Here is a 57,671-nt window from a genome sequence, read left to right on the forward strand (position 1 = left end):
TGGCAGTTGGCAGTTGGCAGTTGGCAGTTGGCAGTTGGCAGTTGGCAGTTGGCAGTTGGCAGTTGGCAGTTGGCAGTTGGCAGTTGGCAGTTGGCAGTTGGCAGTTGGCAGTTGGCAGTTGGCAGTCTGCATACTGCCAACTGCCAACTGCCAACTAGCATGTAGACTGCCACGCTGTTTTTTTTGAGGGAACGAAGCTATGTGGATAGCGTATCATTACAGTAACAACGGCTACATCGATTAAATCATGGCAACAACCCAACAAGATATCGCTTTAGCGTTTTCATATGCGGTTCGATGTAGGATTTCACCATTGAGGCATACTGCCGGTTAGGTTTATAGCAGGCATGCAATTCATCGATATCCTGCCCAATCTTTATTAGGCAGCGATCCCTCGCTTCACAGGCTGGCATAATCGCTGTAATGTCTATCAGCTGGTAAATATTTTTTACTTGAACTTCAATCTGTTGTAACACTGCTGCCCGCTCATTCACCAGCCCAAATCTATTTAACCCCATGATTTCAATGCTACTTACACCCTTCTGATCCGGCTGTGCCCCCAATAATTTTGCCAATAGGATCGGCGCCTTCGTATTACTGATATGCCAACAAAGATGGTCATCAGGATCATGTTGGCAGGGGTTGATCAATAGAGGGACTTCAAGGGCGAGGTTATCTTGGCTATTCCACGCCCGGTAGGGGCCGGAAACAGGAAAGGCACATTCCTTACCAGCATTTTCCATCGTATCGGTAAAAACAATAGTTCCATCTGCCTCTAAAACAGCGATCTTCTGTCCGCGACGTCGATTGCAGTCTGTGCACGAGGGTAATAAATTATCCCAATCAAGAGCTAGCCACCAGTAGCCTGGGTGTGTCTGACTTTCATTTACTTTTCCTTTGGGGCGGTAATGCTCAACATCCATTTTCTGAGTGCCAATGTATTTACTCTCACAATAGGCACATTTCCCATGAAAAAGGCGTTCTAAAGCTTCGACGATATCATCTTCTTTGTATCGCTTAAATTTATAAGTTTTACTAGGAGCTGGTACAGCTGTGTAATAGCTTTGCGCGGCACTACGTTCATTATCAACAACATTACCCGCCATGGTTAGTGAGGTCGGTACCGGCTCGGCTGAACGATCAATTTTAATCATGATCAATAACCTTTTTGAACCAAGACGTTAAGGATAGCTCTGATGGCATCCTCTTTAATATCTTTGGCTTCAGGCTGCTTTCGTGTTACGGAAATCAAATATCGTGCTAATGCCTCATGGACTACACGCTGGCTCAGAGTCGTGCCAAGCACAGTCATTTCACTGAGTTCCTGTTCTACCTGACGAATATATTCCGCCTGATGGTCTCCCTCCTGTCCGGCAATATCTTCTAGCCTCCGTTCAAGATCCGGATCATTAGGTGTAAGAAGACCAAAATACTCAGATGTTAGAAGTTGTTCCGTTCTCAATCCCTGAAACCTAGGCAGATCGTCTTCCTCGGTGATTGAGTGCATTTCATCACGTTTTAACACATGCACTTCACCATCATACATTCCTCGCAAACATAGAGGGTCGTGGGTCGTAAATATGAACTGGATTCCTGGCATTGCTCGCCGGAAAGCGCTCACCACCTGCATTTTCCACCGTGGATGCAGATGTGTTTCAATTTCATCAATTATGACAATTCCGGAAGCATATTCCAGGCTGTCCCAACGCTTAAGCATATGACGCATAATGTCGATAGCCACATAAAACAAAGCCTTGTAGCCATCACTCATATTTTCAAGCGGTGTGTTACGCTTGTGCGCACGGACCATGATATGTCTCTGGTCATTGCGGAAAATGATATCATCCTGTTTTAGAGCAAGGATCTCCTTCATTGCCCTGGCAACTGACAGAAACACGTCATCATCACATTCTTGTAACCATCCGGTTGGATTTGACAACAGAGCAACTGGATTGAATAACGTATTGCTTATAATACTATTTCTTAGGCCTCCTTGCTTAAGTGGTTTCACAAAGCGTCTTGCCCCATATGCCAGAAAAACAATGTTGCTAACACCTTCCCCGATGGCATTGAAATTTTCATCGATACGAAACATGCTACTCGTACCATCATTAAATGTAAGACTAATCTCAGCAGGTTGAATATGATCTACAGTCCACTCACCATTGTCCCGGGCAATAAAGTCGTCATAGAGCAGGTTCAGTTTTTTACGCTGAGCTGCGGTCATCATTGCTAGTGCAATAGATTGAAGAATTGAACTTTTGCCTGTCGCATTTTCTCCTAGTAGCATCATACAAGGGGCAAGAGATTTTGACTCACTGTATTTTAGATTCAGGGTGAAGTGACCAAGGCCTTTAAAATGATGAATATCGATTTTTTTCAGATGACGAGAGGCCTGACTTTCATAATCTAAGATGCTGGCAAATTTGTCATATTCAACATCCCTGTAACTCAGCTGCTCAATTTCCTCAAATATCTCTCCTAAGGTATCCGCATTGTTATCAAATGCAAAGTACCCAAGTTTCACGCTGTCGTTGATAAAAGATTCGACTTTGTTTGTGGAACGGCATGGTCTCCCCCCAACATGCTCCTTCATAAACATAGCTATGATCAAATTTACTATACCCTGAGGGCAATCATCACTTAAATAAAATTTTTGGAATTCATCGACAGAATCGTCCCTTCCGGAGAAGAAGAAATGTACATGATTGATTTGTTTTTTTCGGGAAAAAATCAGGTCAGTTCGGTTGAGATCAAAAAGCATGAGGGTGTGCTGCCCCTTATCTGTTAAGGCCACCAGTGTCCCATCACGACTGAGCGACAGGTGCCGAATGGGGTCATCCAGACAGGGGTTAATCAACAATACCGTTTCTAGAATGTTTGCACCTCTCCACGTTGAAAGAACTGGAGCTCGTGCGGACCCAACAGGGAAGTAATTACGACGTACACGATTACACCCTGAGCACGACAAAAAAAGATTGTCCCACACATATGCCAACCATCCGTAAGAATCCAGACTTTCCTCTTCCTTTAGCCCTTTTGCGTTACTGAGAGGGCGAAAATGGACAATTTCTCCATCATGTGACGCAACATGGGTTTCACACCAAGCACAGCGGCTATAGAAGGTTTTCTGCAATGCAGACCAAACGCTTTCAGAATAAAAAATTTTTTTATTAATGGGAGGACGGCTGTGACTACGCAATTTAGGTGACTGGAGAAAATATTTTCTCAACTCGCTTTCTTCTTGAACAATACGAGCCGGTTTTAAATCGTCTGGGATGTCGGCGTTGAGTCTTTTAATCTTTCTCATGAAAATCCTGGCAAGTTGGTCGGCGTGACGTCATAACGAATGGTTTGAATATTAAGCATAATCGTACGCCTGTTTCGTTCATATTGCAGCATCTACCCTACAGATGAAGCCTAACGCAACATACCCAAAACAACGTAGCTAAACATTCACTATTGCGAGCTAAAGCAACGTCCCTGTGCCCAGGTTTCTAAGGCTCATTCTTACTACGAATAGTTCAGGCACCTCATAGAGATGATCTCTTCTTGCTGTCAAAACGAAAAAAAACTATGATTAAATCTGCTTAACGCAATCAGGGTATCTAAATGAGTAAAGATGACGTACAAAAGGACATTAGCGGACTGATCGTAAATGCTTTTCAGCGAGAATTCTGGCTTAACATCCAAGAAGAACTCCATACCGCCTACGTGGCTGCAAATGCACTTACAATGGGAAGCATCGCAAAACTAGGTGAGCCAGAACAATCTCGCTTTCGCCCTCAAGCTAGGCATTACGTACTGAATGCAGCTTTTCGAAGAGCTGCAGAAAACTCGGGTATTATTTGTTGTGACGTGGACACGACACCTCAAGGTGAGAGCTACATCATAGTGAACTCTGCAGGAGTGAAGATTAGTCGAATCGGGCTGAACTATGATGAAAAGTGCATTCGAGGTGCAAAACATCGTTCTTTATTAGCAGAATTAAACGAGAGTTTTGAAGGATATACGCCAGATTTATTTAGCGAACGTGATCAATCAGAAGGTGGAGTTGGCACTCTAGGAATGTTGGTCTTAAATATCAATCCACCTCACGGTCATTCGCAAGATAATATGCTGGACCTAAGGATTGTCGTTCCCTTTACAAATATGAAGGGGTATCACTTTAACCGTTCAGTAAGCGAGCTGCTTGAGCTTTACCATACTGAACAAGCTGTAGTCATACCAGACAAGGTTATTCCACAGCTGAAGAAACGCCTGAAAGAACAGGAAGGCTAACGTGGTGAAATTATGAGAGTGGGAATAACGGGATTTCAGCCGGAAAGGTTAACTCAGCTTCGTGAAGCTCGAGGATTATCTAAAATTAATTTGGGTCGTTTGGTTGACCGTTCCCCCTCTACGATTACGAAATGGGAGAATGGCAGTCATTCTCCTGATGCAGAAGTCATTGCGATCTTGGGACAGGTTCTGAACTGTCCTGTCACATGGTTTATCAAACCAACGGTGAAAAAAGAGAACAATCCAGTTTTCTTCAGAACTATGGCAAACACAGCGAAAGATTTGTGCAATGCTTCTGAGCGTTACATGGGGTGGTTGCAGGAGGTTTCTGCAACTTTACAGGAATACCTTGATTATCCTGAAGTAGATGTTCCTCATTTAGAGGTTACAGATTACCGTGCAATTGATGATGAAATGATCGAAGTGATGGCTGCAAAATGCCGTCAGCAGTGGGGATTAGGTATAGCCCCTATTACCGATTTGCTTTTGATTATTGAAAATGCCGGAGTTGTATGTTCTCGTTTTGAACAGGGAAGCGCAATGATGGATGGATATTCTCAATGGAATGAGTCAGAGAGTCGTCCTTACATTATTCTTGCCAGTGACAAAGATAATTATTACAGAAGTCGTTTTGACGCTGCACATGAGCTTGGACACGTCGTATTGCACAGATATGTCGAAAGGCTTGATTCTGTCAATTTTAAACCAATTGAGGAGCAAGCACATAAATTTGCAGCATGTTTGATGTTACCAGAGGAAGCATTTTCGGTAGAATTACCTCCGTTTCCAACGCTTGAGAACTTTATTTCATTGAAAACTCGTTGGGGAATGTCTGCTCAATCCATGATTCATAGAGCTAAATCATTGGAACTCATTTCTCCGCTAGAACACCAGCGCCTATATAAAAGCGTTTCTGCTCGAGGCTGGAGAAAAGGCGAACCACTTGATGATCTTCGCAAACCAGAGTCAGTGAGATTGCTGCCTCGATGTATCAATTTGTTGTTTGAAACAAACACATTCTCTAAATCAACCTTACTTGAAACTTTAAGCATGTCCCGTGTTGATGCCGAAGATATTCTTTCTCTTCCACGCGGATATTTAGCAGATAAACCATTACTTGATATTAGTTCAAAAATTAAACTCAAGAATAGTCTGACACCTGCAGTAAGAGAGGATGAGAAATCAAATGTTGTCAATTTATTCACTCGCAAATCTTAAATAATTGATGCTGCGCTGAAATTGCCGATGAAGGCTGACGCTACAATTCCTAGGGTAGTGTCAGCTTATATAGCTTGGAGCAAATCTTGTTATGTATAAGTAACTTATACAGAATTGGAATGCTCGAATCGTTTGGCAACTGGTTACCACCAGTTTCACGAATGACCAGTATCTTTCTTCGCCACAATCTTCCCTGTCGTATTGTCCATTCGATATTGCGAAATTGTACCGTCAAGAATGTACTTGATCACAGAGAGCACAGTCGCTAAAGGCGCATGAAACCATTCGCGGGGATGATAAGTTTGTCCATCTAAACCCCGTAATGTTATATTGAGCCGTTGCTTACCTAAAAAACCGTGAATAAGCGTTTCAAATTTGTGAGTGTTGATATTGAAGCATTGCGTAGTCATGACTATACGAACGGGTGCTTCGAGGAATGTTTTATCTTTTTCAGCGTGTTTGATGCGCTCTTCGATAGTTCCTTCAGTAAAGCCAATTTTATACAAATCAGGTTTAAAACGTTGAAGAGCTAGCTGGTCGCTATGCGTGGCGAGGACATAGACATATCCTGTCGGAACCGGAGCTTCATCAGGACGTATTGACTGTCCATTCAAAACAACTTTACGACCTTCTGTATCTCGTACCAGACCATGCGTAAGCGAGAGGAAAAGCATATTCATCTCAGTTCCGTTTTCAAACACCAAATGCAAACGGGCATTCCAAGGTCCATATTCCTCCAATCGCTCACCAACTTTATCTACATAGCCCATAACCCCATTGAGGATAAAAAAATCACCTTCATGAATTTTTAATTCATGGCGGAAGCGAACAAATGAAAACGTTCCCGTTTTCAGACCATTTTGGATTGTCTCAAACAGTGGGGAAAATCGATAAAAATCTGGGCATGGTTGTCGTTTGGCAATTTCATCAGGCTGCGTTTTCTTTTCAATCGGAACATGTTTTAACGTAAAAATATCGGGCTCAGCAAATGAGAGCAATCCATCATCGTCATCAGCAAAGATATCGTCCAGAGAGGTGACCAACTCCGACCTATCAACCTCGACGGGAGGAACTGAGAATGATACAGATGATGCAAGGGTATTCTCGTTATTTTCACCTGCTAGTAAGCCATGAATATCAAATGGCTGCAACATCTCGCGATATTGCTTGTTATCCTTGAGAACCCTCAAACGTTGTGCTAGCAACGTTTCCTTAAATTCCTCCGAATCGGGTAGAGGTGGGCGCCCATGAACTACATAAAATGCATTAATCTCTTCTAATCTGCTTGCAGGCAGATTACCCGTAGGGGAATATATTTTTAGTGGTTCGACTACGAGTAAGCCAAGATCGTCTGGTTCAGAAAAAATGTCATCAATTGTCACTTTTTGACGAACTTGAAGAGGTGAAAGTCTGAGCATAAGTTACGGTTCCTGTCGCACAGTACGCTGTTGTTTCATTTTTCGGATGTAAGCTAACGCTTCTGCATAACGAACCTCTATTGCGTCACTGGCATTCAGCGATGGCTCCCTTTTATGCTCACTGGCAAACGCTTTAATTCTTGGCCAGAGCATTACCGCCTCCTCCTCAGATACCTGTGCCTGATTAGCTCTGACTGCTTCCTGAATAGTTTTTAGCATTGTGGCGGTAACTGACTTTGATAGAATCTCATAAGCGCCGTGGAAAGGATTTACCACATCAATTAAATCAATATTCAAGTTTTCAATATTGATGAATTTATCACCCATTTTTATAAACTGATTGTTTACGTTTAATGAATCATTCGAATTGCCGGAACGCTGACCTTGGCTGTTATCAATGATGGCATCCGACGGCAAATCAGCTTCATCAACTAACCCACCACATTGGCCTACAAAAAGACTCTGCAAAATACCGCTGCGAACCTGTTCTAGTTCGTATTCAGTCAGGTCAGGGTAAAGCGTTTGTATCACCGATGGTAACACTACCTGAGTAATTACCTCAGGCGGTGTTGACTCGGTAATAGCCTCTTTAACCACCTGCTCATTAGCCATTAGCGCCGCCAGGATCTCGTTTTTACCGCCATTAAGGATTGTTAGAACCTTGTCTGATACCGGTAAAGCATGATCATCAACCAGAACCGTATTGGCAGGTAACGGCTCGCCAGTCCATTGAGAACGTGGTTTAAATTGAATATTTGGAGCCATGATCTGCTCCATCAGCAACGAGGTGGTGATGGCTTTAAGCATGTTGTTTACTGATACTTTAACATCATCATCTTGAGCATCAGGCTGAGCTATAAGGTTGGTAAACTGTGCGTGAGTTTTACCTTCACAATCTCGTGTCGCACGTCCAATAATTTGCACAATCTCTGTCATCGAACTGCGATAACCAATTGTCAGTACATGTTCACAGAAAGGCCAGTCAAACCCTTCTTTCGCCATGCCCAATGCAATGATGATATCCATATCGTCAGCAGAATGGATATTATGCAGATACGCCTGTACTTTCGGTCTTTCCGCCGGGTTATCATCAACCAGATTCGCTACACGCAACAATTTGCCATCGCTTTTGCGTTTCACTCGATAGATACCGGTATCTGGTTCTTGCTGTTGCACCTCCCCCAGCGCATCCAGGATGGCATCAACCTCGGCATGTTTATCTTTTGTTGATTCGCCGGAATTTACATTGGGAATATGGATAATGGTTTTTTTGCTGGCATCCAACACCGACGGCAATGCTTTGATGTATGGTCCCTGATAGAAATGGTAGCCAATACCTAAAGATTTTAAATACTGATATCCATTGAGCTGTTCGTAGTATGTATAGGTTACTTTCGTGAACTGGGCTTCATCTTCGGGTTGCAGGATGGGTACAGTATCCCCTCGAAAATAAGAGCCGGTCATCGCAACAATTTGAGCATTAGAACCTTGCATCAGAGCATCAATCAGATTGCCCAGACGGTTGTTTTCATCCGCAGAGACATGATGGAACTCATCTATAGCCACCAGGCAATCGTTAAATAATTCAATGTTCAGCTTATCGAAAGCAAAACGCAGGGTGGCGTGAGTACAAACCAGAATATCGTCAGGGCTCGCCATAAATCGTTTAAAGGCTTCAACCTTCCCAGCTTCTCCACCGCCAATGCACAGATTATTTTCAGGTTTCACTTTCCAGTCAGCAAAGAAACCATGCTTTGTGAGCGCAGTATCCTTAAACGAACCACCGATAGACATTTCAGGGACCGCGACAATAGCTTTGCGTAAACCCTGATTAACAAGCTTATCCAGAGCAAGGAACATCAATGCTCTTGATTTACCGGATGCGGGCGGAGCTTTGATTAGTAGATAAGGGCTGTTGCGCTGCTCAAAGGCTCGAGCCTGCATTTCGCGCATACCAAGATCATTAAGACATGCACTTTGCCCGGTCTGCCCGTACGTAACCTGTAAAATATTTTCCACAATGCAATCCTCTGTATGCTCTGGCTGGCAGAGCGAAACCTTACGCTTTAATTAGCGCTTCGTAGCGCTCTAACAGGCAGCTCAAACGCTCAGTGGCGTCCCTGAATGGTTTGTCACGATAAAGACGATCAACGGCCTTATCCAACGCCTGATGGGCTTCCAAAAGGTCCTCAGGCATCTTCAGCGGGTCGTACAGCTCAGCCAACGTGCTTTCTGGATAATTTTCTCGCGTGAGTAAAACCGTTTTTGACAATGCAATAAGAGACTTACATTGTTCATCAGTCACATCAGGCCAAGGGAAGGTGTTGTATACGACTGTTGCTGAATAGCGATAATCGCTTTTTAATCGGCCAGCCACTAACCTCATCCAATCGTTATGTATTAATGAAGTCAAAATAGCGAACTCATACAAAGTACCATTTGGGAGAATGTAATTTGCATTAGTAGAAATCACACTAGCATCATAAAAACCAATGGGGATATAAGTTCTACGTTCCGACGAAACACCGGGTATTAAAATGTAATCGCCAGTTGTGGGTTGGCGATTTTCATCAAAAATATGGGGTGTGTTTGATTTTTTCTGAGTACTTAGTTTTGTGCTTTTTCGGCGCATTTCAGCCACTTTCTGTACTCGACTGTAAACGAGCGGCATCGACTGGAGTTCGGCATTGGCAATACCGACCAACCATAAGCACCAGCGATCCTGACCATTGAGAAACTCATCAGAACCTAATACTTTTCTAACCCACATGGCTGCCTGGGGTTCCTGTTTGAGTAAGGTATCGCGTTCAGCACGATTCATCAGCAAATGTCCCCCATCGGTAGGTTTATTACCAAATAACAAAGGAGGGACACCATTTATCAATGGTTTGGTTTTCGCCAACACAGCCACATTATTACCTTCAATCAGATAGGGGCTAATATTGCTCACTAACTTACTGTGCCAGCGCCCTTCAATTTGTTGGTAAAGTTGGCGAGTTTTGCTTTGTCCCGATAGCCCAACAATGATCACATGCACCGCTGCCTTATCACGAGCATTATTCGCCCATGTAAAAGTAGGGTAGGCAATATGAATACTCAGTCCCAGCCCGAATACTGAAGGCCATAGTGTTGCAACCTGCTCTCCCTGACATAGAGAATTTGTAGCCACCAGAGCCAACTCAGCACGGCTATTCTGGATATATTGCGCTCCCTTCCAGAACCAACAGGCAACAAAGTCCAAACCACCCAATGATTTGAAACCGCTAAATACAGCCTGCATATCAGCACGCTGTTCATCAGAACGTCCAGACGTTCCTAAAAAAGGTGGATTACCAATTATATAAACTTCATCATCCGCGCCCTTTGGACACACCGTTTGCCAGTCTGCTTGCAGGCTGTTGCCACTCCAAATTTTACCGGATGAACGCAACGGCAACGCTGGTGGTGCTGAACCAATATGTTCTTCCCACTGTTTATTTAACTGATGCTCTGCAAGCCATAGGGAAAGGCGGGCTATTTCACAGGCAAAATCATCGATCTCAATGCCGTAAAACTGGTCGAGATGGATACCGCTCATAAAAATGGATTGTGGATCGCATTGCAAAAGAGCTTGAATCACGTCCATTTCCAAAAGACGTAGTTCTTTATAGGCGACAATCAAGAAGTTCCCTGAACCACACGCAGGATCAAAAACTTTCATTTTCCCCAGACGGAGAAGCAACCGTTTGAGACCATTAGTATTTGTGCGTTGTTTTTCAAGCTCTGAACGCAATGGTTCAAGAAATAATGGTTGTATAACCTTCATGATATTGCTGTATGAAGTATAATGCTGTCCTAAACGGCTACGCTGCTCCACATCAATCACGGCCTGGAACATACTGCCGAAAATGTCAGGGTTAATCTCACTCCAGTCCATTGCACTGCATTCAAGTAAGATACGTCTGCCCTTCAACCCCAACTCCGGAACAGGCTCATCACTGGCGAATAAGCCACCATTAACATAAGGGAATGCGGTTAAATGAATCGGAAGTGTCAGGCGTAATTTGCTATTCGGTTTGCTGTTCATCACGGCAAACAGGTCTGTCAGAAACTGATCTAAATCACTGCCATCTTCGGCGGTGTAGCTCTTAACTGAGGAAGTAAACTGACCTTTTTCAAAGATTCCTGTGTCTTCGGCAAAAAAGCAAAACAACAAACGAGTGAGGAAGACATTAAGCGCGTGGATATCTTCTGCTTTGCTTAAATCATTGCGCTCCTTGATAAGATCAAACAGCTTTCCCATCTTCTCAGCGGCTTTCACATCAGCCGGGTTTTCACTATTGAGAATAGCCTTCTCCAGCCCGACCAGCGGTAAGAAAAAACCGTAGTTGCGGGGTAACTCTTCAAACTCAATATCGAGACGTTCCTGTGTCAGTGTGTCCCAGGCTAAAAAGCGAACAAAATTTGTCATTAGAACAAAGCGAATCTTATTTTTTGCAACCGCCGCATCGGCAATACGTTGGTCAAAAGCAGATTCAAGATCATCATTATCCGCTACTGGCTGGTAGTAGAGTTTATTTTTTAATGCAACGTGTCCTGGCTCTTTCGCAACATTACGCGCCCCACCTTGCCGAATCTGACTCAGGGTAGATTTAGGGAACTCAAAAGCAGTTAAAAAGCCGTAGATAAATTCGTCTTGCTCAGGGTTTTCAACCAGTTGTTCGAGGTGTTCAAAAATTTTCGCCTGATTAACAGCCATTGTTATTCCTAAAAAATACAGTACCCGTAGAGGATGATGCACTCATTCTAACCTAAGAAAATTTTATCAAGTAGTTCCAATACGTTACCTGGGTTGTATCAAAAAAATAAAAAACTTAAGCCCTATGCCTGCCACCGCAAGGCGGCAGGCTTCGCTCAGAGTACTTAATCTTCAGCGGAAATTTATCGTCAAGACAGCCGTTACTACCGCGTAGACTCTAGTTTCCCAAAATCAAAAGGACTCACCCCCTTCTCACGGTTCGCATCCAGATAATCCGCCCACCACTGCAACATCAACCTCCTCTCCCCCAAATGCTCTGCCTTATGAATGTAAGCCGCACGCACAGAGTTACGTTCCTGGTGACTCATCTGCCGCTCTACCGCATCTCTTGACCACAATCCCGACTCAATTAATGAACTACAAGCCATTGTTCTGAAATCATGACCACATACTTCAACATTCGTATCGTAGCCCATGACTCGTAGTGATTTATTAACTGTGTTTTCACTCATCGGCTTACGCGGATCGTGATCACCAACAAAGATCAGCTCACGGTTTCCACTCATGCTTTTGATCTTTTCCAAAATGGCGAGAGCTTGACGCGACAAGGGAACAAGATGAGGCGTACGCATCTTCGAACCACGCTGAGAATGCTTGACTCCTTCCAGTGGCTCGCGCTCGCCTGGAATCGTCCACATGGCCGTTTCAAAGTCTACTTCTGGCCAACGGGCAAAACGCAGCTCACTTGAACGGATGAAGACCAACAAAGTGAGTTCAACAGCCAATCGAGTTAAGGGTCTGCAGAATAGTGATCTATACGATGAAGTAATTCTGGAATACGGTTCAGTTCAAGAGCAGCACGATGCTGTCTTTTCGCCGTAGCAACCGCACCGGCAATCTCTTGAGCGGAGTTGTAGTCGATTAACCCACTCTGCACAGCAAAGCGCATAATCGCGGTAGTACGCTGTTGTAAACGGGCGGCGACTTCAAGGCGTCCGGATGACTCGACTGCTTTGATGGGTACAAGTAGGTCTCGCGTTTTCAGTTCTGCACTGTTCCGCTTACCAATGGCAGCAAAGAGATTATCTTCGAGACTTTTTAATACACGAGCGCTATGCGATACAGACCACTTTTGATTGCTGGCGTGCCAGTCTCTGGCAACCACTTCAAACGTTATTGCCTCTTGCTCCTGCTCTACCTTAACGGCTTTCTCATTCTCACTGGGATCGACACCATTAGCTAACAGCTTACGGCCTTCATCCCTGCGTGCTCTGGCATCTGCCAGCGAAACCTCGGGGTATTTCCCAAACGCCAGCATCTTCTTCTTATCGCCAAAGCGATAACGAAGCCGCCAGTATTTTGAGCCCTTCGGGTGAACAAGCAAAACCATGCCTTCCCCATCAGTAAGTTTATAGGCTTTTTGCTTCAGGCTTAGCCAAACGAACCTTTACATCACTCAGAGCCATGATGAGTATCCTTTCAAGGGTTCTGTGTGGGTACAAACATTATCGAACCGGGAAATACCCGCAGTTATACCCGCATCAGTAAGTTGATGTAGATTGAATCAGGTTTACTTAGGTTGAGTGAAAAAGGGAGGAACGCCTTGAGGATGCTAAATTCCAGACACAAAAAAAGCCGCCCATAAGCGACTCTTTCTTTTCCGTGGTGCCGAAGGCCGGACTCGAACCGGCACGTATTTCTACGGTTGATTTTGAATCAACTGCGTCTACCGATTTCGCCACTCCGGCACGGAAGGGATGCGGAAAACGTTGAGGATTATACCGTTACCCACCAGCCGCGCAACCGGAATCACCTTCCCTGCGCGCTAAACGTCCAAAAAAGCGCCATACCTTCTTTCGCCCCTTCCCGCCACAACCCTTCCCCTACAGAATCCTCCGATTCCACCCTTCTCACCACCCGCACTCGGAACTTTCTCACCCCAGATTCCTCTTAGCAAAACTGGCGCAGCAACGCATCGCGCGCGGGATACACAGAAAATGAGGTTGAGATGAATAAAGCCACACAACGCACAATTTTGGGGATGGGGTTCAGCGCGCTGCTGCTGGCAGGTAGCGCATCAGCAGCAAGCTGGCAGGATCAGCTGAGCAGCGCGGCGTCGCAGCTCAGCCAGCAGAACAATAGCAACACCAGCGCCACCAACAGCACCGCACAGAACGGCGGGCTGTCGCTCGGCACGCTGACCGGCCTGCTGAACGGCGGTGACAAGGCGGTCAGCTCTAACAGCATGACCAACGCTGCGGGCGTGATGCAGTACTGCGTGCAGCACAACGTGGTGGATAACAACGTGAAGTCGGTGAAAGAGCAGGTGTTGGACAAGCTCGGCCTGAGCACGCAGACGGCGCAGACGCAGAGCACCGACTACCAGCAGGGCATCGCCGGCCTGCTTAACACCGGCAACGGCCAGCAGCTGAATCTGCAGAGTCTGAGCAACTCGCCGATGGGCGAGAAGCTGAAAACCAAAGCCTGCGACGTGGTGCTGAAGCAGGGCAAAAAATACATCGGCATGTAATCCGCTGCTGTACCGGCGCGAGCTGTCCCTCGCGCCTCTCTTATTGCTTTACGGCCCTAACGCGCCATCGCCCTTCTCGTCTCCTCCTCCACGCCCTGCAGCAGCGCCAGCGCCTGCTCATACGACCGAATATTGGTATAGCCAATCACCAGCCCGTAGCGCTTCTGCGTCTGCATATACCAGCCGGAGAGCGGCAGCACGCGCAGCTGATGGCGCTGCCACACCTCCGCCAGCGCCACATCCTGAATGCCGCGCCGCAGAAAGGCGACGATATGCATGCCGCCGTCGGTGAGCTGATACTCAAACAGATCCGGGAAGCAGGCCTGCAGCGCATCGAGCATCATGCGGCGTCGCTGCTGGTAGAGAATGCGCATCTTTTTAATATGCCGGTAGAAGTGCCCTTCGCTGAGGAACTGCGCGAGAATTTTCTGCGGCAGCAGCGGCAGGCCGTTCTCCAGAATCTCGCCCAGCTCGCGAAAGCGCGCCAGCGTCGCTTTGGGCATCACCAGATAGCCGATGCGCATCGCGGGCATAATGGTTTTACTGAAGGTGCCGGTGTAGATCACCCGGTCGTGCGTATCGAGGCTTTTTAGCGCCGGGATCACCTTGCGCGTGTAGTGAAACTCCCCGTCATAGTCATCCTCGATAATCCAGCTCTCGTTCTCCTGCGCCCACGCCAGCAGCTGATGCTTGCGCGGCAGCGACAGCGTCACCGCCAGCGGGCTCTGATGAGTCGGCGTCACCACCGCAAAGCGCGCGTCGGCGTGATAGCGCAGCAGATGATCGACGTCGATCCCGTCGCGATCGACCGGCACATAGTGCAGGTTGGGCGCGATCCACTTCAGCAGCTGCTGCCCGAAGAAGTAGCCGGGATCCTCAAACAGCACCTTGTCGCCCGCCTGCGCCAGCACCGCCAGAATCAGCCGCAGGTTGGCGCGATAGCCGCTGGTGATAAAGATCTGCTCCGGCTGGCAGTCAAGCCCGCGCGAGATGTTGAGGTAGCTGGCAATCGCCTCGCGCAGCGGCGTATAGCCCATTACCGGCGGGATCAGCATCTCATCCGGCCGCAGGCTGCGCGCCGCTTTGCCGGAAATCAGCAGCCACTTCTTCAGCGGAAAGGCGTCCAGCGACGGTATGCCGAGCCGCATCTCTCCCTTGCTTTCCCGCTGCTCAATGCGCAGCGGCAGGTCGCTCTCCTCTGGCTGCCACGCTGGCTCCTCTTTGTTGACAGGCGTAAGCGCCGGATTAACACGTGTGCCCTTCGCGCCCTGGCTGACGAAGTAGCCTTCGCCAATCAAAATCTCATAGGCGGCCTCTACCGTTTTGCGCGCCACGCGCAGCTCGCTGGCCAGCACGCGGATCGCCGGCACGCGATCGCCCGACTTCAGCACGCCCGCCTGGATCTGCTGACGATAGCGCGCGTAAATCTCTCTGTATCCCACCGCTATGTCCTACCTGTTTTCACGTTTTATGGCCCTTTTTACTCTGACATAGAAGCTTATCATCTCTCCATTGTTTAGCCGCGAAAGAGTCACCTATGAAGCTACTGCATATTAACGTCAGCCCCGATATCAGCGGATCCGCGTCGCGCGCCGCCTCCGCGCATCTGGTCGACCGGCTGCGCACCCGCCATCCGCAGCTGGAAGAGACGGTGCTGGATCTGGCGCAGCATCCGCTGCCGCATCTGGACGCCTTTACCATCGGCGCCTTTTTTACGCCGCCGGAGGCGCGCACCCGCGCCCAGCGCAGCGCTATTGCCACCTCGGAAAGGCTGGTGGATCAGCTGTTCGCCTGCGACACGCTGGTGATCGCCTCGCCGATGTGGAACCTCGGCCTGCCCTCGGTGCTGAAAGCCTGGTTCGATCACATTACCCGCGCCGGCCGCACCTTCGCCTTTACCGCCGACGGCAGCAAAGTCGGGCTGGTTAAAGGCAAGAAGGTCTACTGCGTGGTCGCCAGCGGCAGCGTCTTCGCCCACGGCCCCTTTATGCAGGATGACCAGTTCACGCCCTACGTGCGCGTCGCGCTCGCCTACATCGGCATTGAGGAGGTGGAATTTATCCGCGTCGACGGCACGCACGATCCCGTCAGCCGCGCCACCGCATTGCCCCATGCGTTAAACACCATTAATTCACTGTTCTGAAAGAGGAAAGCATCATGACATCACGCGTTAACCACTTTAAAACTGTCCCGGCACTGGCTAAATCCCTCGGCGACGTCTCTATGGCGTTACGCAAAACCTCGCTGGACGCCACGCTGAAGCATCTGGTGGATATCCGCGCCTCGCAGCTCAATCACTGCGCCTTCTGCCTCGATATGCACGTGAAGGAGGCGAAGCTGCACGGCGAGCGCGAGCTGCGTCTGCATCACGTCGCCATCTGGCGCGAGTCGCCGCTGTTTAGCGCGCGGGAGAAGGCGGCGCTGGCATTGACCGAAGCCCTGACGCGCATCGGCGAACAGGGCGTCAGCGAGGCGCTCTACGGCGAGCTGCGCGAGCACTTCTCCGAGGTGGAGATCAGCGAGCTGGCCTTTACCGTCGCGGTGATCAACAGCTGGAACCGCCTGCAGATCCTGTCGCAGATGGCGCCGGGCGCGCTCGACAGCGCATACGGGCTGGACCGCGCTGAATTACATTAATTTTTAACGCCAGCAGCGCAGGCTGCTGGTCGCCCCATGTTTTTCTGCGCGCCCTGAGGCTATAGTGAGGTTTTGCACTACAAAGGACAGCACGCATGAAAGGCATCAATATTGCGATTTACTTCGATCCCGATCTCATTTTCGCGACCGTGCATCAGCCGGACGGCAGCTATCTGAGCAAAAACTTTCAGTACGACGATGCGGTGATTGAAGAGATCTACCAGTGGCTGGAACAGTTCACGCCGAATCGCACCCATATTTGCCTGCTTGAGCATGACACCGCCGATATCCTTGCCGACGAGCTGGTGGATAACGGCTATCACGTTCATCGCGTCAGCACTCATCTGATGCTGGAGTGGTTCACCTCTTCGCCGCCCGCCACGCCGGACGGCACGCCGGTGCGCGCGCTGCTGCGCTATCTGGAAGAGGAGAAGCCGGGAGAGTATGTGTCGCGCACGCCGCAGATTGAGGCGCTGCTCGATATGTTCGACGATCTCGACGCGCTGGAAGAGGTGGAAGAGGAAGACGACGAAGACAACCTGCCGGATGACGTGCTGCGCCTGGTGAAGCAGAAGAAGATCACCGCCCTCGCCGCCGCGCAGAGCCTGATCCCGGAGCTAAACGAACGCATCCGCGAGCATCTGATGCGCTATCCCGAGCTGATGACGCCAGAGCTGCTGGAAGACTTTTTCCCGGAGCTTCTGGAAGCAATGGAGCGACCTAAACACTAATCCCGCGACCAAAGAGGACGCATATGCAGGCGTTATTAGAAGCGGTGGGATTAGGGCTGATCGTGCTGCTGCCGCTCGCCAACCCGCTCACCACCGTGGCGCTGTTTTTGGGGCTGGCGGGCGAGATGAACTTCAGCGAGCGCAACCGTCAGGCGCTGCAGGCCTCCATCTATGTGTTCGCCATTATGATGGTAGCCTGGTACGCGGGCAACGCGGTGCTCAATACTTTCGGCATCTCTATTCCCGGCCTGCGCATTGCGGGCGGGCTAATCGTCGCCTTTGTCGGCTTTCGCATGCTGTTTCCCGCGCAGCCGGTCGGCCATTCGGTGGAGGCGCAGCACAAGCAGGATGAGCTGGAGAACAGCGACGCGCGTCAGGAGCCGGTCAATATCGCCTTTGTGCCGCTGGCGATGCCGAGCACCGCCGGTCCCGGCACCATCGCGATGATTATCAGCTCCGCCTCCACGGTGAAAAGCGGCGTCAGTTTTCCCGCGTGGGTGATTGCCGTGGCGCCCCCGCTCACCTTTCTGCTGGTGGCGCTGATCCTGTGGGTGGCGCTGCGCAGTTCCGGCAGCATTATGAAGCTGGTGGGGAAAGGCGGCATCGAGGCGATTTCGCGCCTGATGGGCTTTTTACTGGTCTGTATGGGCGTGCAGTTTGTGATTAACGGCGTGCTGGAAGTGGGACATAACTTCCATTAAAAAAGGGCGCCGAGGCGCCCTAAATATTTTCAGGTAAGGTGCTGACGCGGGTGAGAAGGCCCGATCGCAAAGACGCAAAAAGCGGCATCCCTGCCAGCTCGGCCCGCGACATCCTTGTCGCGGGACGCTTTGCTCTTCGGTCCTTCTCACCCTCTTGCAGACTTCTCAGCCGTCTGAAAGAAGACGCAGTGCCCTTTAATCGTGCTTCAGCGACTTCCGCACATCCGCCACCTGATCCTTGCTCACCGCTGGCGCATTGTTGCTCCAGCCCTGACGGATAAAGGTCGCGAGCTGCGCCACTTCGTCGTCGCTCAGACGCTTGCCGAAGCCAGGCATCGCCAGCGTCGACGGCGCTTTCTCGGTAGACGGCTGCTGCGCGCCTTCCAGGATGGTGTGGATCAGCCCGGTTGGATCCTTGGCGTTGACGATGGTTGCCTGATCCAGCTCCGGGAAGATACCCGGCGCGCCTTTACCGGTGACAAAGTGGCAGGCGCCACAGTTGTCGATGTAGAGACGTTCGCCTTCGGTCAGGTTCTTCGCCGCCGTCAGCTTCGCTTCGGTCTTCTGCTGCGCCTGCACGTCGTAGGCCTGCAGCGGCGGATTGCCGCCGAGGAACTTCAGATAGGCCGCGACCGCTTTGAGATCGGCGTCGGTCATGTGCGAGCTACTGTGCTCAATTACCGACTTCATCTCGCCGCCTACCGCCGCTTTATCGTTGCGGCCGGTCTGCAGGTAATCGACGATCTCCTGCTCGCTCCAGCGCGGCAGACCGCGCAGCGACGGCACGTCCCAGTCGTTCAGGCTACCGCCCGCGAGGAACTTCGCGTCGCCGCTGTCCAGCGCCTTCTCGTTCATACCGAGGCCGCGCGGCGTGTGGCAGCTGCCGCAGTGGCCGAGGCTCTCGACGATATAGGCGCCGCGGTTGATCTCCTCAGAGGCGCCGCCGATCGGCTGGAACGGCTTGTCGCTGGTAAAGGCCCAGTTCCAGAAACGCATGCCCCAGCGCTGGCTAAATGGAAAGCTTAGGCTGGTCTCCGGCGGCTGCTCGGCGCTCGGCTGCACGCCCTTCATAAAGTAGACATACAGCGCGTGCATATCTTCATCGCTGATTTTGGCGTAGTCCGGGTACGGCATCGCCGGATAGAGGCGCGAACCGTCCGGCAGCACGCCTTTGCGCACCGCGTCGGAGAACTGTTGCTCGCTGTAGTTGCCGATACCGTGCGCCTTGTCCGGCGTGATGTTGGTGGAATAGATGGTGCCGAGGTTCGACTCAATCGCCAGCCCACCGGAATAGTCCGGCTTGCCCGCAATGGAGTGACAGGCCATACAGTCGCCGAGACGCGACAGGTATTCGCCCTTCTTGATCAGCTGGGCCTCATCTTCCGCATGCGCCTGACTCACCATGCATCCCAGCAGCACGGCGTTGGCGAGTAACAATGATTTCAGTTTCATATGCTTATGCCTGTACCAGTGGACCGGGGTTCTTCAGATACTGTTCCTTGATCGCCTGCGCCGCCATCAGGGTAATCGCGCCGATGGTGTCGGTCGGGTTCGCCTGGAAATTCTGCGGGAAGGCGTTGCCGCCCGGTACAAACACGTTATGCACGTCCCAGCTCTGCAGATACTTGTTCAGTGCAGAGGTTTTCGGGTTGTCGCCCATCACCGCGCCGCCCACGTTGTGGGTAGAGACGTACTTGGTCAGGTCGAAGTTGGCGTCCATCGGCAGGAAGCTCATGCTCATGCTGTCCGGGTTCAGCTCTTTGCCGATATTGCCGACGATGCCCTTCAGGTACTGCTGCAGCTTCAGCTCGTTCTGCTTCCAGTTAAAGGTCATGCGCAGCAGCGGCTGGCCGCGGTGGTCGGTGTAGTTCGGGTCGAGGTCCAGATAGACGTCACGGTACGACTGGCAGGTCGTGGTGATGCTGATCTTCATCGAGTGGCCGTACCACTCTTCCATACCCTCTTTGTAGCCCATGCCCCAGCTCGGCGTGCCTTTCGGCAGCGAGGTGGCGATCGGCGTGCCGGTGGCCTGCGAGCTGTGGATCTTGGCGCCGCCAAGGAAGCCGAGACCCGGACCATCGAAGTTGCCTGGCGAGATGTCGTTGAACATCTGGCCGGTGGCGCCTGCGGTGGCGTACGGGTTGAAGTTTTTGTCCTTGAAGAACAGGGTCGCGCCGCCGTTCGACAGGAAGGCGTAGTTACGGCCTACCACACCCTCTTCAGTGATCGGGTTGTACGGCTTGCCGATGCCGGAAAGCAGCATCAGACGCACGTTGTAGAGCTGGAAGCTGGAAAGCACGACGATTTTCGCCGGCTGGAACACTTCGTTGCCGTCCACGTCATAGTAGATCACGCCTTTGGCGGTCTTCTTGTCGTCGTGCAGCACCACCTTCACCACTTCCGCGTGCACTTCGTAGGAGAAGTTCGGCATGCGCTTCAGCGCATCCATCACCGCGGTCTGCGGCGACGCTTTGGAGTAGTTCAGGCACGGATACTTCGAGCAGTAGCCGCAGTAGTTGCACGGCGCGATCTGGTTGCCGTAGGGGTTTTTCCACGCGCGCGACACGCACGCCGACGGGTTGGGGAACGGATGGTAGCCCAGCTTCGTCGCCGCTTCTTTAAACATCACGTTGTTCAGCGTGTCTTCCAGCGCCGGCAGCGGGTAAGGCTCAGAGCGCGGGCCTTCGAACGGGTCGCCGCCTTCCAGAATCTGGCCGCGCAGGTTGCCGGTGTTGCCCGACTGGCCGCAGATCAGCTCGAACTTGTAGTAGTACGGCTCGATCTCTTCCCAACTGAACGGGAAGTCCATCACGCGCATATCTTCCTGCAGGATGCCCGGCTTGTAGGCCTCGTCCACGTAGGTTTTCAGCTTGATGTCGGTCGGGGTTGGACGGATCAGTACCGCCGTCCAGTGCATCCCTGCGCCGCCCACGCCGGTGCCCGGCGCGAACGCGCCCCATTTACGGGTCGGCAGCGCGGTCTGGGTGGTGTCGTAGCGCACGGTGACCGCCACTTCTTTCGGCGTAGCGAACACTTTGTTACGCACGTTATAGGCGTATTCGTCGGCCGGTTTCGGGTAGGCGAAATCGGGGTAGTCGCGCTCGCCGCCGCGCTCTAAGGCGCGCACTTCGAGGCCCGCCAGCGCCAGCTCGATACTCATCAGCGAGCCGGCCCAGCCGAGGCCGCAAACAACGACGTCGACTTCTTTTTTAGTAATCTGTGCCATGATAATCCTGTCTCAAATACCTGATTCAGCGCGGTTAAGCGCGTTCACCCAAAAGGCTGACCGGCCCCAGCGGATAGGGCACGTTGTGCTGCTTCACCCATTCGGTGAAGCTGGCGCGCGCGCCAGGGAAGCCGATGGCGATCCAGGCTTTCATGCCTTTGTTGCCGCCATACATCGGATCCGCGAGATAGCCATGTTTGGTATCAGAGAGCAGCTGGCTGAAGAACTGCGACGCTTTCAGGTTGCCTTCGCCCAGCGCGGCGAAGTCGATGCCGTTCTTGTTGAGTTTGGTCAACACGTCATCTTTCTCTTCCAGCGTGAGCTGCTGGAACGGCTTGTTGTAGGTGGTCTGCACCCACTGCGTCACCAGCTTGATGGCGGTGTGGTACATCTGCTGTGGAGTGAACGGGATCTGGTAACCGAACGTCGGATCGGCGTGCACGTTGAACGGGCCCTGCATATAGATCTCGTCGCCGAACTCGCTGCTCTGCAGCTGCTGGTCGATAAAGATCGGCACGTTGGTTTCCAGCGCGCCAGGCGCTTTGCCTTTGCCGCCTGCCGGGATCAGGCGATCGGTGGCGGCGAGAATAAACTGCCATTCGTCCGCGCTAAAAAAGCCCGGTTTATAGTCAGCCAGTTCCGGCGCGGCCATTTCAGCTGCCTGCGCCGCAGTCAGCCCTTTTAACACCAGGTCACTTAATGGCAATGCCAGTAAAGACCCGAGCAAAAACTTTCGTCTGGTGGTGGGTTTGTCAAGAAGCATAGCGGCACGACTCTCACTTGCTGTAAAAGTAATATATTTGTTAAACACAAATCTTATCGGTTAATAACGCGGCAATATTAGGGATATAGATATTTCGAAATGTAAAAATAGAAGTACAAATGTGTTTTAGTGAAAATTTATCATTGTGTTATTGGATGGTTACGAGGGGGTGACGGCTGTTACAGGAGGAAATTTTGTTTAAAACCGCACAATTGATGGTTATATAGTCAGAAACCTTGTGCGCCAGCCCGGTTTTATTTGCGTGAGGTGACAGTTGCCGGAAATAATCAATCAAAAAAAATCATACTTCCATACAAGAGAACTATTCTCATTGGCAACATTATATTCACTTATTAACAGCAGCAATGAAATATTGCTGGAAATGTGATCGCTATTCGGCGAAAGCCTTATTTCGCTGCTGGCGTGGCAATAATCAATGTAGATGGTTAATCACGCCGGAAACTGAGACGATTTTTTTGTGCAAAGCTCATAACAAAGCGGCATTTTGCCGTAGCGACGCGCCGGATAAAGTAGGTTTATCAACTACTCAGGATAAACCCTATGCGACGCATTTTGCTTTTGTTGTTGGGCGCGCTGACATTAGCGCCCGTGGTGCACGCCAGCACGCCGAAAGATACGCTGGTGATCGCCGTGCCGCTCGACGGCATTATCAGTTTCGATCCGGCGGAGAGCTTTGAAACGGTCAGCAACAGCAGCCTGCGTAATGTTTACCAGACGCTGGTGGAGCCGAATCAGGACGATCCGCAGAAGCTCTCGCCGCTGCTGGCGCGCAGCTGGCAGCAGGGTTCGACCCCGCACAGCCTGCTTTTCAACCTCAATCCAGACGCCCGTTTCGTCAGCGGCAATCCGGTCACCGCGCAGGATGTGGTCTTTTCCCTGACGCGCGCGGTGAAGCTCAATAAAGCGCCCTCTTTTATTCTGGCCGAGTTCGGCTGGACGCCGGAGAATATCAGCAGCCAGTTTACGGTGGTGAACGACCATCAGCTGGAGATCCGCTGGCCGGCGCAAATCGGCCAGGATCTGGCGCTGCGTCTGCTGACCGCGCCGGTCGGCTCGGTGGTCGACAGTAAAACCGCGCTGCAGCACGCCAGCAGCAACGACACCGGCAACGGCTGGCTGAAGACCCATTCAGCGGGCAGCGGCGCCTTCTCTATCAAGCAGTTTGTGCCGCTGCAGGCGCTGGTGCTGGAGGCTAACCCACACGCTGCGCCGCAGCCGCATCTGAAGCGCGTGCTGCTTAAGGGCGTCGCCGATCCGGGCACGCGTCGTCTGCTGGTGCAGCAGGGCGACGTGGATGTCGCCTATCAGCTCGGCCCCGATCAGATCGCGGCGCTGAAGGGCGATGCCAACGTGCGCATTGATGCCTTCCCGTCGAGCCTGGTCTACTATCTCGGCTTTAACACCAAAGACGCGAAGCAGCCCGCGCTCGGTAATCCGGCGCTGTGGCAGGCGGCGCGCTGGCTGGTGGACTACGACAGCATCGCCAACCAGCTGCTGAAAGGCCAGTACCGCATTCATCAGAGCTTTTTGCCGGACGGCTTTGACGGCGCGCTCAACACCACGCCGTTCCATTACGACGTCGACAAGGCGAAAGCGATTTTACAGCGCGGCGGCATCGCGCCAGGCACCCATATCGCCCTGACGGTGGTGAATCAGCCGCCCTATATTGATGTGGCGCAGGCGCTGCAGGCGAGCTTCGCGAAGGCGGACGTGAACCTGGATATTCAGCCGGTGGCGGAGTCAGAGCTGTGGAGCAAGATGCGCGGCCGCGACTTCCAGTCGATCTTTATCTACTGGGGCGCGGACTATATCGACCCGAACACCAACGCCAGCGCCTTCGCCTATAACGTGCCGGGCGGCTCGAAAACCCTGGCGTGGCGCGTCGGCTGGGAGATCCCCGAGCTGAGCGCCGAGACGCGTAAGGCAGCGGGCGAAAGCGATGCCACGCAGCGTCGCGCGCTCTACACCCATTTGCAGACCGAACTGCAGCAGAACTCGCCGTTCGTCACTATTCTGCAGGGCGCGCAGCAGGTCGCGGTGCGCAAAAACCTCAGCAACGTTAAGCAGGGCATCGGCGTCAGCATGCTGCTGCTGGATGAGGTGCAGAAGTAACCAGGGCGCGCCGTCGCTGCACGGCGCGCCATTTTCCCGCCTTCTCCCGCGCCGCTTGCTATCCTTCAGACAGATCCTTTGCCTGGAGTGACGCCATGACCGCCCCGCTGCTTATTGCCCAGACGCCCGATGTGAAATGTTATCTGCTGCCCGCGATGGCGAATCGCCACGGGCTGATCACCGGTGCGACCGGCACCGGCAAAACCGTCACGCTGCAGAAGCTGGCGGAATCCTTCTCCACCCTCGGCGTGCCGGTGTTTATGGCGGACGTGAAAGGCGACCTGACCGGCATTGCGGCGCAGGGAGAAGCGAGCGAGAAGCTGCTGGCGCGGCTGGCGAAGATCGGCGTCACCGACTGGCAGCCGCAGCGCAATCCGGTGATGCTGTGGGATATCTTCGGCGATCAGGGCCATCCGGTGCGCGCCACCGTCTCCGACCTCGGCCCGCTGCTGCTGGCGCGCCTGCTGAATCTCAACGACATCCAGAGCGGCGTGCTGCAGATTATCTTCCGCGTCGCCGACGATCAGGGATTGCTGCTGCTCGACTTTAAAGACCTGCGCGCAATGACCCAGTACATCGGCGACAACGCCAAAAGCTTTCAGACGCAGTACGGCAATATCAACAGCGCGTCGGTGGGCGCCATTCAGCGCGGGCTGCTGGCGCTGGAGCAGCAAGGCGCAGAGCACTTCTTCGGCGAGCCGATGCTCGATATCCGCGACCTGATGCGCGTCGACGCCGACGGCAAAGGCTTTATCAATATTCTGGCGGCGGACAAGCTTTATCAGCAGCCGAAGCTCTACGCCACCAGCCTGCTGTGGCTGCTGTCGGAGCTGTACGAGCACCTGCCGGAAGCGGGCGATCTGGAGAAGCCGAAGATGGTGTTCTTCTTCGACGAGGCGCACCTGCTGTTTAACGATGCGCCGCCGGTGCTGCTGGAGAAGGTGGAACAGGTGATGCGCCTGATCCGCTCGAAAGGCGTCGGCGTCTGGTTCGTCACCCAGAATCCTGCTGACGTGCCCGACAGCGTACTCGGCCAGCTCGGCAACCGCGTGCAGCACGCGCTGCGCGCCTTTACGCCGAAGGATCAGAAGGCGGTGAAGAGCGCCGCCGACACCCTGCGCGCCAATCCCGCCATCAACACCGCTGAGGCGATTCAGGCGCTGGGCACCGGCGAGGCGCTGATCTCGTTTCTCGATGAAAAAGGCAGCCCGTCGGTGGTGGAGCGCGCGATGGTGATTGCGCCCGGCTCGCGCATGGGGCCGGTGAGCCTTGACGAGCGCAACGGCCTGATCAACCACTCGCCGCTGGCGGGCAAATATGATGAGGAGATCGACCGTGAATCCGCCTATGAGAAGCTGCATCAGGGCGTGAAAGGCGCCAGCGAACAGGCCAACGCGCCGCAGGCGAAAGGTAACGAGCTTGAGGTCGACAGCGGCATTCTCGGCGGACTAAAAGAGGTGCTGTTCGGCCGCACCGGCCCGCGCGGCGGCAAGCATGACGGCATCGTGCAGAGCGTGGCGAAAAGCGCGACGCGGCAGATCGCCAACCAGATTATCCGCGGCGCGCTCGGCAGCCTGCTGGGCGGGCGTCGCCGCTGAGGCGCTTTCCGCTGCGGTCGGGCCTCTGCTAAGCTGTGAGCATGGACAAATTACGCGAACTTAAACGGACAAAACGTCTGGCGCTCGGCCTGCTGCTGCTGGCCGCCGCCATCTTTATCACCACGCTTTTTCTGCCGCCTGGCTTCTGGGTGAGCGGCGTGAAGGCGATTGCTGAAGCGGCGATGGTCGGCGCGCTGGCGGACTGGTTCGCCGTGGTGGCGCTGTTTCGCCGCGTGCCGGTGCCCTTTATCTCGCGCCATACGGCGATTATTCCGCGCAATAAAGATCGCATCGGCGACAATCTCGGCCGCTTCGTGCAGGAGAAGTTTCTCGACACCGATTCGCTGCTGGCGTTGATCCGCCGCCACGATCCGGCGCAGCTGCTGGCGCAGTGGCTTAACGCGCCGGGCAACGCCGACCGCATCGGGCGCCATCTGCTGCAGGTGATGCGCGGCTTTCTCGATCTTACCGACGACGCGCGTATTCAGAACTTTATGCGCCGCGCGGTACATCGCGCCATCGACAAGGTCGATCTGTCGCAGACCAGCGCGGTGCTGCTGGAGAGCCTGACCAAAAACAACCGCCATCAGGAGCTGCTCGACGCGGCGATCGATCAGCTGCTGCGCCTGCTGCACAAGCCCGCCACGCGCGACTTTATCGCCATGCAGATTGTGCGCTGGCTGAAGCGCGAGCATCCCATTAAGGCGAAGATGCTGCCGACCGAATGGCTGGGCGAGCACAGCGCGGAGCTGGTGGCGAACGCGGTGGATTCAGTGCTCGACGACGTGGCGGCGGATCAGGGTCACGAGCTGCGCCTCGGCTTTAACCGCGCGGTGGATCGGCTGATTGAGAAGCTGAAGCACGACCCGGAGATGGCGGCGCGCGCCGAGGAGATTAAGCGCTGGATGAAAGAGGACGCCTCGCTGAACCGCTATATCGGCGAGCTGTGGAGCGACCTGCGCGCCTGGCTGAAAACCGATCTCAACAGCGAGGATTCGCGCGTGCAGGAGAAGGTGCGCCAGGCGGCGCTGTGGCTGGGCGAGAACCTGGCGCGCGACGACGCGCTGCGCGCCTCAATGAACCGCCATCTGGAAGACGCCGCGCGCAGCGTTGCGCCGGAGTTCGCCGCCTTCCTGACGCGTCATATCAGCGATACGGTGAAGAGCTGGGACGCGCGCGATATGTCGCAGCAGATTGAGCTGAACATCGGCAAGGATCTGCAATTTATTCGCATCAACGGCACGCTGGTGGGGGGCACCATCGGGCTGATCCTCTACCTGCTGTCGCAGCTTCCGGCGCTGTTGCCGCTGCTGGCGCGTTAAAACCACTCAAGGCTCAGACAGAACCCGCTTTTTAAGGCGGGTTCTTTTATTGTGTTGATCGGTGTGGAGTACGGCTCAGGACGGTTACTGGTCGCCGAGGCGGTCTAGTTCTTCTTCCGTCAGCCCGGTCGCCTGCAAGATCGTGTCGCGCGGCAGCTGCATTTTCAGCAGGCTGCGCGCGACTTCCAGTTTGCCCTCAAGCTTGCCCTTTAGCTCGCCTTCCTGCTTAAGCTGTTCTGCAATTGTCATCAGTGGGACCTCCTGTTGCGGCATCCGCTGTGCCAGTTCTTGAACAAAGGCGCTGGCGTCTGTGGTTTCGCCTGCCTGAATAATATAGTTTACCAGCGATGGTGTTTGTGATGAAGATTTGTCCGCCTGCCAGGCGGCTACCAGCAGGTCCATGATCTCCGCTAAATCGCGCTGGCGAATATGTTTTTGCAGCAGCGTCAGCGCTGCCATACGACGATGCTGCACGATTTCATCATCAGGAATGACGGTGACGTCGACCAGCGGAAAAGCCTTGCCGTAAAGCACGGCGGCCAGCGCCGGGTCGGCGAACCCGTCCAGCCAGCAGGTTGACCAGGGATAAGGGCTGCGCTGACCGGCGTAAAACAGCACCGGTATTACCAGCGGCAGCGTCTTATGTCCGGCGTCGAGGTGACGCTTCATCGCCGCCACCGCGTAGCGCAGCAGCCGAAACGCCATCTGTTTGTCCGGCGTCGACTGGTGCTCAATCAGCACCTGCACATAGCCGTCGCCGCCGCCGCGGGTTTTCATGCTGTAGAGCACGTCGCTGAAATAAGGGCGCAGATCATCTTCCACGAAAGAGCCGGAGGCCAGCCTGAGCGTGCTGAGGTCACAGAGCGCAAGGAGCTGAGGCGGAAGGTGGATTTCCATAAAGTCGCGCGCCACGTCCGGCTGGCTGAGAAGCTGGCGGAAGACGGCGTCGTGCGGGGTCGGCGTGCTCTTCTTCATCTTTCCTGACTCTGAAAAAAACCCGCACAGAGCCTGGCATAGCTGAGAAAAACAGTCATTAGCGACACCGGTAAAAGCTACCGTTTTTCATCGAGTTATAAGAGAGAGGCCGCAATTTGCGGCCTCATTTTTGCTTCTAAGTTATTGCCCGGACTTAACGCCGCTTAACCAGCAGGAACAGGCTAATGGCGAAGAACGCGGCGCTGGGCAGGATCGCGCCCATTACAGGCGGCAGGCCGTAGACCAGGCTCAGCGGGCCGAAAATCTGGTCCAGCACGTAGAACAGGAAGCCAAAGCTGATGCCGGTCACCACGCGCACGCCCATCGACACGCTGCGCAGCGGGCCGAAGATAAACGACAGCGCCATCAGCATCATCACCGCCACCGACAGCGGCTGGAAGATCTTGCTCCACATATTGAGACGGTAACGCCCAGACTCCTGGCCGCTCTGCTTCAGGTACTTGCTGTAGTTGTAGAGGCCGCGAATCGACAGCGCGTCGGGATCGAGCGCCACCACGCCGAGCTTGTCCGGCGTCAGGTTGGTTTTCCATTCGCCGCTCAGGCTCTGCGAGCCGCTGATCTGTTTGGCATCGTTCAGGTCCGACTCATCCACCTGCGCCAGGTTCCAGCGTTTGTTCGCCTGATCCCAGGTGGCGCTGGCGGCGTAGCGCACGCTCTTCAGACGACGGTCGTCGCTGAAGTGATAGATGCTGACGCCGTCGAGCTGGTTGTCGCCGCGCACCCGCTCGATATAGATAAAGTTATTGCCGTCTTTCGCCCACAGGCCGTTCTGCGTCGACACCAGCGCGCCGCCGTAGAGCTGCGTGGCGCGGTAGTTGCGCGCCATCTGCTCGCCCGCCGGCGCGAGAAACTCGCCGATGGCCATGGTTAACAGCACCAGCGGGATGGCGGTTTTCATCACCGACAGCGCCACCTGCATGCGGGTGAAGCCCGCCGCCTGCATCACCACCAGCTCGCTGCGCTGTGCCAGGGTGCCCAGGCCGAGCAGCGCGCCGAGCAGCGCCGCCATCGGGAAGAAGATCTCAATATCCTTCGGCACGCTGAGCAGCGTGTAGTAGCCAGCGGCGAGCGCGGTATAGGCGCCCTGCCCGGTTTTACGCAGCTGATCGACAAACTTGATGATGCCGGAGAGCGACACCAGCATGAACAGCGTCATCATGATGGTGTTGAAAATGGTTTTACCGATATAACGGTCGAGAACGCGAAACATCAGACGGAACCTCCGCGGCTGAAGCGGGCGCGCACGCGGCGCATCGGCACCGTATCCCACAGGTTAAGCGCTACTGCCAGCAGCAGATAGCTGATATTCACCACCCACATCCAGATCGCCGGATCGAGCCGCCCTTTCGCCGCGTTCGACTTCAGCGAGCTTTGCAGCAGGAAGAAGATCAGATAGAGCAGCATCGCGGGCAGCATCGACAGCACGCGGCCCTGACGCGGGTTGACCACGCTCAACGGCACCACCATCAGCGCCATTACCAGCACCGAGAAGATCAGCGTAAAGCGCCAGTGCAGCTCCGAGCGGAACGCCGGCGTGTCGTTGCTGAGCAGCGTGGTCAGGTCGGACTGCTCGGCGTCGTTGGGATCGAGCGTCGCCTCTTTATAGCCCACGCGCGCCTGATAGTTGGTGAAGTCGGTAATACGGAAGTCGCGCAGCATCGCCGTGCCTTCAAAGCGCGTGCCCTTATCCAGCGTCACCACCTGAGAGCCGTCTTTACGCTGCTCCATATGGCCGCTGTCCGCCAGCACCACCGACGGCCGCGCGTTGCCTTTGGCGCGCAGCTGCGCCAGGAAAACGTTGCCGAACTGGTTGCCCTTGACGTTTTCGATAAACAGCACCGAATTACCGTCGCTGGAACTCTGGAACTGTCCGGCCGCCAGCGCCGCCGCGCCAGGGTTGGCTTTGGCGTTTTGCGTCACCTCGTCCTGATAGCGCGAGGACCAGGGGCCAAGCCAGATAACGTTGACCGCCGCCACGATAGAGGTGAGCAGCATCAGCACCATCGCCGCCTTCACCAGTACGCTTTTGCCCAGGCCGCAGGCATGCATCACGGTGATTTCGCTGTCGGTGTAAAGCTTGCCCAGCGTCATCAGGATCGCCAGAAACAGGCTTAACGGCAGAATAAGTTGTGCCATTTCAGGCACGCCAAGCCCTAACAGAGTCAGAACGAGATTTGTTGGGATTTCGCCGTCCACCGCAGCCCCTAAAATCCGCACTAACTTCTGACAAAAGAAGATAAGCAGCAGGATGAAAAGGATAGCCAGCTGGCTTTTGAGCGTTTCCCGAACCAGATATCTAATGATGATCACGCTTAGTACGCCTGTGATAACTTGTCTTTTTGCAGGAAAATCGCTAGTTTCAACGCTTATTAGCCATTTTTCTTCATCAATGGCCTGCGTCGCAGCTAAAATGGTATGACAAATGCGTCAGGGTGGTGAAAATTAACGCATTGCCACACTAAACGTAGTTCGAACGCTGATTACCAACAAACTTTTATCCTCTGTGGTAACAAGCGGACCATTCTAGCGACAGCCGCGGCCGTTGTCTTTAAGATTCAGGAGAGTGCATGGAGTTCAGTGTAAAAAGCGGAAGCCCGGAAAAACAGCGCAGCGCCTGCATTGTTGTCGGTGTTTTCGAGCCGCGTCGTCTGTCGCCGATCGCCGAGCAGTTAGATAAAATCAGCGACGGCTACATCAGCGCCCTGCTGCGCCGCGGCGAGCTGGAGGGCAAAGTCGGCCAGACGCTGCTGCTGCATCATGTACCCAATATTCTGTCTGAGCGCATTCTGCTGATTGGCTGCGGCAAAGAGCGCGAGCTGGATGAGCGCCAGTACAAACAGGTGATCCAGAAGACCATTAATACGCTGAATGACACCGGCTCGATGGAGGCGGTCTGCTTCCTGACCGAGCTGCATGTAAAAAGCCGCAATACCTACTGGAAAGTGCGTCAGGCGGTCGAAACCTCTAAAGAAGCGCTTTATAACTTCGACCAGCTAAAGAGCAACAAAACCGAGCCGCGCCGTCCGCTGCGCAAGCTGGTGTTCAACGTGCCGACGCGCCGCGAACTCACCAGCGGCGAGCGCGCCATTCAGCACGGCCTGGCGGTCGCCGCCGGCGTGAAGGCGGCGAAAGATCTCGGCAATATGCCGCCGAACATCTGCAATGCGGCCTATCTCGCCTCACAGGCGCGCCAGCTAGCGGACGCCTACAGCAAAAACGTTACTACGCGCGTGATCGGCGAGCAGCAGATGAAAGAGCTGGGCATGAACGCCTATCTCGCGGTGGGTGCCGGCTCGCAGAACGAGTCGCTGATGTCGGTCATCGAGTACAAAGGCAACCCGGACGCGGAGGCGCGCCCTATCGTGCTGGTGGGCAAAGGGCTGACCTTCGACTCTGGCGGCATCTCCATCAAGCCGGCGGAATCGATGGATGAGATGAAGTACGACATGTGCGGCGCGGCGTCGGTCTACGGCGTAATGCGCATGGTGGCAGAGCTGAACCTGCCGCTCAACGTGGTCGGCGTACTGGCAGGCTGCGAAAACATGCCGGACGGCCGCGCCATGCGTCCGGGCGACGTGCTGACCACCATGTCCGGCCAGACGGTAGAAGTGCTGAATACCGATGCGGAAGGCCGTCTGGTGCTGTGCGATGCCCTGACCTACGTCGAGCGCTTCGATCCGGAAGTGGTGATCGACGTGGCGACCCTGACCGGCGCCTGCGTTATCGCGCTCGGCCATCACGTCAGCGGCCTGCTGTCGAACCACAATCCGCTGGCGCACGAGCTGATCGGCGCCTCCGAGCAGTCCGGCGACCGCGCCTGGCGTCTGCCGATGGCGGATGAGTATCAGGAGCAGCTGGAGTCGAACTTCGCCGATATGGCGAATATTGGCGGCCGTCCTGGCGGCGCCATCACCGCCGCCTGCTTCCTGGCGCGCTTCGCGCGTAAATATAACTGGGCGCACCTGGATATCGCCGGCACCGCCTGGCGCTCCGGCAAAGCCAAAGGCGCCACCGGTCGTCCGGTGCCGATGCTGTCGCAGTTCCTGCTGAACCGCGCCGGCCTCAACGGCGACGACTAAGCCTCGCTGCGCGCCGCTTCATCAGGCGGCGCGCATTGATGTAGACCACCGTCGACGCCATATCTCTCTCATCGGGAAGTGCTAGCGCGCGCCTTAGCTGGTAATATCGTCACCTCTCACCCACAAGGCCTTTCCATGAAAAACGCAACCTTCTACGTAATGGAATCGGACTCGCACAGCGACGAGCTGAGCGCCATTGAGGCGCTGGTATGCGATCTGGCGGAAACGCGCTGGCGGGCGGGCAAACGCATTTTGATCGCCTGTGAAAACGAACAGCAGGCCATTCGCCTCGACGAGGCGCTGTGGCAGCGTCCGGCCAACGCCTTCGTGCCGCACAATCTGGCGGGCGAAGGGCCGCGCTACGGCGCGCCGGTCGAGCTGGCCTGGCCGCAGCGTCGCGGCAGCTCGCCGCGCGATCTGCTGATCAGCCTGCTGCCGCAGTTTGCAGATTTTGCTACTGCTTTCCATGAAGTGATAGACTTCGTACCCTACGAAGAGTCTCAGAAACAGCTGGCGCGCGACCGCTATAAAGCGTACCGCAGCGTTGGTTTCCAATTGAATACGGCCACGCCGCCGCAGCCGCAAACGACATAGCAGAAATGGAAAAAACATATAACCCGCAAGATATCGAGCAGCCGCTTTACGAGCACTGGGAAGAGCAAGGCTATTTCAAGCCTAACGGCGACACCAGTAAGGAAAGCTTCTGCATCATGATCCCGCCGCCGAACGTCACCGGCAGCCTGCACATGGGTCACGCTTTCCAGCAGACCATCATGGACACCATGATCCGCTACCAGCGCATGCAGGGTAAAAATACGCTGTGGCAGGTGGGCACCGACCATGCGGGCATCGCCACCCAGATGGTGGTCGAACGCAAGATCGCCGCCGAAGAGGGCAAGACGCGCCAGGATTACGGCCGCGACGCCTTTATCGACAAGATCTGGCAGTGGAAGGCGGAATCAGGCGGCACCATTACCCGCCAGATGCGTCGCCTCGGCAACTCCGTGGACTGGGAGCGCGAGCGCTTCACCATGGACGACGGCCTCTCTAATGCGGTGAAAGAGGTGTTTGTTCGCCTGCATAAAGAGAACCTGATCTACCGCGGCAAACGCCTGGTGAACTGGGATCCGAAACTGCGCACCGCGATTTCCGATCTGGAAGTGGAAAACCGCGAGAGCAAAGGCTCGATGTGGCATATCCGCTATCCGCTGGCGGACGGCGTGAAAACCGCCGAAGGCAAAGATTATCTGGTGGTCGCCACCACGCGTCCGGAAACCCTGCTGGGCGATACCGGCGTGGCGGTCAACCCGGAAGATCCGCGCTACAAAGATCTGATCGGCAAAGAGGTGATGCTGCCGCTGGTGAACCGCCGCATTCCCATCGTCGGCGACGAGCACGCCGACATGGAAAAAGGCACCGGCTGCGTGAAAATCACCCCGGCGCACGACTTCAACGACTATGAAGTCGGCCGTCGCCACAAGCTGCCGATGATCAATATTCTGACCTTTGACGGCGATATCCGCGAGCGCGCCCAGGTGTACGACACCAACGGCGAAGTCAGCGACGCCTGCTCGGACGAGATCCCGGCCGCCTTCCAGAAAATGGAGCGTTTTGCCGCGCGTAAGGCGATTGTCGCCGCCGTGGACGAACTCGGCCTGCTGGACGAGATCAAACCGCATGACCTGACCGTGCCTTACGGCGATCGCGGCGGCGTGGTGATCGAGCCGATGCTGACCGATCAGTGGTACGTGCGTACCGCGCCGCTGGCGAAAGTCGCGGTCGAAGCGGTCGAGAACGGCGATATCCAGTTTGTGCCGAAGCAGTATGAAAACATGTACTTCTCCTGGATGCGCGACATTCAGGACTGGTGCATCTCGCGCCAGCTGTGGTGGGGCCACCGCATTCCGGCGTGGTACGACAACGACGGCAATGTCTATGTCGGCCGCAGCGAAGAGGAAGTGCGCAGCGAGAACAACCTGGGCGCGGACGTGGCGCTGCGTCAGGACGACGACGTGCTCGACACCTGGTTCTCCTCTGGGCTGTGGACCTTCTCCACGCTCGGCTGGCCGGAGAACACCGAGGCGCTGCGTCAGTTCCACCCGACCAGCGTGCTGGTGAGCGGCTTTGACATTATCTTCTTCTGGATCGCCCGCATGATCATGCTGACCATGCATTTCCTCAAAGATGAGGACGGCAAGCCGCAGGTGCCGTTTAAGACCGTCTATATGACCGGTCTGATCCGCGACGAAGAAGGCCAGAAGATGTCGAAATCCAAAGGCAACGTTATCGACCCGCTGGATATGGTCGACGGCATCTCGCTGGAGGATCTGCTGGAGAAGCGTACCGGCAACATGATGCAGCCGCAGCTGGCGGAGAAGATCCGCAAGCGCACCGAGAAGCAGTTCCCGGACGGCATTGAGCCGTCAGGCACCGACGCGCTGCGCTTTACCCTGGCGGCGCTCGCCTCGACCGGCCGCGATATCAACTGGGATATGAAGCGCCTGGAAGGCTACCGCAACTTCTGCAACAAGCTGTGGAACGCCAGCCGCTTCGTGCTGATGAACACCGAAGATCAGGATTGCGGTCAGAACGGCGGCGAAATGACGCTGTCGCTGGCGGATCGCTGGATCCTCGCCGAGTTCAACAACACGGTGAAAGCGTACCGCGAGGCGCTGGACAGCTATCGCTTCGATATCGCCGCGAATATTCTTTATGACTTCACCTGGAACCAGTTCTGCGACTGGTACCTGGAGCTGACCAAGCCGGTGATGAACAACGGCAGCGAAGCGGAGCTGCGCGGCACGCGCAACACGCTGGTGACGGTGCTGGAAGCGCTGCTGCGCCTCGCCCATCCGATTATTCCGTTTATCACCGAGACCATCTGGCAGCGTGTGAAGGTGCTGAAGAACATCAGCGACGACACCATTATGCTGCAGCCTTTCCCGCACTACGACGCGGCGAAAGAGGATGCGGAAGCGATGGCGGATATCGAGTGGATGAAGCAGGCGATCGTCGCGGTGCGTAATATTCGCGCCGAGATGAATATCGCCCTGAGCAAGCCGCTCGACGTGCTGCTGCGCGACTGCTCGCCGGCGGCGCTGCGTCGTGTGGAAGCGAACCGCACCTTCCTGTCGCGCCTGGCGCGTCTGGAAAGCCTGACTATTCTGCCAGCAGGCGAGAAAGGCCCGGTTTCCGTGACCAAAATCGTCGAAGGCGCCGAGCTGCTGATCCCGATGGCAGGCCTGGTGGACAAGGCGGCGGAGCTGGATCGTCTGGCGAAAGAGCTGGGCAAGCTCGACGTCGAAATCGAGAAGATTCAGGTCAAGCTGGCGAATGAAGGCTTCGTTTCGCGCGCGCCGGAAGCGGTGGTGGCGAAAGAGCGCGAGCGCGTCGCCGAGCTGGAGCAGTCGAAAGCGAAACTGATTGAACAGCAGGCAGTGATTGCGGCATTGTAAGCGTCTGAGTCTGACAGCATAAAAAAAAGCCGGGCTTGCCCGGCTTTCTTATTTAACCGGAAAAGATTATGACGACTTCAGCATTGCGGCTCGCGCTTCAGCTGCGCCCTATCAGCGCCGCCGACAATCCCTATATCGCTCAGGTGATCCGCGCCGTCTCGGCTGAGTTCGGCCTGACCGCCGACAAAGGCTATACCGTGGCCGATCCGCAGCTCGACAGCCTGTATGAACTCTACAGCGCCGAGCACAGCGCCTACTGGGTGGTGGAGCATCAGGGAAAAGTGGTGGGCGGCGGCGGCGTCGCCCCGCTCGCCTGCAGCGCGCCCGATATCTGCGAGCTGCAGAAGATGTACTTCCTGCCGGAGGTGCGTGGCTTCGGCGTGGCGCGCGAGCTGGCGCTGCGTGCTATGGAGCATGCGCGCCAGCGCGGCTTCCGCCGCTGCTATCTGGAAACCACCGGCAGCCTGACGCGCGCCATTAAGCTCTACGAGTCGCTGGGCTTTGAACGCATTAATGAGGTGCTCGGCTGCACCGGCCACGGTGACTGCGAGTACCGCATGCTGAAAGCGCTGTAAGCGCGCTTTCGCTGTCAGAACGCCGGCACGCCGCTGTGGAAACGCAGCTCCGCGTCCGGCTCGCTAATCAGCTTCGCCTCTGCTTCGCCAATCGCCCGCACGCGCGGTGCGATATCCTTCGGCGAGATCTGCGCCGCCAGCGCTAAATAGTCCTGATAGTGACGCGCTTCCGAACGCAGCAGCGAAATATAGAACTTCTCCAGCTCCTCATCCAGCCAGGGCGCGAGGCTGGCGAAACGCTCGCAGGAGCGCGCCTCGATATAGGCGCCGCAGATCAGCTTGTCCACCAGCGTATCGGGCTCGTGCGTGGTGATCTCCCGCAGCAGCCCTTTGGCGTAGCGGCTGGAGGTGATCTTGTGATAGGGCAAGCCGCGCGCCTGCATAATTTCCCAGACCTGATAAAAGTGGTGCAGCTCTTCTTTAATCAGCAGCACCATTTTCTCCACCAGGTCGTCCGCCCAGGGCAGTTCGTTGCGCACGATAACGCTTTTCGTCAGGCTCTTATGCGCCTGAATAAACTGGCTGTCGGGCTGCTCGCGGAAAATAAAATCTTCATAGGGTTTCAGCCAGGCGAGGATCGCTTCGCCGCTCGGCTTGTCGGCAACATATTTGCGGATCAGCCAGGTGGCGGTCTGTGCCGCTTTCAGTTCGCAGACCAGGTGATCGGTCAGCAGCAGCGTCAGGTTTTCCGGCTTGCGCGCCTCATCAATCCAGGCTTGCGGCGTGCGGCAGAGTAAAAACTGAGTGATGGGTTCAAGCAGCGGTGCGTAGTTCATGTCAGTTCATAGGGCAGAGAGCGGAAAGGCGGAGCGCGCGGCTCCGCCCGAAAAATCAGTGGCGGACGCCGGTATCTTCGTCGCCGTCGATAATGTCGCCGTCATCATCATCGTCGTCTTCGTCTTCCGCATCGGGATCTTCGAAGTAGGTGCCCCAGCCGTCGTAGTCGACGTTGTATTTCCCGACCAGGTTGACCAGCTGCTCAACCTGCACGTCAATCAGCTCCGGCTTCAGCGCCGACTCACTGAGAATATCGACGCACATCACCGTGGTGCCGTCTTCCAGCTCCAGCTCTTCCGGCTCGGTCACTTCATAGCCCAGCTTGAACGCATCGACGGCGGCTTTCTCCAGCGAATCGAAGTTGTTGCAGGAGAGATGATGTTCAATGGTATAGAGCGCATCGGGATCGCTGCCATCTTCCAGCAGCTCATCAATGATCTGACGCGTCTCTTCACGCTGCTCTTCCAGCAATGCTTCATATGCCATGGCGAATTCCCCTCAGTGTTCGGCAATAAACAAGTATTTTCCCACACTGCCCGGCGCGCCACTACTCAAAAGCGAAAGTTTCTTTACGTCGGGGTTGAAAATGAATATTCATACGTTTAAATTGAATTTTCATTCAATCAGAATGGCTGCACTGGAGCCCATTATGAGTCACCTTTTTCAACGCCACTTCCTTCGGCTGCTCGATTTGAGCCCAGCCGACATCGCCGCCCTGCTCGACCTCGCCGCTGAATTAAAACGCGCTAAAAAAAACGGTAGCGAAACCCAGCGCCTGAAAGGCAAAAACATCGCGCTCATCTTCGAAAAAGACTCGACCCGTACCCGATGCTCTTTCGAAGTTGCCGCATACGACCAGGGCGCCAACGTTACTTATCTCGGCCCGAGCGGCAGCCAGATCGGCCATAAAGAGTCGATGAAAGATACCGCGCGCGTGCTGGGCCGCATGTATGACGGCATTCAGTATCGCGGCTACGGCCAGGCGCTGGTGGAGACGCTGGCGGAGCATGCCGGCGTGCCGGTGTGGAACGGCCTGACCACCGAGTTTCACCCTACCCAGCTGCTGGCCGATCTGCTTACCATGCAGGAGCATCTGCCGGGCAAAGCGCTCAGCGAGATGACGCTGGTCTACGTCGGCGACGCGCGCAACAATATGGGCAACAGCATGCTGGAAGCGGCGGCGGTGACCGGTCTGGATCTGCGTCTGGTGGCGCCGCAGGGCTGCTGGCCTGAGCAGGAACTGGTCGAGGCGTGCCGTCAGGCGGCGCAGGCCACCGGCGGCAAGATTACGCTGACCGAAGATATCGCCGAAGGGGTCAAAGGCGCGGACTTTATCTACACCGACGTCTGGGTGTCGATGGGCGAGGCGAAAGCGGTGTGGGAAGAGCGCATCGCGCTGCTGCGTGGCTATCAGGTGAATCAGGCGATGCTGCAGCTGACCGGCAACCCGCAGGTGAAGTTCCTGCACTGCCTGCCGGCGTTTCATGACGATCAGACCACGCTGGGGCGTCAGATGGCGGAACAGTATGGCCTGCACGACGGCATGGAAGTGAGCGACGAGGTGTTTGAGTCCGAGCACAGCATCGTGTTCGATCAGGCGGAAAACCGCATGCACACCATCAAAGCGGTGATGGTGGCGACGCTCAGCCAGGCGTAGCCTGCATCGCGCGCCGCAAACGTTTCCCTTGATGCAAACTGGCGGACGCGTATAATGCGCCCGACTTTGCCGGAGGAAGCATGCAACAGCGCAGCGTACAGATTCACGCGACATCACGCCTGAACGCAGGCGGCGCCGCTGTTTTTTCCGTCATCAACCCGATCGTTAAAAAAGCCCCTTAAGCAGGGGCTTTTTTTTGTCCGCAATTCGGCAGCGCAGAGAGGCGAACTATGGCTAACCCGTTATATCGCAAGCATATTATTTCTATCAACGATCTCAGCCGCGACGAGCTGGAGCGGGTGCTGCACACCGCCGCGCAACTGAAAGCGCATCCGCAGCCGGAGCTGCTGAAGCACAAGGTGATCGCCAGCTGCTTCTTTGAAGCCTCAACGCGCACGCGCCTGTCGTTTGAAACGGCGATCCACCGGCTGGGCGCCTCGGTGGTGGGCTTCGCTGACGGCAGCAACACCTCGCTCGGCAAAAAGGGCGAAACCCTGGCGGATACCATCTCCGTGATCGGCACCTATGTCGACGCCATCGTGATGCGCCATCCGCAGGAGGGCGCGGCGCGGCTCGCCACCGAGTTTTCCGGCGGCGTGCCGATCCTCAACGCCGGCGACGGCGCCAACCAGCATCCGACCCAGACGCTGCTCGATCTTTTCACCATCCGCGAAACCCAGAGCCGGCTGGACAACCTGAGCATCGCCATGGTTGGCGACCTGAAATATGGCCGCACCGTGCACTCCCTGACGCAGGCGCTGGCGAAGTTCGACGGCAACCGCTTCTACTTTATCGCGCCCGACGCGCTGGCGATGCCCGCCTATATCACCGACACGCTGGACGAGCGCGGCATCGTCTGGTCGCGCCACGACAGCATCGAAGCGGTGATGCCGCATGCCGATATTCTCTACATGACGCGCGTGCAGAAAGAGCGCCTCGATCCCTCGGAATACGCCAACGTTAAAGCGCAGTTTATCCTGCGCGCGGCGGATCTGGCCGGCGCGCGCGACAATATGAAGGTGCTGCATCCGCTGCCGCGCGTGGACGAGATCGCCACCGACGTCGATAAAACGCCCCATGCCTGGTACTTCCAGCAGGCGGGCAACGGCATTTTCGCGCGTCAGGCTCTGCTGGCGCTGGTACTCAACAGCGAACTGGATCTGTAAGGAGCAATCGCCATGACTCACGACAATAAACTGCAGGTAGAAGCGATCAAGCGCGGCACGGTGATTGACCATATTCCTGCGCAGGTCGGATTTAAGCTGCTGTCGCTGTTTCGCCTGACGGAAACCGACCAGCGCATCACCATTGGCCTTAACCTCCCGTCCGGCGAGATGGGCCGCAAGGATCTGATCAAGATCGAGAACACCTTTCTCACCGAAGATCAGATCAACCAGCTGGCGGTCTACGCGCCGCACGCCACGGTTAACCGCATCGACGACTATGAAGTGGTGGCGAAGATCGCCCCGACGCTGCCGGAGCGTATTGAGCGCGTGCTGACCTGTCCCAACGGCAACTGCATCAGCCGCAGCGAGCCGGTGTTTTCCTCTTTTGCGGTGAAAAAGCGCGACGATGAGGTGCTGCTGACCTGCAAATATTGCGAGAAGGCCTTCGCCCACCACGTGGTGCTCGGCCACTGGTAATCGCCCTGCTCGCCCCTATAATGGGGCGATATTTCTCGCCAGCGGCGCCCGCCGCCGCTGCGTCACTCTTAAGGAGCAAGTATGTCTCGCGAAATCAGTACGGAAAAAGCGCCAGCGGCGATCGGTCCCTATGTGCAGGGCGTCGATCTGGGCAATATGATCATCACCTCTGGTCAGATCCCGGTCGATCCGGCCACCGGCGCGGTGCCGGACGCTATCGCCGACCAGGCGCGTCAGTCGCTGGAAAACGTGAAGGCGATCGTCGAAGCGGCGGGCCTGCAGGTTGGCGACATCGTGAAAACCACGGTGTTCGTGAAAGATCTGAACGACTTCGCCACCGTCAACGCCACCTACGAAGCCTTCTTCACCGAGCATCACGCCTCTTTCCCGGCGCGCTCCTGCGTGGAAGTGGCGCGTCTGCCGAAAGACGTCAAAATCGAGATTGAAGCGATCGCCCTGCGCCGCTAAGCCTCTCTGCGCGCTGCGCCCGCAGCGCGCCTTTTTGCCCCCGTTGGCCTTTTCGCCTGGCTTTGCGCCACGACCCGCCCTTCTTTGTTTCAGGTCAAAACAGCGGCGATTATATTCTCCTGATCTCCATATATAGTGGCTAAAATCCTTCGCAGCACAACATGTAGCGAATGGAGAGAGCATGGCAAAGGTAGTGGTGAAGCGCGACGGCTGTCGCTCAGGGTTTGACGCCGCCAGAATCGAGGCGGCGGTCGCGGCGGCGGCCCGTGCGGCGCAGGTCGAAGATGCGCAGTGGTGTGCCGCGGTCGCCCGCCGCGTCAGCGAGAAGCTGGCGGATCGCGTTGAGGTGGATATCCGCGATATTCAGTTCGCGGTCGAAGAGACGCTGATGTGCGGCCCCTACCCCCAGCTGGCGCGCGCCTATATCGAGTACCGGCACGATCGCGACGTGGCGCGCGAGCAGCGCGGCAAGCTGCATCACGCCATTCGCGGCCTGGTCGATCAAACCAACGCCGCGCTGCTGAACGAGAACGCCAATAAAGACAGCAAGGTGATCCCGACGCAGCGCGATCTGCTGGCGGGGATCGTGGCGAAACACTATGCGCAGCAGCAGATCCTGCCGCGCGATGTGGTGCAGGCGCACGAGCGCGGCGAGATCCACTACCACGATCTCGACTACTCTCCTTTCTTTCCCATGTTCAACTGCATGCTGATCGATCTGAAAGGGATGCTCACTAACGGTTTCAAGATGGGCAACGCCGAGATCGAGCCGCCAAAATCGATCGCCACCGCCACGGCGGTCACCGCGCAGATCATCGCGCAGGTGGCCAGCCATATCTACGGCGGCACCACCATCAACCGCATCGACGAGGTGCTGGCGCCCTTCGTTCAGCTCAGCCTGGAGAAGCATCGCGCCGTCGCCGCCGAATGGCAGATCGCCGACGTCGACGCCTATGCGCGGGCGCGCACCGAGAAAGAGTGCTACGACGCCTTTCAGTCGCTGGAGTATGAGGTCAATACGCTGCACACCGCCAATGGTCAGACGCCGTTCGTCACTTTCGGCTTCGGGCTAGGCACCAGCTGGGCGGCGCGGCTGATCCAGCAGTCGATCCTGCGCAACCGCATCGCCGGACTGGGAAAAAACCACAAGACCGCCGTCTTTCCCAAGCTGGTGTTTGCCATCCGCGAGGGGCTGAATCGCCGTCCGGGCGATCTCAACTATGACATCAAGCAGCTGGCGCTGGAGTGCGCCAGCAAGCGCATGTATCCCGATATCCTTAACTACGACCAGGTGGTGAAGGTAACCGGCTCCTTTAAAACGCCGATGGGCTGCCGCAGCTTCCTCGGGGTGTATGAAGAGAACGGCGTCGAAATCCACGACGGGCGCAATAATCTGGGGGTTATCAGCCTGAATCTGCCGCGCATCGCGCTCGAGGCGCAGGGCGATGAGGCGCGCTTCTGGACGCTGCTCGACGAACGTCTGGCGCTGGCGAAGCGCGCGCTGATGACGCGCATCGCCCGGCTGGAGAAAACCAAAGCGCGCGTGGCGCCGATCCTCTACATGGAGGGCGCCTGCGGCGTGCGGCTCAATGCCGATGACGAAGTGGGGCCGATTTTCCGCAACGGCCGCGCCTCGCTGTCGCTGGGCTATATCGGCCTGCATGAAACCCTGAACGCGCTGAGCGGCGGCGCGCGTCATCCCTATGACGATGCCGCGCTGCGCGCCAAAGGGATCGCCATCGTCTCGCGCCTGCGCGCCGCCACCGACGCCTGGAAAGCGGAGACCGGCTACGGCTTCAGCCTCTACAGCACGCCGAGCGAAAACCTCTGCGACCGCTTCTGCCGCCTCGACGCCGCGCAGTTCGGCGTGGTGCCGGGCGTCACCGATAAAGGCTACTACACCAACAGCTTCCACCTCGACGTCGAGAAAAAAGTGAACCCCTACGACAAGATCGACTTCGAGGCGCCCTATCCGCCGCTGGCGAACGGCGGCTTCATCTGTTACGGCGAATATCCCAACGTGCAGCATAACCTCAAGGCGCTGGAGGACGTGTGGGACTACAGCTACGACCGCGTGCCCTACTACGGCACCAATACGCCGATCGACGAGTGCTACGCGTGCGGCTTTACCGGCGAGTTCAGCTGCACCAGCCGCGGCTTTACCTGCCCGAACTGCGGCAACCACGATCCGGCGCGCGTCTCGGTGACGCGCCGCGTCTGCGGCTATCTCGGCAGCCCCGACGCGCGCCCGTTCAACGCCGGCAAACAGGAAGAGGTGCAGCGACGCGTGAAACATCTGGAGAGCGGACCGCTGGGATGATGCATTTTCATCGCTACTACGATGTCGACATCGTTAACGGTCCGGGCACGCGCTGCACGCTGTTCGTGGCCGGGTGCGAGCATCAGTGTCGCGGCTGCTACAACCAGAGCACCTGGCGGCTCGACTCCGGCGCGCCTTTCACCCTGCAGCATGAGGAGCGGCTGATCGCCGATCTGCAGGACAGCCGCATCCCGCGCCAGGGACTCTCGCTGAGCGGCGGCGATCCGCTGCATCCGCACAACGTGCCGCATATTCGTCGGCTGGTGAAACGCGTGCGCGCGGAGTGTCCGGGAAAAGATATCTGGCTCTGGACCGGCTATCAGCGCGCTGAGCTTAACCGCGCGCAGCGCGAGGTGCTCGACTATATCGATGTGCTGATCGACGGACGCTTTATCGAGGCGCAGAGAGATACGACGCTGCGATGGCGCGGCAGTCGCAACCAGATTATCTGGGACCTGAGCAAAGAGCGCGGCTAGCGCGGGATCTGCCCCGATTCGATAATCTCGACGCGCTCGCCGCCTGGCTGGAACGCCTGCTGATGCATGCACTTTGCCACCGCCAGCGCGGAGACCGAACGCCAGTTGCCGGGCAGCATGCCGAACAGCGGCGCCATCAGGCTTTCACCGGCGCGTTTATGCGTGCGCTCGCCCAGCAGTAGCGAAGGACGCACCAGCGTCAGGCGCGGCCAACCCTGATGACGCAGCGCCGTCTCCATCTCGCCTTTAACCCGGTTATAGAAAAAAGGCGAATGGCGATTCGCGCCGTGCGCGCTGACGGCCACCATCTGCACCGCACCCAGCCGCAGGCCGTTCAGGCCGGTATCCACCACCAGCGTGTAGTCGACGTGTAGAAACGCCGCTTTGCTGCCCGCCGCTTTTCGCGTGGTGCCGAGACAGCAAAAGACGCTGTCGATGGCGACGTTGAGCGGCCGCAGCACGTCGGTGAGATCCGCTTCGATCGGATTCACCACCTTTTTCATCGGCGGCAGCGGACGCCGCGTCGGCGCGATAATTTCATCCACGCGCGCATCCGCCACCAGCAGGCGCAGCAGATGCGACCCCACCAGTCCCGTCGCGCCGGTCAGTAATACACGATGCATGCGGCCTCCCGCTAACCTGTTGCCATTACTCTGAAATATAGTCAGCTTTTGCCGTCCGGCTTGCATTTTCAGCACAAACAACCAGGCTTAAGCTGTTCACCAGGAGAGCGCATTGTGCGTAAACCATCATGAGGAGGGAAAAAATGAGCAAGAAGATTGCGGTGTTGATTACCGATGAATTTGAAGACTCAGAATTTACCTCACCCGCTGACGCCTATAAACAGGCGGGCTTTGAGGTGGTGACCATTGAGAAAGAGGCGGGTAAAACCGTCACCGGCAAACAGGGCGAAGCGCAGGTGAAGATCGACCGCGCTATCGACGAGGTCAGCCCGGCCGAGTTCGACGCGCTGCTGCTGCCCGGCGGCCATTCCCCTGACTCGCTGCGCGGCGACGACCGTTTTGTCGCCTTTACCAAAGAGTTTGTCGCCAGCGGCAAGCCGATTTTCGCTATCTGCCACGGTCCGCAGCTGCTGATCAGCGCCAACGGCGTGCGCGGCCGCAAAATGACCTGCGTGAAGGCGATTGCTATCGACCTGCGCAACGCCGGCGCCGACTTCTATGACGAAGAGGTGATCGTGGATGACGATCGGCTGGTCACCAGCCGTACGCCAGAGGATCTGCCCGCCTTTAATCGCGAGTCGCTGCGTATTCTGCAGGCGTCGTAACGCTGTCTCCCTTTCCCTCAGGGGAAAGGGACTTCACTCGCTTCCCGCCGCCAGCTGATTTTTTTGCCAAAGCCCAGCGCGTTATCGGTCATCTTCACCTCCTCCAGCCGGATCTCCCACAGCGGCGCAGAGACCTTGCGCGCCACCGGAAAACGCGTCTGATATCGCCTGCGCGCCTGCGCTTCCGCCTCGCCGTCGAGCAGCGCGATGGTGCCGCGATACTGCACCCCTTTAATCAGCAGCACGGTTTTCGGCTGGCCGTTGACCGTGCCCGCCACCTGCGGATTCACCTGCAGCAGCGCGCCGTGGCGCGTATCGGCTTCGGTCATCAGCCAGAACGCCATGCGCGCCTCGTCGAACACGTAAAAGCAGTTGGCGCACCAGAGATCGCCGTCGGCGTGGCAGCAGAGCGAGAGCACATGCTGTTTTTTCAGGTAACGCACCAGATGGGAATGGTCAGACACGATCGTTTGCTCCGTGCAAAATCGCCGGATAGCCGCCGCGCGGCTGGCGCGCTACACTGCCCGGCAGGAAAAGTTCAGGGATTAAGATAATGAGCGAGGGCTGGCAGCTCTATATGGTTCAGACCGCCGCGGGCGTGCTCTATACCGGCATCTCCACCGACGTAGCGCGACGCCTTGAGCAGCATCAGAGCGGACGCGGCGCGCGCGCGCTGCGCGGCAAAGGCCCGCTGGCGCTGGTCTATCGCTGCGACGCCGGCGATCGCGCGGCGGCGTCGCGGCTGGAGTATCGGGTTAAGCAGCTCAGCCGACAGCAGAAGCTGCGGCTGGTGGCGCATCAGCCGGCGTGTCTCGCCAGCTGGCTTACGCAAAACGGTTGAACGGCTCGGCAAAATCGACCTGGCCTTCCGCCCCGACAAAGGCGTCATCCGCCAGGCGGTAGATCTGGAACGCCGCTTCGCTGCCCGGCCAGCGGCAGTGCAGCGCGTGGCGCGCGGCCGGCTCGAAGCCGAAGCGATTGTAGTAGGCGGGATCGCCCAGCACCACCACCGCGCTGTAGCCGAACTCGTTCAGGGTATCCAGCCCGGCGTAGATCAGCTGCTCGCCGATTTTCTGTCCGCGCACGCTCTCATCCACCGCCAGCGGCGCCAGGCCAACCCAGTTGCGGTCTTCGCCCTGCAGCGTCACCGGACTGAAGGCGGCATAGCCCAGCACCTGGCCTTCGTCGTCCGTCGCCACCACGCCCAGCGTCAGCAGGCCATCTTCCCGCAGCTGCTGAACCAGCTCGGCTTCCGCGTCGGTTTTGAAGCTGCGTCTTAACAAACTGTCGATGCTTGCCGCATCGATCCCGATTTCTGTGCGAATTAACATACACTCTCCGCGCGCGCCTGTGCGGCCTTCGCGTCCTGTTTCATTCCCGCTTCGACAAACGCAGCCAGCTGCTGCAGTCCCGTGCGCAACGCCGTGGGCATGGCCTCAAGCTCCAGAGCATCCATCAGGTTTTTCACCTCCAGTCCCAGCTCCGTGTCGCCTTCGATCACCAGACGACGCTGGAAAAACAGCATATCGGGGTCCGCCTTACGGGCGGCGACCAGCAGCAGATCGTTAGCGTTGCCGCGAAACCAGACGTCCGCTTCCGCATCCTGTACGACCCTGAGCTGACCCTCTTCAATGGTGGTTATCCAGCGTAAATTGACATCGGCGATCTCAATGCCCAGATAGCGCGCCTGCAGAAAGTCTAACTCACCTTCCGCTAAAGCATGACGAAATTGCCAGTTTAGGAGTTGTTGCAACAGGGCCCTTTTAACCGCGAAAGGCGTCAGCGCCAGGGGTAAGCTGAGGAATTTTGGGCCTTTTTTCACTAACTCAGCGCGTAACTGTTCGAACACGGGCGTCTCTCCATCCTGAAAATTTCAGGTATATTGCCACATCCGCCGGGCCACACCGCAGCCGAGATCAATAATTTCGCCGCCCCAGTGGGCGAAATTTCCGCCAGTCGGCGGCTCAAGTGGCGTTTCACTGCCCCAAATCAACATTTCCCGCCAGCCGCTTGCCTAGACTCGTCGCCTTATCCTGTCGACGAGGGATCACTATGGAACTGCTGTGTCCGGCCGGCAATCTGCCCGCCGTGCGTTCAGCGGTGGAGAATGGCGCCGATGCGGTGTATGTCGGACTGAAAGATGACACCAACGCGCGCCACTTCGCCGGGCTGAACTTTACCGATAAGAAGCTGGCAGAGGCGGCGCGCTATCTGCATCAGCACCGCCGTAAATTGCATGTCGCTATTAATACCTTTGCGCATCCTGACGGCATGGGCCGCTGGCAGCGCGCCATCGACGTGGCGGCGCAGAACGGCGCGGACGCGCTGATCCTCGCCGACATCGCCACGCTGGAGTATGCGACCCAGCGCTATCCCGAGGTGGAGCGTCATCTGTCGGTGCAGGCCTCCGCCACCAACCTCGAAGCGGTGCGCTTCTACCATCGCCACTTCGCCCTGAGCCGCGTGGTGCTGCCGCGCGTGCTATCGCTGCATCAGGTTAAACAGCTGGCGCGTGAGACGCCGGTGCCGCTGGAGGTGTTCGCCTTCGGCAGCCTGTGCATTATGGCGGAAGGCCGCTGCTACCTCTCCTCCTGGCTGACCAGCGAATCGCCGAACAGCGCGGGCGCCTGTTCGCCGGCGAAGTTTGTGCGCTGGCAGCAGACGCCCAACGGCATGGAGTCGCGCCTGAACGACGTGCTTATCGACCGCTATGCGCCGGACGAGAGCGCCGGCTATCCCACGCTGTGCAAAGGCCGCTATCAGGTGGACGGCCAGCGCTATCACGTGCTGGAGGAGCCCACCAGCCTCAATACCCTGACGCTGCTGCCGGATCTGCTGCGCGCGGGCGTCGCCTCGGTAAAAATCGAGGGACGCCAGCGCAGCCCGGCCTATGTCGCCCAGGTGGCGCGCGTCTGGCGTCAGGCGATCGACCGCTGCACGCGCGCGCCGGAAAGCTTTGCCGTCACCGACGGCTGGACGGCGGCGCTGGATGAGCTTTCCGAAGGCTCGCAGACCACGCTTGGCGCTTACCACCGTGAATGGCAATAAGGAGAACAGCATGCAATACGCAATCGGTCCGGTGCTGTGGTATTGGCCGACAGAGCAGCTGGCGCGCTTTTACCAGCAGGTGGCGAGCAGCAGCGCCGATATCGTCTATCTCGGCGAAGCGGTCTGCAGTAAACGGCGCGCCACCTCTTATCAGCGCTGGATAGAACTGGCGCGCGAGCTGGCGGCCAGCGGCAAGCAGGTGGTGCTCAGCACCCTGGCGCTGCTGCAGTCGCCTTCGGAGCTGAAGGAGCTGAAGCGCTACGTCGACAACGGCGAGTTTGTGATCGAGGCCAACGACGTCGGCACGGTGAATATGGCCGCCGAGCGCAAGCTGCCATTTGTCGCCGGCCCGACGCTTAACGTCTATAACGTCGAAACCCTGCAGCTGCTGGTAAAAGAGGGCATGACGCGCTGGTGCATGCCGGTAGAGATGTCACGCGACTGGCTGCTGCAGCTGCTGCAGCAGAGCGAGGCGCGCAATATTCGCAGCCGGTTTGAGGTGGAAGTGCTGGGCTATGGCCACCTGCCGCTGGCGCTGTCGGCGCGCTGCTTTACCGCCCGCGCCGAATACCGCGCCAAAGATGAGTGCCAGACCTGCTGCATCAACTACCCTAACGGGCGGCGCGTCACCTCGCAGGAGGGCCAGCAGGTGTTCGTGCTGAACGGCATTCAGACCATGAGCGGCTACTGCTACAACCTCGGTAACGATTTAGCGGGCATGCGCGGCTGGGTCGATGTTCTGCGCCTGTCGCCGCAAAGCGCCGCAACGCTGCAGGAGATCGCCCGCTTCCGCGCCAACGAAGAGGGGCTGTCGCCGCTGATGGTGGCGAAAGGCAACGACTGCAACGGCTACTGGCGTAAAGTGGCCGGCATGACGCTAATATCCCCCTGAAAGGCACATAGAGGCTAGCCGCCTGCCTTTGTTAGCAGTTTTAATATGGGCATTATTACGTAATACTGGTTGGTGCAGGTTATTCATCACCTGCGCCATACCCAACTGGAGTGCCCATGTCTGAGAAAAAACCCCTTCGTCTTTCCGTGCTGGATCTGGCACCGATTCCTCATGGCTCAACCCCGCGCGATGCGTTTCACACATCGCTGGCGCTGGCGCGTCAGGCGGAAGCGTTGGGCTATGAACGTTACTGGCTGGCCGAGCACCATAATATGACCGGCATCGCCAGCGCGGCGACCTCGGTTTTGATCGGTTACCTGGCCGCTAACACCACGACCCTGCATCTGGGATCGGGCGGCATTATGCTGCCGAACCACGCGCCGCTGGTAATCGCCGAGCAGTTCGGCACCCTGGCCTCGCTCTATCCCGGCCGTATCGATTTAGGACTGGGCCGCGCGCCCGGCTCTGACCAGCGCACCATGATGGCGCTGCGCCGACACCTCTCCAGCATCCATGCGGATACCTTCCCGGAGGATGTTCAGGAGCTGATCGACTGGTTCGACGCCGACGAAGATGCGCAGCCGCCGGTGCAGCCGGTGCCTGGCCTGGGAATGAAGATCCCGGTCTGGCTGCTTGGCTCCAGCCTCTACAGCGCGCAGCTGGCGGCGAAGCTTGGCCTGCCGTTCGCCTTTGCGTCGCACTTCGCGCCCGACCAGCTGTTCCAGGCGCTGCATCTCTACCGTGAAAAATTCCAGCCGTCGGCGCGCCTGGAGAAACCCTACGCCACGGTCTGCATCAACGTGGTGGCCGCCGACAGCGAGCGCGACGCGCGCTTCCTGTTCACCTCGCAGCAGCAGCAGTTTATCAACCTGCGCCGCGGCAAGCCGGGCCCGCTGCCGGCGCCGGTGGAGAACATGGATAACCTCTGGTCGCCGTCGGAACAGTATGGCGTGCAGCAGGCGCTGAGCATGTCGCTGGTCGGCGACGCCGACAAGGTGCGTCACGGCCTGGCCGGGCTGATGCGTGAAACCCAAGCGGACGAGATCATGGTCAACGGCCAGATCTTCGATACCGAAGCGCGCCTGCGCTCTTTCGCTATTGCGATGGAAGCGGCCCGCTCGCTGTAACCCTTTGCGCGGTGGGCGCTACGCTTCCGGCCCCACCGCCCGCTGACGCACATCGCGCGCGGGAGACTGTCCGTAAAAACGGCTGTACTCCCGGCTAAACTGCGACGCGCTCTGATATCCCACGCGATAGCCCGCCGTTCCCGCATCCAGCCTGTCCACCAGCATCAGACGACGCGCTTCGTTCAGGCGTAGCTGCTTCTGATACTGCATCGGCGTCATCGCGGTCACCGCCTTGAAGTGATGATGCAGCGACGAGGCGCTCATGCCGACGCTGCTGGCGAGTCGGTCGATTTTCAACGGCTGATGGAAGTTCTCGCGCAGCCAGCGCGCCGCGCGCGCCACCTTGTTGCCAGGCCGCTCCGCCAGCGCCATATTGAGAATGCGTCCCCCTTCCGGCCCGGTCAGCAGCCGATAGAAGATCTCCTGCTCGATAAGCGGTGCCAGCGCGGCGATATCCTGCGGCTGATCGAGCAGGCGGATCAGCCGGATCACTGCATCCACCAGCAGCGGCGACACTTTGTGCGCGGCGATGCCGCGCTCGGTGCGCGCCTCCGCCAGCGAGGCGGTCAGCGGAAAGGTGTCGAGATAGTGCATTAGCCGCGCTTCGTTAATGGCGATACCGATGCCAAGGTTCGGCTTCTCCGGCGTCGCCACCGTGACGCAGGAGCGCACCGGCATATCCATCGTCACCAGCAGCAGATCGCCGGGACCATAGTGAATAATCTCCTCTCCCATGCGCAGCGCCTTGCCGCCCTGCGCCACCAGCGCAAAGCTGGCCCACTGCGCATGAGCGGTGGGTTCGGAGGGCCGTGAGCTGCGGCCGAAAAAGAGAAAATCGATCGCGCTGTCGTGACGGCCATCCTCTGTTGCATGACGATCGATCAGCTGTGCCAGATGCTGTAGCTGCGCCGGTTCCGCCATTGTCTTTCCTCCCCACCCAGTCGTACCGCTATCTTACCCGAACCGCTGCGGGACGCAGCCGCCGCGCAGCCAGATTTGCAGGATCGTGCAAGAGACTTGCAGGATTGCGCTACCGCCCGATTGGCCACAAAGCGCATATTTTGCAGACGCGATATTCAGGTGGAGAGAGAAGATGAAAGCACTTGATGGAAAAATTGCGCTGGTGACGGGCGCCTCGAAAGGCATCGGCGCGGCGATAGCGACAACTTTCGCCGCCGCCGGCGCGCGCGTGATCGTCAACTATCGCCAGGATGAAGTTGGCGCGGTGGACGTCGTCAGCGATATTCGTACGCTGGGCAGCGAGGGCGTGGCGGTGCAGGCCGATATCTCACGCGAGGCGGACGTCGAGCGTCTGTTCGACACTGCGCAGGCGCACTTTGGCGCGCCCGATATCGTGGTGAACAACGCCGGTCAGTTTCACCACGGTGAGTTTAGCGCCCTGAGCCTGCTGGAGATGCAGCAGCAGCTCAACGTCAATCTGCTGGGCACGCTGCTGGTGTGTCAGCAGGCGGCGCGCCGCTTTCCCGCGCGCGGCGGCTGCATCATCAACCTCAGCGCGCTCAATAGTCAGCAGAGCACGCCGGGCTCGGTGCTCTGGGCGGCCACCAAAGGCGCGATCGATACCCTGACGCAGGGACTGGCGCGCGAGCTGGGGCCGCGCAATATCCGCGTCAACGCGCTGGCGCCGGGCATTATCATGACGGAAGGACTGCTGGCGGCGAAGAAGCTCAATCCGCAGCTGAAAGCCGCACTGCTGGCGGCGACGCCGCTGGGGCGTTTCGGGCTGCCGGAAGACGTGGCGCAGGTGGCGCTGTTTCTCGCCTCAGAGGAAGCGGCCTATATCAGCGGCGAACGGGTGCTGATCGCCGGCGGCGCGTAAGGCAAAAAAAAGGGAAGCCCGGAGGCTGCCCTTTTTATCAATCAGCCAGGCTGATTAGAACTCGCGACGACGCGGCGCTGCGGCAGCGCCCTCTTCGCGACGCGGACCGCGGCTGCCTTCACGGCTAAAGCTGCTGCGTCCACCTTCACGACCGCCTTCACGACGCTCGGAAGAGAAACGACGTCCGCCTTCACGACCACCTTCACGGTTGCCGCCGCCACGACGCTCGCCGCCGAAATCACGACCACCGCCGCGACGTTCGCCGCGCGCTTCGCTCTGCGGCTGTGCATCGCCCAACAGCTGCATATTCATCGGTTTATTGAGAATACGCGTGCGGGTGAAGTGCTGCAGGATATCGCCCGGCATGCCTTTCGGCAGCTCGATAGTCGAGTGGGTGCCGAACAGCTTGATGTTGCCGATGTAGCGGCTGCTGATGTCGCCTTCGTTAGCGATCGCGCCAACGATATGACGCACTTCAACGCCGTCGTCACGACCCACTTCAATGCGGTACAGCTCCATCTCGCCGACGTCGCGACGTTCGCGACGCGGACGATCGCCGCCTTCGCGGTTGTCACGCGCTTCACGCGGGCTGCGACGGTCGTCACGACGATCGTCGCGATCGCGGAACTCGCGACGCTGCGGACGCGGCGCATCCGGCTGCACGATCAGCGGACGTTCGCCCTGCGCCATTTTCAGCAGCGCGGCGGCCAGCGTTTCCATATCCAGATCTTCCTGCGGAGAGAGTTTCTCCAGCAGCGCGCGATACTGGTCCAGATCGCTGCTTTCCAGCTGCTGCTGTACGCGACCGGCGAATTTCTCCAGACGACGGGTGCTCAGCAGTTCAGCGTTCGGCAGTTCCACTTCTGGAATGGTCAGCTTCATGGTGCGCTCGATGTTGCGCAGCAGACGACGCTCGCGGTTCTCAACGAACAGCAGCGCGCGACCCGCACGACCGGCGCGGCCGGTACGACCGATACGGTGAACGTATGACTCGGCATCCAGCGGGATGTCGTAGTTAACGACCAGGCTGATGCGCTCAACGTCCAGACCACGCGCCGCAACGTCGGTAGCGATCAGGATATCGAGACGGCCATCTTTCAGACGCTCCAGGGTCTGCTCGCGCAGCGCCTGGTTCATGTCGCCGTTCAGCGCGGCGCTGTTGTAGCCGTTGCGCTCCAGCGCTTCAGCCACTTCCAGCGTGGCGTTTTTGGTGCGCACGAAGATGATCGCGGCGTCAAAATCTTCCGCTTCCAGGAAACGCACCAGCGCGTCGGTTTTACGACCGTACGCGGTCCAGTAAGACTGGCTGATGTCCGGACGCGTGGTGACGCTGGACTGAATGCGCACTTCCTGCGGATCTTTCATGAAACGTTTGGTGATGCGACGGATCGCTTCCGGCATGGTCGCGGAGAACAGCGCGGTCTGATGACCTTCCGGAATCTGCGCCATGATGGTTTCAACGTCTTCGATGAAGCCCATACGCAGCATTTCGTCAGCTTCGTCCAGCACCAGACCACGCAGGTTGGAGAGATCCAGCGTGCCGCGTTTCAGGTGGTCGAGCAGACGACCCGGGGTGCCCACCACAATTTGCGGGCCCTGACGCAGCGCGCGCAGCTGTACGTCATAACGCTGGCCGCCGTAAAGGGCCACGACGTTAACGCCACGCATATGTTTAGAGAATTCGGTCATCGCTTCAGCAACCTGAACCGCCAGTTCGCGGGTCGGCGCCAGCACCAGGATCTGCGGTGCGCGAAGAGTAGGATCAATGTTGTTTAGCAGCGGCAGCGAGAACGCCGCGGTTTTACCACTACCGGTCTGCGCCATACCCAGTACATCGCGGCCCGCCAGCAGGTGAGGAATACACTCAGCCTGGATCGGAGAAGGCTTAACATAGCCCATGCCGTTCAGTGATTCGAGGATGTCGGCGTTCAGGCCCAGATCAGCAAAAGTGGTTTGAATATCAGTCATGTAGTACACGTGCCTCTTAGATTGCGGCGGCCAGTCTACATAACTCGTCGTGAAAATTTTCAGTCATTTTCATCAAAAAGTGTGAACCGGCTCAAATTAGAAGTTTCGACGAACAGCAAAGCCCTCATCCCGGAAGATGATGACTTAACGGGTAATTCAGGCAATGAAAGTTCGTCAGCTATTGCTGGTCAGATTCTGATAAATCGTCTTGTGTCTGGCCGAGTTGCGCCAGTTCCAACAATGCGTATCGGTGTTCAACAAAGTTATTGACGTTGTTGGCCACCGCCAGTTTGAACAGCGCTTTCGCGTTGTCCTTCTCCCCCAGACTTAGGTAGTGCTTACCTAAATAGAAGTTGGTTTCACTGAGATGTTCAGCGAGCGAGGTGTTATCCGTTGCGTCTGCCTTGAGACGTTCCATCAGCGTGCTTTCACTGATGTCGCCAAGGTAGAATTCGACAATGTTCCATCCCCATTGATCACGGGCCGCTTTGTCGTAACGCTGCTGCAGCGCAACTTTCGCCTTGTCTGCATCCATCTCACGTTCGTCGAGATAGAGCCACAGGCTGCGGAAAGGATCGTTGGGATCGTCTTGATAAAACGCCAGCAGATCATCTTGCGCTAACTTGTATCGACCGCCGTAATAGAGGGCGATACCACGGTTTAAATGCGCATAGTTGTAAGTTGGATCAAGCTCAAGTACAGAATCAAACGCTTCATAGGCAGCATCAAAATTGCCTGCCTGCGTTAAGTATATGCCGAGATAGTTAAACACTTCCGGCATATCTGGTCTGATAGACAGCGCTTGCGAGAAATCGTTCCGCGCCAGTGCTCTCAAACCAAGACTATCATACAACACTCCGCGCTCATATAACAGCTGTGCGCGTTCATCATCGGTCAGGGCGCGACTGGCAAGAATTTGTTCCATGCGTGCCAGAATCACTTCCTGCTGCAGTGTGGGCTGTAGAGGTACTGCAAGAACTTCGTTCTTACGCCAATTGGAGTTGCTGCATCCTGCCAGCGTGATAGCTGTCGCAACAAAACACCAGCGCAAAAAAGGCTTCATTTCCCACTCCCGAATACAAACATTAGGATAACGCTCCTGTCATCCGGCTGCTGTGCACAAGGATTCCCGCCCTCGCGATGACACAAACGCCTCTCCCATCCACGATGGGATAAGGAGAGGCAAACAGGGAATTACTCTGCGTCTGGCGCGCTGGTCACAACAGCTTCTTCGCCCTGCGGCTTAGACTCTGTCGCTTCTTTGATGCTCAGACGGACGCGGCCCTGACGGTCCACTTCCAGTACCTTAACCGGCACTTCCTGGCCCATCTGCAGGTAGTCGGTCACTTTCTCTACGCGCTTGTCGGCGATCTGAGAAATGTGCACCAGACCTTCCTTGCCGCCGCCAATGGCGACGAAGGCGCCGAAGTCGACGATACGGGTCACTTTACCGCTGTAAACACGGCCCACTTCGATCTCGGCGGTGATCTCTTCGATGCGACGAATCGCCTCTTTCGCCTTCAGACCGTCGGTCGCCGCGATTTTCACGGTGCCGTCGTCTTCGATCTCGATAGTGGTGCCGGTCTCTTCGGTCAGCGCGCGGATCACGGAACCGCCTTTACCGATCACATCTTTGATCTTGTCTGAATTGATCTTGATGGTGTAAATGCGCGGCGCGAACTCAGAGATTTCCTGACGCGGCGAGCTGATCGCCTGCTCCATCACGCCCAGGATGTGCAGACGCGCACCTTTGGCCTGATTCAGGGCAACCTGCATGATTTCGCGGGTGATACCTTCGATTTTGATGTCCATCTGCAGCGCGGTGATGCCGTCGCGGCTACCGGCTACTTTGAAGTCCATGTCGCCGAGGTGATCTTCGTCGCCGAGGATATCGGAGAGCACCACGAACTTCTCATCTTCTTTCACCAGACCCATCGCGATGCCGGCAACGGCCGCTTTGATCGGCACGCCTGCATCCATCAGCGCCAGAGAGGCACCGCAGACGGAAGCCATAGAAGAAGAACCGTTGGATTCGGTGATCTCAGAGACGACGCGAACGGTGTACGGGAACTCTTCCTGCTTCGGCATCACTGCCAGCACGCCACGCTTCGCCAGACGACCGTGGCCGATTTCACGGCGCTTCGGCGAGCCGACCATGCCGGTTTCGCCGACAGAGTACGGAGGGAAGTTGTAGTGGAACAGGAAGCTGTCGGTGCGCTCGCCCATCAGCTCGTCCAGGTTCTGTGCGTCGCGCGCGGTACCCAGCGTCGCGGCGACCAGCGCCTGCGTTTCGCCACGGGTGAACAGCGCGGAGCCGTGCGTGCGCGGCAGAACGCCGGTGCGCACATCCAGACCACGGATCATATCTTTTTCACGGCCGTCGATACGCGGTTCGCCGTTCAGGATACGGGTACGCACCACGTTCTTTTCCAGGCTGTGCACGATGTCGCCGATTTCAGCGTCGTCCAGCGTCTCATCTTCCGCCAGCAGCGCAGCGATGGTTTCGTCTTTGATGACGCCAACCTGAGTGTAACGCTCTTGCTTGTCGGTGATGCGGTAAGCGTCGCTGATGCGCGCTTCAGCCAGTGCGGCAACGCGTGCGATCAGCGCGTCGTTAGCCGGCTCAGGCTGCCAGTCCCAGCGCGGTTTACCCGCTTCGGCGACCAGTGAATTGATGTTTTCGATCACAACCTGCTGCTGCTCGTGGCCGAACACCACGGCGCCCAGCATCTGATCTTCGGTCAGGATTTCCGCTTCGGATTCCACCATCAGCACCGCATTCTGGGTGCCAGCAACCACCAGATCCAGACGAGACTGTTTGATTTCGTCAGCGGTCGGGTTCAGCACGTACTGATCGTTGATGTAGCCCACGCGCGCGGCGCCGATTGGACCGTTGAACGGCAGGCCAGAGAGCGCCAGCGCGGCGGATGCGCCGATCATCGCAACGATATCCGGGTTAACCTGCGGGTTAACAGAAACGACGGTGGCGATAACCTGCACTTCGTTGACGAAGCCTTCCGGGAACAGCGGACGGATCGGGCGGTCAATCAGACGCGCGATCAGGGTCTCGCCTTCGCTTGGACGGCCTTCACGACGGAAGAAGCTGCCCGGGATACGGCCAGCAGCGTAGGTACGCTCCTGGTAGTTCACGGTCAGCGGGAAAAAGTCCTGGCCTGGCTTGGCTTTCTTCTGGCCGACAACAGTAACGAATACGGCGGTGTCGTCCATGCTGGCCATAACGGCTGCGGTGGCCTGGCGTGCCATCATGCCGGTTTCCAGCGTGACGGTATGCTGACCATATTGGAATTGACGTACGATCGGGTTCAGCAAAATGAATTCCTTAACTTCGGGGCGACGCCTCTCTGGCGCGCCATGGATTACCGATCTTCAGCTGCATCCTCGCGACTAATGACAACCCTTAACCGAATCTGCGGTAAAGCCTCTCATTAGCCGCGCGAACCTCTGCAAACGAAGATCACTCACTGCAACAATACATGAGTTTGGTCCGGATTGCTGCGCATTGCTCGAAAAAAGGGGCCATAAAGGCCCCCTTTTCGTGAAACTCGCACGAATCTGATCGCAAGACGCGTTTTTTCGCAAACTCTCTGCGCTACATCCTTGATCAGATTCTTCAGACTTAGCGACGCAGACCCAGGCTTTCGATCAGGCTGGTGTAGCGAGCAACGTCTTTACGCTTCAGGTAGTCCAGCAGCTTACGACGCTGGGATACCATGCGCAGCAGACCGCGACGGCTGTGGTGGTCTTT

At 56.7% G+C, this 57,671-nt stretch carries 50 protein-coding genes, 1 tRNA gene and 1 pseudogene (1 of these 52 running past the window's edge); 26 read left to right on the forward strand and 26 right to left on the reverse strand.

From position 1 onward, the window contains the following. Positions 1-245 precede the first annotated feature (245 nt). Both B2J69_RS23715 and B2J69_RS04450 read right to left on the reverse strand, forming a co-directional pair. The gene (locus tag B2J69_RS23715; protein WP_143806244.1) at positions 246-1,154 is read right to left on the reverse strand and encodes an HNH endonuclease family protein; all 909 of its coding nucleotides are present in this window, start codon (positions 1,152-1,154) and stop codon (positions 246-248) included. A gap of 2 nt (positions 1,155-1,156) precedes the next feature. Continuing rightward, positions 1,157-3,310 carry an AAA family ATPase gene (locus B2J69_RS04450; protein WP_081136813.1) on the reverse strand — a complete coding sequence of 718 codons (2,154 nt, stop codon included), beginning with the start codon at positions 3,308-3,310 and terminating at the stop codon, positions 1,157-1,159. Positions 3,311-3,612: 302 nt separating this feature from the next. On the opposite strand from B2J69_RS04450, the gene B2J69_RS04455 reads away from it, so the two are divergent. Both B2J69_RS04455 and B2J69_RS04460 read left to right on the forward strand, forming a co-directional pair. Then, complete coding sequence (locus B2J69_RS04455) at positions 3,613-4,281, forward strand: hypothetical protein (RefSeq protein WP_081136815.1); 669 nt, start codon at positions 3,613-3,615, stop codon at positions 4,279-4,281. Positions 4,282-4,293: 12 nt separating this feature from the next. Further along, a complete protein-coding gene (locus B2J69_RS04460) occupies positions 4,294-5,499 on the forward strand; it encodes a helix-turn-helix domain-containing protein (protein ID WP_081136818.1) in 1,206 nt (401 codons plus the stop codon). A gap of 155 nt (positions 5,500-5,654) precedes the next feature. Here the strand turns inward: B2J69_RS04460 and B2J69_RS04465 are convergent, their stop codons facing one another. The 5 genes and pseudogenes from B2J69_RS04465 to B2J69_RS04485 all read right to left on the reverse strand — a co-directional run bounded on the left by B2J69_RS04465 (position 5,655) and on the right by B2J69_RS04485 (position 13,403). Then, the gene (locus B2J69_RS04465; RefSeq protein WP_081136820.1) at positions 5,655-6,917 is read right to left on the reverse strand and encodes a GIY-YIG nuclease family protein; all 1,263 of its coding nucleotides are present in this window, start codon (positions 6,915-6,917) and stop codon (positions 5,655-5,657) included. Between the two features lie 3 nt (positions 6,918-6,920). Then, complete coding sequence (locus tag B2J69_RS04470) at positions 6,921-8,936, reverse strand: DEAD/DEAH box helicase (protein ID WP_201789472.1); 2,016 nt, start codon at positions 8,934-8,936, stop codon at positions 6,921-6,923. A gap of 40 nt (positions 8,937-8,976) precedes the next feature. Continuing rightward, positions 8,977-11,655: a class I SAM-dependent DNA methyltransferase gene (locus tag B2J69_RS04475; RefSeq protein WP_081136822.1), complete on the reverse strand. Its 2,679-nt coding sequence runs from the start codon at positions 11,653-11,655 to the stop codon at positions 8,977-8,979. Positions 11,656-11,858: 203 nt separating this feature from the next. Next, positions 11,859-13,121 (reverse strand): annotated as a pseudogene (locus B2J69_RS04480) (tyrosine-type recombinase/integrase). Positions 13,122-13,318: 197 nt separating this feature from the next. Continuing rightward, positions 13,319-13,403 (reverse strand) — tRNA-Leu (locus B2J69_RS04485). A 260-nt stretch (positions 13,404-13,663) separates the two neighbouring features. Here B2J69_RS04485 and B2J69_RS04490 point away from each other — a divergent pair. Further along, on the forward strand, positions 13,664-14,185 hold the full coding sequence (locus B2J69_RS04490; RefSeq protein WP_081136824.1) for a DUF2501 domain-containing protein: 522 nt from the start codon (positions 13,664-13,666) through the stop codon (positions 14,183-14,185). Positions 14,186-14,241: 56 nt separating this feature from the next. Here B2J69_RS04490 and pdxR read toward each other — a convergent pair whose 3' ends face one another. Beyond that, the gene (gene pdxR, locus B2J69_RS04495) at positions 14,242-15,627 is read right to left on the reverse strand and encodes a MocR-like pyridoxine biosynthesis transcription factor PdxR (protein ID WP_081136826.1); all 1,386 of its coding nucleotides are present in this window, start codon (positions 15,625-15,627) and stop codon (positions 14,242-14,244) included. A 95-nt stretch (positions 15,628-15,722) separates the two neighbouring features. Between pdxR and B2J69_RS04500 the strand changes: the two genes are divergently transcribed. From B2J69_RS04500 to B2J69_RS04515, 4 genes are all read left to right on the forward strand, one after another. Continuing rightward, positions 15,723-16,328, forward strand: coding sequence for an FMN-dependent NADH-azoreductase (locus tag B2J69_RS04500; protein ID WP_081136828.1), 606 nt, complete (start codon positions 15,723-15,725; stop codon positions 16,326-16,328). Between the two features lie 14 nt (positions 16,329-16,342). Continuing rightward, on the forward strand, positions 16,343-16,822 hold the full coding sequence (locus tag B2J69_RS04505) for a carboxymuconolactone decarboxylase family protein (protein WP_081136830.1): 480 nt from the start codon (positions 16,343-16,345) through the stop codon (positions 16,820-16,822). Positions 16,823-16,917: 95 nt separating this feature from the next. Beyond that, positions 16,918-17,553 (forward strand): hypothetical protein, encoded by a 636-nt coding sequence (locus tag B2J69_RS04510; protein ID WP_081136832.1) that lies wholly within the window; start codon positions 16,918-16,920, stop codon positions 17,551-17,553. Between the two features lie 23 nt (positions 17,554-17,576). Then, positions 17,577-18,254 carry a MarC family NAAT transporter gene (locus tag B2J69_RS04515; RefSeq protein WP_081136834.1) on the forward strand — a complete coding sequence of 226 codons (678 nt, stop codon included), beginning with the start codon at positions 17,577-17,579 and terminating at the stop codon, positions 18,252-18,254. A 195-nt stretch (positions 18,255-18,449) separates the two neighbouring features. On the opposite strand, the gene B2J69_RS04520 is transcribed toward B2J69_RS04515, so the two are convergent. From B2J69_RS04520 to B2J69_RS04530, 3 genes are read right to left on the reverse strand one after another with little or no spacing between them, the layout of a single operon-like run. Further along, entirely contained in the window at positions 18,450-19,706 is a 1,257-nt protein-coding gene (locus tag B2J69_RS04520; protein WP_081136836.1) for a c-type cytochrome, read from the reverse strand. Positions 19,707-19,710: 4 nt separating this feature from the next. Continuing rightward, a complete protein-coding gene (locus B2J69_RS04525) occupies positions 19,711-21,480 on the reverse strand; it encodes a GMC family oxidoreductase (protein ID WP_081136838.1) in 1,770 nt (589 codons plus the stop codon). Between the two features lie 34 nt (positions 21,481-21,514). After that, entirely contained in the window at positions 21,515-22,243 is a 729-nt protein-coding gene (locus tag B2J69_RS04530; RefSeq protein ID WP_081136840.1) for a gluconate 2-dehydrogenase subunit 3 family protein, read from the reverse strand. A gap of 561 nt (positions 22,244-22,804) precedes the next feature. On the opposite strand from B2J69_RS04530, the gene B2J69_RS04535 reads away from it, so the two are divergent. The 3 genes from B2J69_RS04535 (at position 22,805) to B2J69_RS04545 (ending at position 27,296) form a co-directional block, all read left to right on the forward strand. Next, on the forward strand, positions 22,805-24,376 hold the full coding sequence (locus tag B2J69_RS04535; protein WP_081136842.1) for an ABC transporter substrate-binding protein: 1,572 nt from the start codon (positions 22,805-22,807) through the stop codon (positions 24,374-24,376). Positions 24,377-24,471: 95 nt separating this feature from the next. After that, positions 24,472-25,974 (forward strand): helicase HerA-like C-terminal domain-containing protein, encoded by a 1,503-nt coding sequence (locus tag B2J69_RS04540; protein WP_081136844.1) that lies wholly within the window; start codon positions 24,472-24,474, stop codon positions 25,972-25,974. 41 nt (positions 25,975-26,015) lie between these two features. Continuing rightward, positions 26,016-27,296 carry a DUF445 domain-containing protein gene (locus B2J69_RS04545; RefSeq protein ID WP_081136846.1) on the forward strand — a complete coding sequence of 427 codons (1,281 nt, stop codon included), beginning with the start codon at positions 26,016-26,018 and terminating at the stop codon, positions 27,294-27,296. Between the two features lie 84 nt (positions 27,297-27,380). Here the strand turns inward: B2J69_RS04545 and B2J69_RS04550 are convergent, their stop codons facing one another. The 3 genes from B2J69_RS04550 to lptF form a co-directional block, all read right to left on the reverse strand. Then, positions 27,381-28,271: an Rpn family recombination-promoting nuclease/putative transposase gene (locus B2J69_RS04550; protein WP_081136849.1), complete on the reverse strand. Its 891-nt coding sequence runs from the start codon at positions 28,269-28,271 to the stop codon at positions 27,381-27,383. A 154-nt stretch (positions 28,272-28,425) separates the two neighbouring features. Continuing rightward, positions 28,426-29,502, reverse strand: a complete 1,077-nt coding sequence (lptG, locus tag B2J69_RS04555) for an LPS export ABC transporter permease LptG (protein ID WP_081136851.1) — start codon at positions 29,500-29,502, stop codon at positions 28,426-28,428. Then, positions 29,502-30,602, reverse strand: coding sequence for an LPS export ABC transporter permease LptF (gene lptF, locus B2J69_RS04560; protein WP_081136854.1), 1,101 nt, complete (start codon positions 30,600-30,602; stop codon positions 29,502-29,504). Before lptF ends, lptG begins: the two co-directional genes overlap by 1 nt. A 257-nt stretch (positions 30,603-30,859) precedes the next feature. Between lptF and pepA the strand changes: the two genes are divergently transcribed. The 4 genes from pepA to B2J69_RS04580 all read left to right on the forward strand — a co-directional run bounded on the left by pepA (position 30,860) and on the right by B2J69_RS04580 (position 36,401). Continuing rightward, positions 30,860-32,371: a leucyl aminopeptidase gene (pepA, locus tag B2J69_RS04565; protein ID WP_033749345.1), complete on the forward strand. Its 1,512-nt coding sequence runs from the start codon at positions 30,860-30,862 to the stop codon at positions 32,369-32,371. A 135-nt stretch (positions 32,372-32,506) separates the two neighbouring features. After that, positions 32,507-32,965, forward strand: a complete 459-nt coding sequence (locus tag B2J69_RS04570; protein WP_081136856.1) for a DNA polymerase III subunit chi — start codon at positions 32,507-32,509, stop codon at positions 32,963-32,965. A 5-nt stretch (positions 32,966-32,970) separates the two neighbouring features. Continuing rightward, positions 32,971-35,826, forward strand: a complete 2,856-nt coding sequence (locus B2J69_RS04575) for a valine--tRNA ligase (protein WP_081136858.1) — start codon at positions 32,971-32,973, stop codon at positions 35,824-35,826. 68 nt (positions 35,827-35,894) lie between these two features. Next, the gene (locus tag B2J69_RS04580) at positions 35,895-36,401 is read left to right on the forward strand and encodes a GNAT family N-acetyltransferase (RefSeq protein WP_081136860.1); all 507 of its coding nucleotides are present in this window, start codon (positions 35,895-35,897) and stop codon (positions 36,399-36,401) included. Positions 36,402-36,415: 14 nt separating this feature from the next. Here the strand turns inward: B2J69_RS04580 and miaE are convergent, their stop codons facing one another. Together miaE and rraB are read right to left on the reverse strand one after the other, a co-directional pair. Next, positions 36,416-37,177: a tRNA isopentenyl-2-thiomethyl-A-37 hydroxylase MiaE gene (gene miaE, locus B2J69_RS04585; RefSeq protein ID WP_081136862.1), complete on the reverse strand. Its 762-nt coding sequence runs from the start codon at positions 37,175-37,177 to the stop codon at positions 36,416-36,418. A gap of 55 nt (positions 37,178-37,232) precedes the next feature. Continuing rightward, the gene (gene rraB, locus B2J69_RS04590; protein WP_081136863.1) at positions 37,233-37,664 is read right to left on the reverse strand and encodes a ribonuclease E inhibitor RraB; all 432 of its coding nucleotides are present in this window, start codon (positions 37,662-37,664) and stop codon (positions 37,233-37,235) included. A 163-nt stretch (positions 37,665-37,827) separates the two neighbouring features. Here rraB and argF point away from each other — a divergent pair, with 163 nt between their 5' ends. From argF to nrdG, 6 genes are all read left to right on the forward strand, one after another. Beyond that, on the forward strand, positions 37,828-38,835 hold the full coding sequence (gene argF / locus B2J69_RS04595; RefSeq protein ID WP_081136864.1) for an ornithine carbamoyltransferase: 1,008 nt from the start codon (positions 37,828-37,830) through the stop codon (positions 38,833-38,835). Between the two features lie 230 nt (positions 38,836-39,065). Continuing rightward, positions 39,066-40,001, forward strand: coding sequence for an aspartate carbamoyltransferase (gene pyrB, locus B2J69_RS04600; RefSeq protein ID WP_081136865.1), 936 nt, complete (start codon positions 39,066-39,068; stop codon positions 39,999-40,001). A 12-nt stretch (positions 40,002-40,013) separates the two neighbouring features. Then, positions 40,014-40,478 carry an aspartate carbamoyltransferase regulatory subunit gene (pyrI, locus tag B2J69_RS04605; RefSeq protein ID WP_081136866.1) on the forward strand — a complete coding sequence of 155 codons (465 nt, stop codon included), beginning with the start codon at positions 40,014-40,016 and terminating at the stop codon, positions 40,476-40,478. Between the two features lie 81 nt (positions 40,479-40,559). Beyond that, positions 40,560-40,946 (forward strand): 2-iminobutanoate/2-iminopropanoate deaminase, encoded by a 387-nt coding sequence (gene ridA, locus B2J69_RS04610; protein ID WP_081136867.1) that lies wholly within the window; start codon positions 40,560-40,562, stop codon positions 40,944-40,946. Between the two features lie 181 nt (positions 40,947-41,127). Further along, positions 41,128-43,266, forward strand: coding sequence for an anaerobic ribonucleoside-triphosphate reductase (gene nrdD / locus B2J69_RS04615; RefSeq protein ID WP_081136868.1), 2,139 nt, complete (start codon positions 41,128-41,130; stop codon positions 43,264-43,266). Continuing rightward, on the forward strand, positions 43,266-43,742 hold the full coding sequence (gene nrdG, locus B2J69_RS04620; protein ID WP_167376552.1) for an anaerobic ribonucleoside-triphosphate reductase-activating protein: 477 nt from the start codon (positions 43,266-43,268) through the stop codon (positions 43,740-43,742). The genes nrdD and nrdG overlap by 1 nt, the downstream gene beginning before the upstream one ends. On the opposite strand, the gene B2J69_RS04625 is transcribed toward nrdG, so the two are convergent. Beyond that, the gene (locus B2J69_RS04625) at positions 43,739-44,365 is read right to left on the reverse strand and encodes an NAD-dependent epimerase/dehydratase family protein (RefSeq protein ID WP_081136870.1); all 627 of its coding nucleotides are present in this window, start codon (positions 44,363-44,365) and stop codon (positions 43,739-43,741) included. The two genes, nrdG and B2J69_RS04625, sit on opposite strands and share 4 nt — an antisense overlap. 143 nt (positions 44,366-44,508) lie before the next feature. Between B2J69_RS04625 and B2J69_RS04630 the strand changes: the two genes are divergently transcribed. Continuing rightward, positions 44,509-45,030, forward strand: a complete 522-nt coding sequence (locus B2J69_RS04630) for a type 1 glutamine amidotransferase domain-containing protein (protein WP_081136871.1) — start codon at positions 44,509-44,511, stop codon at positions 45,028-45,030. Between the two features lie 17 nt (positions 45,031-45,047). Here B2J69_RS04630 and B2J69_RS04635 read toward each other — a convergent pair whose 3' ends face one another. Beyond that, a complete protein-coding gene (locus B2J69_RS04635) occupies positions 45,048-45,494 on the reverse strand; it encodes a YhbP family protein (protein ID WP_081136872.1) in 447 nt (148 codons plus the stop codon). A gap of 89 nt (positions 45,495-45,583) precedes the next feature. On the opposite strand from B2J69_RS04635, the gene B2J69_RS04640 reads away from it, so the two are divergent. Beyond that, positions 45,584-45,871, forward strand: a complete 288-nt coding sequence (locus B2J69_RS04640) for a GIY-YIG nuclease family protein (protein ID WP_081136873.1) — start codon at positions 45,584-45,586, stop codon at positions 45,869-45,871. On the opposite strand, the gene B2J69_RS04645 is transcribed toward B2J69_RS04640, so the two are convergent. Further along, positions 45,855-46,361 carry a GNAT family N-acetyltransferase gene (locus B2J69_RS04645; protein WP_081136874.1) on the reverse strand — a complete coding sequence of 169 codons (507 nt, stop codon included), beginning with the start codon at positions 46,359-46,361 and terminating at the stop codon, positions 45,855-45,857. The genes B2J69_RS04640 and B2J69_RS04645 overlap by 17 nt on opposite strands. Continuing rightward, the gene (ubiT, locus tag B2J69_RS04650) at positions 46,355-46,879 is read right to left on the reverse strand and encodes a ubiquinone anaerobic biosynthesis accessory factor UbiT (protein ID WP_081136875.1); all 525 of its coding nucleotides are present in this window, start codon (positions 46,877-46,879) and stop codon (positions 46,355-46,357) included. Before ubiT ends, B2J69_RS04645 begins: the two co-directional genes overlap by 7 nt. A 203-nt stretch (positions 46,880-47,082) precedes the next feature. Between ubiT and ubiU the strand changes: the two genes are divergently transcribed. The 3 genes from ubiU (at position 47,083) to B2J69_RS04665 (ending at position 50,097) form a co-directional block, all read left to right on the forward strand. Then, positions 47,083-48,078, forward strand: a complete 996-nt coding sequence (gene ubiU, locus B2J69_RS04655) for a ubiquinone anaerobic biosynthesis protein UbiU (RefSeq protein ID WP_081136876.1) — start codon at positions 47,083-47,085, stop codon at positions 48,076-48,078. A 10-nt stretch (positions 48,079-48,088) separates the two neighbouring features. Beyond that, positions 48,089-48,970: a U32 family peptidase gene (locus tag B2J69_RS04660; protein WP_081136877.1), complete on the forward strand. Its 882-nt coding sequence runs from the start codon at positions 48,089-48,091 to the stop codon at positions 48,968-48,970. A gap of 116 nt (positions 48,971-49,086) precedes the next feature. Continuing rightward, entirely contained in the window at positions 49,087-50,097 is a 1,011-nt protein-coding gene (locus B2J69_RS04665) for a luciferase-like monooxygenase (RefSeq protein WP_081136878.1), read from the forward strand. Between the two features lie 18 nt (positions 50,098-50,115). On the opposite strand, the gene B2J69_RS04670 is transcribed toward B2J69_RS04665, so the two are convergent. Beyond that, complete coding sequence (locus B2J69_RS04670; RefSeq protein ID WP_081136879.1) at positions 50,116-51,018, reverse strand: AraC family transcriptional regulator; 903 nt, start codon at positions 51,016-51,018, stop codon at positions 50,116-50,118. 172 nt (positions 51,019-51,190) lie between these two features. On the opposite strand from B2J69_RS04670, the gene B2J69_RS04675 reads away from it, so the two are divergent. Beyond that, positions 51,191-51,937 (forward strand): SDR family NAD(P)-dependent oxidoreductase, encoded by a 747-nt coding sequence (locus B2J69_RS04675; RefSeq protein ID WP_081136880.1) that lies wholly within the window; start codon positions 51,191-51,193, stop codon positions 51,935-51,937. A 54-nt stretch (positions 51,938-51,991) separates the two neighbouring features. Here B2J69_RS04675 and B2J69_RS04680 read toward each other — a convergent pair whose 3' ends face one another. The 5 genes from B2J69_RS04680 to rpsO all read right to left on the reverse strand — a co-directional run. Beyond that, positions 51,992-53,905 (reverse strand): DEAD/DEAH family ATP-dependent RNA helicase, encoded by a 1,914-nt coding sequence (locus B2J69_RS04680; protein ID WP_081136881.1) that lies wholly within the window; start codon positions 53,903-53,905, stop codon positions 51,992-51,994. A 16-nt stretch (positions 53,906-53,921) separates the two neighbouring features. Continuing rightward, the gene (gene yrbN, locus B2J69_RS24505) at positions 53,922-53,978 is read right to left on the reverse strand and encodes a protein YrbN (protein WP_100229640.1); all 57 of its coding nucleotides are present in this window, start codon (positions 53,976-53,978) and stop codon (positions 53,922-53,924) included. Between the two features lie 105 nt (positions 53,979-54,083). Beyond that, on the reverse strand, positions 54,084-54,968 hold the full coding sequence (nlpI, locus tag B2J69_RS04685; protein ID WP_033749316.1) for a lipoprotein NlpI: 885 nt from the start codon (positions 54,966-54,968) through the stop codon (positions 54,084-54,086). A gap of 131 nt (positions 54,969-55,099) precedes the next feature. After that, a complete protein-coding gene (pnp, locus tag B2J69_RS04690; protein WP_081136882.1) occupies positions 55,100-57,235 on the reverse strand; it encodes a polyribonucleotide nucleotidyltransferase in 2,136 nt (711 codons plus the stop codon). Between the two features lie 307 nt (positions 57,236-57,542). Beyond that, positions 57,543-57,671, reverse strand: the 3' end of a protein-coding gene (gene rpsO, locus B2J69_RS04695; protein WP_010615981.1) for a 30S ribosomal protein S15. It continues 141 nt past the right edge of the window; the window shows 129 of its 270 coding nt (coding positions 142-270); its start codon lies beyond the right edge, outside the window; it ends in the stop codon at positions 57,543-57,545.

Origin of the sequence: Pantoea latae (assembly GCF_002077695.1) — a bacterium.
GTDB classification, from domain to species: domain Bacteria; phylum Pseudomonadota; class Gammaproteobacteria; order Enterobacterales; family Enterobacteriaceae; genus Pantoea; species Pantoea latae.

Excerpts from the sequence above, each read along its gene's own strand:
- B2J69_RS23715 (WP_143806244.1), bottom strand. The coding sequence starts at position 1,154 with ATGATTAAAATTGATCGTTCAGCCGAGCCGGTACCGACCTCACTAACC.
- B2J69_RS04450 (WP_081136813.1), bottom strand. The coding sequence starts at position 3,310 with ATGAGAAAGATTAAAAGACTCAACGCCGACATCCCAGACGATTTAAAA.
- B2J69_RS04455 (WP_081136815.1), top strand. The coding sequence starts at position 3,613 with ATGAGTAAAGATGACGTACAAAAGGACATTAGCGGACTGATCGTAAAT.
- B2J69_RS04460 (WP_081136818.1), top strand. The coding sequence starts at position 4,294 with ATGAGAGTGGGAATAACGGGATTTCAGCCGGAAAGGTTAACTCAGCTT.
- B2J69_RS04465 (WP_081136820.1), bottom strand. The coding sequence starts at position 6,917 with ATGCTCAGACTTTCACCTCTTCAAGTTCGTCAAAAAGTGACAATTGAT.
- B2J69_RS04475 (WP_081136822.1), bottom strand. The coding sequence starts at position 11,655 with ATGGCTGTTAATCAGGCGAAAATTTTTGAACACCTCGAACAACTGGTT.
- B2J69_RS04490 (WP_081136824.1), top strand. The coding sequence starts at position 13,664 with ATGAATAAAGCCACACAACGCACAATTTTGGGGATGGGGTTCAGCGCG.
- B2J69_RS04500 (WP_081136828.1), top strand. The coding sequence starts at position 15,723 with ATGAAGCTACTGCATATTAACGTCAGCCCCGATATCAGCGGATCCGCG.
- B2J69_RS04505 (WP_081136830.1), top strand. The coding sequence starts at position 16,343 with ATGACATCACGCGTTAACCACTTTAAAACTGTCCCGGCACTGGCTAAA.
- B2J69_RS04510 (WP_081136832.1), top strand. The coding sequence starts at position 16,918 with ATGAAAGGCATCAATATTGCGATTTACTTCGATCCCGATCTCATTTTC.
- B2J69_RS04515 (WP_081136834.1), top strand. The coding sequence starts at position 17,577 with ATGCAGGCGTTATTAGAAGCGGTGGGATTAGGGCTGATCGTGCTGCTG.
- B2J69_RS04520 (WP_081136836.1), bottom strand. The coding sequence starts at position 19,706 with ATGAAACTGAAATCATTGTTACTCGCCAACGCCGTGCTGCTGGGATGC.
- B2J69_RS04525 (WP_081136838.1), bottom strand. The coding sequence starts at position 21,480 with ATGGCACAGATTACTAAAAAAGAAGTCGACGTCGTTGTTTGCGGCCTC.
- B2J69_RS04530 (WP_081136840.1), bottom strand. The coding sequence starts at position 22,243 with ATGCTTCTTGACAAACCCACCACCAGACGAAAGTTTTTGCTCGGGTCT.
- B2J69_RS04535 (WP_081136842.1), top strand. The coding sequence starts at position 22,805 with ATGCGACGCATTTTGCTTTTGTTGTTGGGCGCGCTGACATTAGCGCCC.
- B2J69_RS04540 (WP_081136844.1), top strand. The coding sequence starts at position 24,472 with ATGACCGCCCCGCTGCTTATTGCCCAGACGCCCGATGTGAAATGTTAT.
- B2J69_RS04545 (WP_081136846.1), top strand. The coding sequence starts at position 26,016 with ATGGACAAATTACGCGAACTTAAACGGACAAAACGTCTGGCGCTCGGC.
- B2J69_RS04550 (WP_081136849.1), bottom strand. The coding sequence starts at position 28,271 with ATGAAGAAGAGCACGCCGACCCCGCACGACGCCGTCTTCCGCCAGCTT.
- lptG (WP_081136851.1), bottom strand. The coding sequence starts at position 29,502 with ATGTTTCGCGTTCTCGACCGTTATATCGGTAAAACCATTTTCAACACC.
- pepA (WP_033749345.1), top strand. The coding sequence starts at position 30,860 with ATGGAGTTCAGTGTAAAAAGCGGAAGCCCGGAAAAACAGCGCAGCGCC.
- B2J69_RS04570 (WP_081136856.1), top strand. The coding sequence starts at position 32,507 with ATGAAAAACGCAACCTTCTACGTAATGGAATCGGACTCGCACAGCGAC.
- B2J69_RS04575 (WP_081136858.1), top strand. The coding sequence starts at position 32,971 with ATGGAAAAAACATATAACCCGCAAGATATCGAGCAGCCGCTTTACGAG.
- B2J69_RS04580 (WP_081136860.1), top strand. The coding sequence starts at position 35,895 with ATGACGACTTCAGCATTGCGGCTCGCGCTTCAGCTGCGCCCTATCAGC.
- miaE (WP_081136862.1), bottom strand. The coding sequence starts at position 37,177 with ATGAACTACGCACCGCTGCTTGAACCCATCACTCAGTTTTTACTCTGC.
- rraB (WP_081136863.1), bottom strand. The coding sequence starts at position 37,664 with ATGGCATATGAAGCATTGCTGGAAGAGCAGCGTGAAGAGACGCGTCAG.
- argF (WP_081136864.1), top strand. The coding sequence starts at position 37,828 with ATGAGTCACCTTTTTCAACGCCACTTCCTTCGGCTGCTCGATTTGAGC.
- pyrB (WP_081136865.1), top strand. The coding sequence starts at position 39,066 with ATGGCTAACCCGTTATATCGCAAGCATATTATTTCTATCAACGATCTC.
- pyrI (WP_081136866.1), top strand. The coding sequence starts at position 40,014 with ATGACTCACGACAATAAACTGCAGGTAGAAGCGATCAAGCGCGGCACG.
- ridA (WP_081136867.1), top strand. The coding sequence starts at position 40,560 with ATGTCTCGCGAAATCAGTACGGAAAAAGCGCCAGCGGCGATCGGTCCC.
- nrdD (WP_081136868.1), top strand. The coding sequence starts at position 41,128 with ATGGCAAAGGTAGTGGTGAAGCGCGACGGCTGTCGCTCAGGGTTTGAC.
- nrdG (WP_167376552.1), top strand. The coding sequence starts at position 43,266 with ATGCATTTTCATCGCTACTACGATGTCGACATCGTTAACGGTCCGGGC.
- B2J69_RS04625 (WP_081136870.1), bottom strand. The coding sequence starts at position 44,365 with ATGCATCGTGTATTACTGACCGGCGCGACGGGACTGGTGGGGTCGCAT.
- B2J69_RS04630 (WP_081136871.1), top strand. The coding sequence starts at position 44,509 with ATGAGCAAGAAGATTGCGGTGTTGATTACCGATGAATTTGAAGACTCA.
- B2J69_RS04640 (WP_081136873.1), top strand. The coding sequence starts at position 45,584 with ATGAGCGAGGGCTGGCAGCTCTATATGGTTCAGACCGCCGCGGGCGTG.
- B2J69_RS04645 (WP_081136874.1), bottom strand. The coding sequence starts at position 46,361 with ATGTTAATTCGCACAGAAATCGGGATCGATGCGGCAAGCATCGACAGT.
- ubiU (WP_081136876.1), top strand. The coding sequence starts at position 47,083 with ATGGAACTGCTGTGTCCGGCCGGCAATCTGCCCGCCGTGCGTTCAGCG.
- B2J69_RS04660 (WP_081136877.1), top strand. The coding sequence starts at position 48,089 with ATGCAATACGCAATCGGTCCGGTGCTGTGGTATTGGCCGACAGAGCAG.
- B2J69_RS04665 (WP_081136878.1), top strand. The coding sequence starts at position 49,087 with ATGTCTGAGAAAAAACCCCTTCGTCTTTCCGTGCTGGATCTGGCACCG.
- B2J69_RS04670 (WP_081136879.1), bottom strand. The coding sequence starts at position 51,018 with ATGGCGGAACCGGCGCAGCTACAGCATCTGGCACAGCTGATCGATCGT.
- B2J69_RS04675 (WP_081136880.1), top strand. The coding sequence starts at position 51,191 with ATGAAAGCACTTGATGGAAAAATTGCGCTGGTGACGGGCGCCTCGAAA.
- B2J69_RS04680 (WP_081136881.1), bottom strand. The coding sequence starts at position 53,905 with ATGACTGATATTCAAACCACTTTTGCTGATCTGGGCCTGAACGCCGAC.
- nlpI (WP_033749316.1), bottom strand. The coding sequence starts at position 54,968 with ATGAAGCCTTTTTTGCGCTGGTGTTTTGTTGCGACAGCTATCACGCTG.